The organism is Herbaspirillum sp. CF444 (assembly GCF_000282135.1).
Taxonomy (GTDB): Bacteria; Pseudomonadota; Gammaproteobacteria; order Burkholderiales; family Burkholderiaceae_D; genus Herbaspirillum.
The window spans coordinates 1-56,272 of the sequence record NZ_AKJW01000065.1 but is presented as its reverse complement, the minus strand read 5'-3'; the positions used below and the strand labels follow the sequence as shown (position 1 = coordinate 56,272).

Here is a 56,272-nt window from a genome sequence, read left to right as displayed (position 1 = left end):
CCTGCCGATCACGCCGCCGCTGGTGATGTTCGCCAACCGGCAGAACATCGAACCCGGCGCCAAGGCCGACATCGGCCGCGCGGCGGCGGCCCTGATCCAGCCCGGCCAGGTGGTGTTCATCGACGGCGGCACGACCTGCGTGCAACTGGCGCGCCATCTTGCTCCCGATCTGCACGCCACCGTCGTCACGCACAGCCCGTCGATTGCGGTCGAGCTGTCCACCCATGCGCACATCGAGGTGATCATCATCGGCGGCAGACTGTTCAAGCATTCTGTGGTGGCGATGGGCAGCGGCACCATCGAAGAAATCGCCAAAGTGCGCGCCGATCAATACTTCATGGGCGTGTGCAGCCTGCACCCGCGCACCGGCATCACTTCGCTGGATTTCGAAGAAGCCGCCATCAAGCGCGCCTTCAGCCGCGCCGCGGCCGAAACCGTGGTGCTGGCCTCGCCGGACAAGCTGGAAACCACCTCGCCGTTCGAAATCGTCCCGCTGGCCGAAGTCGGCCGCATCGTCGTCAATCGGGATACGGCATCGGAGCTGATTGTGCCGTATCAGGCGCAAGGCATCGACATCACGCTGGCTTGAACCCGCTCGGGAAGTTTTAGCCTCTCGTTGCAGATTCTTAACGCGACGCCCAGAAGCTGCGCTGCAACTCCACGATTTCATCCACCATGTCCGGCATCGGCCCGATCAGCTCGACCGGCTTCTGGCAGTGATCGAACACATAGCGCGCATCCACGCTCATGGTCGGGTTCTCCTTGTGCGCGCCGGTCACGTCGAGCAACTGACGCTCGGTCATGCCATACACCACGCGGCCGATGTTGGCCCAATAGGCCGTGCCGGCGCACATGCAGCAGGGCTCGACCGAGGTGTACAAGGTGCAGCTCCATAAATATTCCGGCGAATAGTTCAATGCCGCCGTGCGCGCCAGCACGGCCTCGGCATGATTAACGGTGTCGACATTGCATTGCTCCATGAGCACGGTCTCCTGATCGGGCCCGACCAGGATGGCGCCGAAGGGATGGTGGCCGATGCTCACGGCGCGTTTGGCGACCTCGTTCGAACGCCGCAAATGGCGGCGGATCTGGTCCTGTGTAGGTCTCAGGCCTTGTTCGGGAAAGTCTGATTTCTGCGGCATGGCATCTATCCTTTTCTGACGGGTGACTGACGATCCGTCAGCTTTAAGCAACGGACGTGCCACCTGCGAAACAACACGAAATTGCAAGGTAAAAATTATCAAAAAATTTACAAGAAATAACCGGTTTTGTTTGAGAAAAGTTATTTTTTATGCAATTCTATGTACACGCATACTTATAGGTATGCGTGTCGGCGCCGGCGATTCATCCACCGAGGAGAGAATAATGAAATGGTTTTATAACTTGAAAATCGCCACCAAACTGATCGCAACTTTTCTATCTGTGATCGTGCTTGTGCTTGGCCTCGGTGTCTTCGCCATCGTCCAGCTGGACAAGGTCAACACGGCTTCCACCGACATTTCGACCAACTGGCTGCCGACCATACGCACACTGGCGCAACTGAAATTCACCGCAGCCCGCATACGCAGCTTCGAGCAGCAGCACATCATGGCTTCGGATCCCAAGGAGTTCGACGACATCGAGCAAAACGTCAACAAACAAATCGATACGCTGCTTGCACTACGCAAAAAATACGAAGGACAGATCACCGAGCCGGAGGAACGCGCCATTTATCCGGATGTCGTCAAAGCCATCGACATTTTCGTCGGCGAGCATCCCAAGATCATCGCCCTGTCCCGCCAGAACAAGGACCAGGAAGCGCGCGCCCTGTTCAAGGGCGACTCCACCAAAAATTATCGCCAGATGGTTGAACTAGTCGACAAGCTGGTCGACGTCAACGACAACGGTTCCGAAAAGTCCAGCAAGACTGCCGACGAAACCTACGCCAGCGCGCGCATATGGATCATCGGCATGCTGGCGGTCTGCGTGGCAGCGGCATTGGCGCTGGCGATCTGGATCGCCCGCCTTATCTCGCAGCCGCTGGGAGAAGCGGTCAAGGTTGCCCGCCAGGTGGCCGACGGCGACCTGACCGCGGACATCCGGCAAAACAGCAATGACGAAACCGGCCAGTTGCTGGGCGCGCTCAAGCTGATGAACGACAACCTGCTGCGCATCGTCAGCAACGTGCGCACCGGCACCGATACCATCTCGACCGCATCGAGCGAAATCGCCACCGGCAACATGGACCTGTCCTCGCGCACCGAGCAGCAGGCCGGCTCGCTGGAAGAAACCGCCTCGGCCATGGAAGAGCTGACCTCGACCGTCAAGCAGAACGCCGACAACGCGCGCCAGGCCAACCAGCTGGCGGTATCGGCCTCGGCAGTCGCGATCCAGGGCGGCAACGTGGTCGGTCAGGTGGTCGACACCATGGGCTCCATCAACGAATCCTCGCGCAAGATCGTCGACATCATCAGCGTCATCGACGGCATTGCCTTCCAGACCAATATCCTTGCGCTCAACGCCGCCGTGGAAGCGGCACGCGCCGGCGAGCAAGGCCGCGGCTTTGCCGTGGTCGCCTCCGAAGTGCGCAGCCTGGCGCAACGCTCTTCCGCCGCCGCGAAAGAAATCAAGACCCTGATCGACGACTCCGTCGCCAAGGTCGACGTCGGCAGCAAGCTGGTCGAACAGGCCGGATCGACCATGGATGAGGTCGTCAGCAGCGTCAAGCGCGTCACCGACATCGTCGGCGAAATCACCGCCGCCAGCCAGGAGCAAAGCGTCGGCCTCGATGAAATCAACCGTGCGATTACCCAGATGGATGAAGTGACGCAGCAGAACGCTGCGCTGGTGGAAGAAGCCGCTGCCGCAGCACAATCGTTGCAGGAACAGGCAAGCAACCTGTCGCAGACCGTCAGCGTATTCAAGCTGGATCGCCATGCGCTGGCGCAGCCACAAAGCCACGCGCATGTCGCTCCCGCACCAAAACGCACCGTCAACATCACACCGAAACCGGCGCCGTTGCCGGCCAAATCCTCAGCACCGGCGGCTTCATCGGCCAGGAAAGCGATTGCGACTACCGCCCCGGCTGCTGATGACAGCGGCTCGTGGGAGCAGTTTTAAGTCGAAGAAACCGAAGCTGTCGTCCTGACGAAAGTCGGGACCCAGCGTCGTAAAGACGGTCATAACGACACTGGGTCCCAGCGTGCGCTGGGACGACGGTTATACGTCCGGTTGGATTATTTCAGCCCCAGCCGTTTTGCCATACGGTTGAGGTTGGCGCGATCGATGCCCAGCTCGCGCGCAGTGGACGCCACATTGCCGCCGTTGCGCGCCAGGCTGGCGCTGATCAGGCGACGTTCGTAAGCACTGACTGCATCGCGCAGGCTGCTGCCGTTTTGCAGGTCCAGCTCAGTCTGGGTCTGTTCCTCTTGCTCCAATGTCAGTGGCTTGATCTCGTTGACCAGATCGAAGTCTTCCGCCGCCAACGTCAGAATGCGCGGCCGCTCCGGTTGCTTCGCCAGCGCCTTGAGCGCGGTGCGGGCGATCACGTGTTCCAGTTCGCGCACATTGCCCGGCCAGCGGTAACCGAGCAGCACTTCCTGCGCATCGGTGGCCAGGCGCAGGCTCAGCAAACCCAGCCGGAAACGGTTCTCTTCCAGGAAAAATCCACTGATCAGCAAAATATCGTGGCCGCGCTCGCGCAACGGCGGCGCCGTCAGCGGATAGACGCTCAAGCGGTGATAGAAGTCGGAACGATAGCGCCCCTGCCGCACTTCTTCTTCCAGGTTGCGGTTGGTGGCGGCGATGACGCGCACGTCGACCTTGTGTTCCTCGTCCGAGCCGACGCGCTGGATCTGGCCGCTCTGCAGCACGCGCAGCAGCTTGGCCTGCACCGCCAGCGACAACTCGCCCACTTCATCGAGAAACAGCGTGCCGCCGTCGGCCAGCTCGAACTTGCCGCGCCGGTCGCTGACGGCGCCGGAAAACGCGCCGCGCACGTGACCGAACAATTCGCTCTCGACCAGGGTTTCCGGCAAGGCGGCGCAATTGAGGCTGATGATGGGTTTGCGCGCACGCGGCGAGGCGGCGTGGATGGCGTTGGCGACCAGTTCCTTGCCGGTGCCGGTTTCGCCGGTGATCAGCACGGTCATGATGCTCGGCCCGGCCAGGCGGATTTCCTTCATCATTTTCTTGTGCGCCGGACTCTGGCCGATCAGCTCGCGCCGACTCTGGTTGGCAGCCAGCCGGTAGGCTTCGGCGCGCTGGCGTTCCTGCTCGCTGGTGACGGCCAGGTCATGGATGCGCTCGGCGACGTTGACGGTCGCCGCCGCCAGGCTGGCGAAGGCCTGCAAGGACGCCGTATCAACAGAATCGAAACGGCCCGGTCCCAGGGCATCGAGCGTCAGCAAACCCCAGGGCCGGCCGTTCATGGTGATTTGACAGCCCATGCAATCGTGCACGTGCAGTTCACCCGAATGCGCCTCGACCAATCCGTCATAAGGATCGGGCAATGACGAGTTTGCCGGGAAGCGCGTCGGCGGCACGTTCGACAGCAGGATGCGAAAGCGCGGATGTTCGCTCACGCGGAAGCGCCGGCCGAGCGTGTCGCTGGAGAGGCCGTTGATCGCCAGCGGCACCAGCACCTCGCCATCGAGCCGCAACAAGGCCGCGGCATCGCAGGGAAACAGCATGCGCAAGGTGTCGAGCAGGCGACGATAGCGTTCGCTGTCGTGCATTTCGCGCGACAGGTCGGCCATCAGGGGAATCAGCGCGTCCAGCAAGAGCTTTGGAGTCATTTTTACTCTTTTCGTGTCGATTTGACTCGGGTCAATTTGACTCGTCAAATTTCTAAGCAACTGATTGTAAAGGATTTTTATACTGGCATGGAGATTGTATAGAGAACAGGGACGAAATGATTTTTTGCAGCGACATTTCGATGTTTTTCCCGATTTTCTCCGGACTAACCCACTTGAAAGAGGCCCTCCATGCTATCCGACGCTCACCGCGCCATCGTTAAATCCACCGTTCCTCTGCTGGAAAGCGGCGGCGAAGCGCTGACCACGCATTTCTACAAAATGCTGATGCGCGATTATCCGCAAGTCATCCCCTACTTCAACAAAGCCCACCAAGGCAGCGGCGACCAGCAACGCGCGCTGGCCAACGGCGTGCTGATGTATGCGCGTCATATCGACCAGTTGGAGCAGCTCGGCGGCCTGGTCAGCACCATCGTCAACAAGCACGTTGCCCTGCAGATCCTGCCGGAGCATTATCCGATGGTCGGCGACTGCCTGCTGCGCGCCATCCGTGAAGTGCTGGGCGCCGAGATCGCCACCGACCAGGTCATCGAAGCCTGGAGCGCAGCGTATCAGCAACTGGCCGGCATCCTGATCGGCGCCGAAGAAGGCATCTACGCCGCCAGGGAAATCGCCGACGGCGGCTGGCGCGGCATGCGCAAGTTCGTGGTGGTGCGCCGGGTCGAGGAAAGCGACGAAATCACCTCCTTCTATTTCGCGCCGGAAGACGGCAAGGCGATCCTGTCCTACCTGCCGGGCCAGTACATCGGCCTGCGCGTCGATGTCGACGGCGAAGAAATGCGCCGCCAATATTCGCTGTCGGCCGCGCCCAACAGCAAGATGTACCGCATCAGCGTCAAGCGCGAGCCGAACGGCAAGGTATCCAACTATCTGCACGACCGCATGACGGTCGGCAAGACCATCGACCTGATGCCGCCTTCCGGCGAGTTCACGCTGACCGCCAGCGACAAGCCGCTGGTGCTGATCAGCGGCGGCGTCGGGATCACGCCGATGCTGGCGATGCTGGATGCGGCGCTGCCGACCGGGCGTCCGGTGGTGTTCATCCATGCCGCGCGCCACGGCGGCGTACATGCCTTCGGCAAGAAGATCGCCGATCTGGCGCAAGCGCATCCGCAGCTGCAGCACTACTTCTGCTACGAGCAGCCGCGCGAACAGGACCCGGCGCCGCATGCGACCGGCTATATCGATCGCGACAAACTCGGCAACTGGCTGCCGGCATCGATGGACGTGGACGCTTATTTCGTCGGTCCCAAGTCCTTCATGAAAGCCGTCAAGCGCCACCTGCAGGACCTCGGCGTGCCGGCGGCGCAAAGCCGTTACGAGTTCTTCGGTCCGGCTTCGTCGCTGGATTGATGGAAGTCGTCCCGACAGCATCGTGAGTTTTGCGCCGGATCGGGCGACATCATGCATCAGCGTGGTCCGGCGTTTTTTCCGTCACATTTCAGACCCAAGCGAGCATTTCCATGAACATCGACAAATACAAACACCAGCATATCGCCATCTTCGACAGCATCCGCACACTCAAGGAGCTGTCCCATGAAGGGATCGCCCGGAACGCCGCCGATATCGCGGCCCTTGTGATCAAGATGAGCTCGGTCATCAAGCTGCATCTGTCCATCGAAGACAAATTCCTCTACCCCGCCCTGCAGGAAGCCAACAACCCGCGCCTGGCGATGCTGGGCAAGCAGTATCAGCACGAGATGACGCATATTGCCGAGACTTATAGTGAATTTGCGCGCAAATGGAATGATGCCGGCCATCTGATCGCCAATCCGGAAGGATTCCGCGCCGAGGCGAATCGCGTATTGAAGATCCTGTTTGAGCGCATGAAGCGCGAAGATCGGGATTTCTATCCGATGATTGAAGTTGCTTAATCGAGGCGGCCCTAAGAAGTCAGCTCGTTCAGAATCGTCGCCACCCTCCCCAGTGCAACTTCGATGTCGAGCGACTCGATGGCGCCATAGCCGAAGAACAGCGCCGGCTGCGGCTCGATCCGATAGTAGAACTCGTCCAGTGTGTACAGCGCCACATCCACCCTGCGCGCCAGTCGCAGCAGTTGCACCATGTCGACCTCGGCCGTCAGCTCCGCCGCCAGATGGAAACCGGCGGTGGTCGGCACCGCGCGCATCCACGGCTTGAGATGGCCGTTGAGTGCGGCATGCAGCTTTTCGCGTCGCGCGACGTAAATGCCGTGGCAGCGGCGGATGTGCTTTTGCAGATAGCCCTCATCGATGAACTTGGCCATCGCCCACTGGGTCATGGTCGGCGTATGCCAGTCCGACAAGCCCTTGACCACGGTCATCGCGCGCAGGATGGCCGGCGGCGCGATCACGTAGCCTACCCGCAATTCCGGATTCATGGATTTGGAGAACGTGCCGACAAACGCCACCAGCCCGTCCTGGTCCATGCTCTGCAGTGAATCCATGGGCCGCCCTTCGTAGCGGAACTCGCTGTCGTAGTCGTCTTCAATGACAATGGCGCGCAATTCACGCGCGCGCGCCAGCAAGGCCGTGCGGCGCGCCGGGCTCATCGGCATGCCGAGCGGAAACTGGTGCGCCGGCGTTACGTAGATCAGGCGCGTCCCATCCGGAATCAGGTCGACCTGCATACCCTCGCTGTCCACCGGAATGCCCACCACCTTGGCGCCTTGCGCAGAGAACAGCATGCGCGCCGGCGGATAGCCGGGATCTTCCACCGCCGTCACGCTGCCCGGCTCCACCAGCACGCGCGCAATCAGGTCCAGCGCCTGCTGCGCGCCGTTAGTCACCAGCACGTCGGCGGCCGTACATTGCACTCCGCGTGAAAACGATACGTGGCGCGCGATCGCTTCGCGCAGCGCCGGCAGGCCTTCGGTCTCTGCATAAAATCCGCGCGATTCGCTGATCTGGCGTAAACCGTACAGCACGCATTGGCGCCATTCTTCCTGCGGGAATTGCCGGCGCACCGGGATGCCGCCCATGAAATCATATTGCGAGCGCGTTTCCGGGCCGACGTGCCGCATCAACAGCGGAAACGACTGATCGAGCCAGTGCGCGATGAGCTTGCCGGCCGCGAGGTCCTGGCTTTCAAAACGCCTGGTCTTGGGTTTGGCCTCCGCCGGCGTATTGACGAAGGTGCCGCTGCCGATCCGGCCGACCAGCAGCTTGTCCAGCGTCAGGCGGCTGTAGGCTTCCGAGACCGTTTTGCGCGACAGGCCCAGTTGCGTCGCCAGCAGCCGCGACGGCGGCACCTGTTCTCCCGGCGCCAGGCGGCCGGTCAGGATGGCGTCGCGCAACTGGCGGTACACCTGCCCGGCCAGGTCTTTGTTTCCTTCGATGACGATGTGCAATTCCATGGAGCTTCCGGTGTTCGCTATGCTTGTTGTTGTCACCGCGATTTTAGCCGCAGCGCCGGAAGTGGTCTCCTCATTTTTCGGAGAATTGGTTATCTGCGCAGGGTATTGGACTCCTTAAGATGACGTCACTGGCCAAGCAAAACAAGCACTCCAAGCAACTGAGATGCCGACGCCACATGACTTTTTTTACTCACTCTGAAGGAGCATTACCATGGAACAACGCGTCGATTTCTACAAGGCATCCCCTGAAGTCCTCAAAGGCATGATTGCACTGGAAAACGTGGTCGGCAAACTCGGCCTCGAAACCTCCCTGCTGGAACTGGTCCGCCTGCGCGTATCGCTGATCAACGGCTGCGCCTTCTGCGTCGACATGCACACCGCCGACGCCCGCAAGGCCGGCGAAACCGAACGCCGCCTCTACGCCGTCCCGGTCTGGCGCGAAACCCCGTTCTTCACCGAACGCGAACGCGCCGCGCTGGCCTGGAGCGAATCGCTGACCCTGATCTCGCAAACCGGCGCGCCTGACGAAGATTACGCCCTGGTGCGCGCCCAGTTCACCGATGCCGAGCTGGTCAACCTGACTCTGGCGATCAACACCATCAACGCCTGGAACCGTTTCGCCATCGGCTTCCGCAAGATGCCTGCGGCCTGAGGCGGCCCCGGGACTCGCCGATGACTTAAAGGCCGGCTAAATTGCTGCTGTGGTCGCCGGAAAGCGGGCTTTTTTCTGCCTGGCGCGCTCCGCTTTTTTAGCCGCTTTTTTGTCGATTTTTTGTTTTCCCCGCCGGAAAATTCAGTTTGCGTCCCGGCTTCCTGTAAACTTAGGGGATGCGCTTATTTTTACTTGATTGGTTCGGCTGGTCGTTTTTGTGGATACTGCCCCTGCTCGGCAGAGTAGTGGTGTCTTTGCTGTCCGGCAAGGGCCTGCGCGGACGCGGTTCCATCCGTATCTGGCTGGGCACGCTGATGGTCCTGTGCGCCAGCAGCGCCGTCGAAGCCATGCTCAGAAGCCAGGGCGACATCGCGCTGGACAGCGATTTCTTCGGCCAGGCGCTGGCGCGCGGCATTACGGCCGGCGTCGGCAAGCTGATCGGCGTACTTGCCTTAATGGCAAGCGGACTGCTGGGCTTGTTCTGGCTGTTCGGCCGCAGCCGCAAGGCCGTCGCTGGCGACGAACCCGATACGGCAGGCCTGCCGGTGCAGGCATCGGTGCCGCGCCGCACCCAGGCCAATATTCCGCCGACCGTGCGCAACCTCCCTGCCAGCCAGGCGCCCAAGCTGGTCAAAGCGCAAACGCCGCCCCAGCCCCTGCAGCCTTTCGGCAATCTCACCCGTAATCTCCCTCATAAACGGGATCCGTGGCCGCTGCCCAACGAAATGCCGCGCAGCGCCAATCCATCGCAAACACCCGCCGGCAACTGGCCGACGGCGCCGCGCTCGACCGAGCAGCCACTCAAGCGTCCGGCTCGTCCCGCCTCCGAATGGGCGCCATTTGAAGCCCTGCGGCCGACGCAGGCCATGCTGGCGCGCTCCACTTCTACGCAGGCGGCCGAACCGGCGCCGGCGCATCAGGCAGCACCGAAACCAACGCTCGCCACCAGCATCATCAGCAAACCGCGGATTACGCCGATTCCCGGCAGTAGCACCAAGGTGCGCATCAGCACCGCCAGCGACCGCAGCCAGGCGATTCCGACCTCGCTGAGCGCCACCCTGGCGGCGCGCCTGCCTTCTCATGCGGCAACGCCTGCGCTTCCTCAGGTAGCGCAGGCGGCGCCCGCCGTCACACCTGGCTTCACGCCTGCCGTGCCAACATCCGCCGGAATGCAGCAGATTCCGGCAGAAACCATCCCAACGCCGCTGCCGTTCGATCTGCCGGAACCCGAGGCCGTCATCGCCCCCGAACCGTTCAGCATCATCGACACGCGGGTTGAACCGGTTTGGGAATCAGTCGCCGCCCCTACCGCCCCTGCCGCGCCTGCTCCCCTTGCCGCCGAAACGCCGCTCCTGTTCGATGTTCCTGAACAGCCTTACACTGCGGCTCCCGCAGCGCCCATGCAAATCCGCACCTGGACGCAAGCGCCTGTCGCCGCGCCTCAGCCTGCGACATCCGCTACCGTCGAGACGTTCACGCCCTACCGCCCGACCGACATCCCCCTGCCCGGCATCGACCTGCTCGACCAGGGCAGCGACATGCCGGTGGAGATGGACGAAGCCCAGTTGGTCGAAATCGGCCAGTTGATCGAGCAGCGCCTGAAAGAATTCAAAGTCCCCGTGACCGTACTCGGCGCCTATGCCGGGCCGGTGATCACCCGTTTCGAGATCGAACCGGCGCTGGGCGTGCGCGGCGCGCAGATCGTCAATCTGATGAAGGATCTGGCGCGTGCGCTCGGGCTGACCTCGATTCGCGTGGTGGAAACGATTCCCGGCAAGACCTGCATGGGCCTGGAACTACCCAATCCCAAGCGGCAAATGATCCGCCTGGCGGAAATCATCCAGTCCGAAGCCTATGCGCGTTCGGCCTCGCACCTGACCATGGCGATGGGCAAGGACATCACCGGCGTGCCGGTGGCGACCGATCTGGCGCGCGCGCCGCACATGCTGGTGGCGGGCACGACCGGCTCCGGCAAGTCGGTGGCGATCAACGCCATGATCCTGTCGCTGCTGTACAAGGCCACGCCTGACGACGTGCGCCTGATCATGATCGACCCCAAGATGCTGGAATTGTCGGTCTACGACGGCATCCCTCACCTGCTGGCGCCGGTCGTCACCGACATGAAGCTGGCCGCGCATGCGCTGTCCTGGTGCGTGGCGGAAATGGACAAGCGTTATCGCCTGATGTCGGCGCTGGGCGTGCGCAACCTCGCCGGCTACAACCAGAAGATCGCCGACGGCATCGCCGCCGAGAAGTACGTCAGGAACCCGTTCTCGCTGACGCCGGATGCACCCGAGCCGCTGGATCGCCTGCCGATGATCGTGGTGGTCATCGACGAACTGGCCGACCTCATGATGGTGGCCGGCAAGAAGATCGAAGAACTGATCGCCCGGCTGGCGCAAAAGGCGCGCGCCGCCGGCATCCACCTGATCCTGGCGACGCAGCGGCCGTCGGTCGACGTCATTACCGGCCTGATCAAGGCCAATATCCCGACCCGCGTGGCTTTTCAGGTGTCGTCCAAGATCGACTCGCGCACCGTGCTGGACCAGATGGGCGCCGAAACCCTGCTCGGCCACGGCGACATGCTGTTCCTGCCGCCGGGCTCCGGTTATCCGCAACGCGTGCACGGCGCCTTCGTCTCGGATGAAGAAGTGCATCGCGTGGTGGAACATCTGAAGGCCCATGGCGAGCCGCAATACGAGGAGGCAATTTTGGCCGGTCCGGCCTCGGAAGAGCCGCAGCAAGGCGACATGTTCGGCGAACCGGGGGACGAAAGCGATCCGCTGTACGACGAGGCCGTGGCCTACGTCACGCGCAGCCGCCGCGCCTCGATCTCTTCAGTGCAGCGTCAGTTCCGCATCGGCTACAACCGCGCGGCGCGGCTGGTGGAGCAAATGGAGGCGGCAGGCATTCTGTCCTCCATGTCCAAGAGCGGCAGCCGCGACGTACTGGCGCCGCCGCCTCCTGATTGATAAACGGCCTGCATTGCCGTCGTCCTGACGAAAGTCAGGACCCAGCGTCGTATCGACGTTTGTCACGACACTGGGTCCCAGCGTTCGCTGGGACGACAGCAAAACTCTCAGACAGTCTTATTTTTCCGATTTAGATGTCTTGCTGATAAACGCAAAAATCATCGCCGTCGCCATGAATTCGACAATGGCGATGGTGGTCAGGCCCTTGCCGTATTGCCCGGTGGTGGTCTTCAGATAACCCAGCAACTGCGGCGAAAAATAGCCCGCCAGATTCGCCACCGAATTGATCACCGCCAGCCCCACCACGATCGCGGTGCCTGACAGGAAGCGCCCCGGCAACTGCCAGAACACAGGAATCGCGCCCATGGTGCCGGCCGACGACAGCGCCAGCGCAAACACCACGCCGGCAGCGCTCTTCTGCCCCAGAAAATAAGCCGCCAACAACAAGCCGGTCGCGCCGATGGCCGCGGCCACGGCAGTGTGAATGCGCACTTCCTTGTTGCGGTCCGACAAGTAGCCGTTGAGCAGCATGCCGAACCATCCGCAGCAATAGATTCCGCCCATGACCCAGCCCAGGGTCTTGATGTCGGTAAAGCCCACTTCCTTCACCAGACTCGGTCCGTAATAGACCAGCGTCGCGTTGCCGGCGATGATGCAGAAAAACACGGCAATCAACGCCCACATGCGCGCACTGCGCAACGAGGCGAAGAAGCTGTGTTCACGCGGCCCCAGCGCCTGGTCTTCAGCCGACAATTCGGTTTCGACATGCGCCTTTTCGCGCTCGCTCAGCCATTTCGCGTCGCGCGGCCGGTCGGTCAGCAAAAAGTAGGCGGCCAGCCCGGCCAGGATCGATGGAATTCCCTCGATGACGAACAACCATTGCCAGCCCTTGAAACCACCCAGGCCTTGCGACAACTCCATGATGTAGGCGGCGAGCGGGCTGCCCAGCACCAGCGACACCGCAGAGGCCGAAACGAACACGCCCAGCGCCTTGCCGCGTCTGTGCGTCGGCAGCCAGTAAGTCAGATACAGGATCACGCCCGGTTGCAGGCCGGCTTCGAAGGCGCCCATCAGAAAGCGTAGGATATAAAACTGTGCAGAGGTCTGCACCCAGGCCATCAGCACACAGGTAATGCCCCAGCCGATGGTGATGCGCATGATGGTTTTGCGCGCGCCGAACTTTTGCAGCGCCAGATTGCTCGGCACTTCGAAAATGAAATAGCCGATGAAGAAGATCCCTGCGCCGGCACCGTAGACGGCGTCCGACCAGGCCAGGTCGCTCATCATGGTCAGCTTGGCGAAACCGACGTTGACGCGGTCGACCCAGGCCAGGAACCAGATCAGGGTAACGAAGGGAATGATGCGCCAGACGATCCGGCGGAAGGTGATATCGCGTTCTTCCACGCTACCGGCGGCCGGTAGCGGCGCAGTTGCTGCAATGCTGTTCATGTGTCCCCCCAGACGAAATCGATTCGGATAATGTGATTGAAACGGCCGGTGCGCACCAGACCAGTGCGAGCCCGGCCGTCCTGTTCCGGCAAGCAGCATCCATGCCACTGCCGGAAAAGACACCATCGAAATGTCGGGGAGAATTGTCGAGGGAAAACGTTACAACGAACTGTCGGCCTCTGAATAGCGCAGCGCAAAACCACGCTGTGCCTTGCTGATATTGCTCGGCTCCAAACTAATCGCCAGTCTCAGCGTCCGTGAAAACGCCAGCAAGGCATCGGTCTGGCCGGACTTGAGTTCCAGTTCGATCTCGCACAGCACCGCCGTGTCATCGCCAGCCGATACGAAGCCCTGGTCCAGCGCCAGCTCGACCACCGTATCCTGCGGCAAATGCAGCATCCAGGTGGTCCGCTGGAAGCTGGTCGTAAAGACTTCGCGCAATTGTTCCGCCAGGCCGGGTTCTTCCAGCGCCGCGCGCGCGGACGGGTTGTCGATCAGCGGCAGCAAGCTGTCGATATCGATTTCCGGCCCGGAAACCTCGCATTCCCATTCATGGCGCTGATGCAGCCCGGCTTCAACCTTGCCGCCGCCTTTGTAAGTCTGCAGCCACCGATCGCCGACCTTGCGCACGCGCAAGGCCGACCGGTGTTGCTTCAGATGCAAGCCAGGCGTATCGACATAGATGCTGAACAGCTCCCGCACTTCCGGCGCGCCGGATGAATATTCTTTCAACAGCGGCAATTGATGAAAGGCGTCGACATCGCGCGGGGCGATGGATAGTTTGAGTTCGATTTCCATGGCCGCGAGTTTAACCGCAATTGCGATCGGATTTCGTGACACGCTTGTTACATGGATGGCAATTTTCGCGCTTTTGCATTTGTGTCGGATGGCCGCAGGATGTTCGGTACATGAGCGCCGCCGGAAATATTCCACTATGATGGCGGACCTTGTTCCACCTTTATTGCAATCCATGCCAGACCTTTCCACCGCTACGCCAGATGCCTCCGACGACCAGACCACCGACGTTTCCGACGTCATTCACGAGCCGCGCCTGTGGCGCGACGAAGGCTGGACCGCGCGCATCATCAAGAATGACGACGATGACGGCTGGGCCGTCGAGATGACGCGCGAAGGCGAGCGCGAACCGACGCTGATCGGTCCCTGGACCATGGGCCGCGACAAGAAGAATCCCAAGCCGATGGACAAACCGGCCTTCAACACGCTGGTCAAGACGGCATCCGAATTCCGCCGTCGCAGCGAGCAGCAACTGCATGCGCAATTGCACAAGAACATCACCGTCGACGGCGCCGACGGCAGCATCAGGGTGACGCTGGATATCGTGCCCGACGACGATTTCCCCTATGCCGATCTCAAAGCCTGGGACGAAGCCGGCGAATTGCTGGCCAAGGTGCAGGTGGCGCCGAATTTCAAGCTGAGCGCGGCCAGCGCCGAACGCTGGGTGGAAGGCGGCTATCGCAAGCCGGGCGGCGGCGGTTGAATTGACGTCGACTTGAAATGATATAAATAAAAACGGCAGACGCGATGTCTGCCGTTTGAGTTTGTGCGGTCGATGCCTGTCACACGCGATAGATTTTTTCTCCGGTCTGGACGATCTTGAATTTGGCGTCCGATAAAGGATCGAGCGCCCGTCCGTCGTTCAGCTTGTAGGTCTTGAGACCTTCCGGTGCAGTCTTGTCCGCCTCTTCAATGGGCGTCTGGTACACCTCTACGTGGTAGGCAGCTCCGGTCTTGCCTTTAGCGTCGAATTTCTCAACCAAATCCATACGTGTCTCCTTATGTGTTCAGGTCAGTACCGGATATAAAGATAGCAGATTTATTTTTGAGCGGGACAAAGATTTCGGCTTGTTTCACTTTCTTTTACGTCGTGCTTCGCACGGGAACATGAAAACATGGAAAACTAGCGCATCCCATCACCGGCATCTCCCTCTTTCATGCCCCATCTCAGCATCGATCTCGCCGCCGGCGGACAACAAAATATCTACTACGAATTGATCGATGGACAAGCCGGCAAGCCCTGCCTGGTCTTCCTCCATGAAGGTTTGGGTTGCACTGCAATGTGGAAGGATTTTCCGCGTCGTTTGTGTGCGATGACGGGCTGCTCCGGCCTGCTGTACGACCGCCTCGGCTACGGTCTTTCCGATGCGTTGCAGCATATGCGCACAACCGATTATCTGCATCGTTACGCGTTAGACGAACTGCCTCAGGTTCTTTCGCAGGCCTTGTCCGTGAGACAGCCTTACCTCCTCATCGGCCACTCCGACGGCGGCAGCATTGCCTTGTTGCATGCGGCACAACAGCCGGCAAATCTGCGCGGCATCGTCACCGAAGCGGCGCACGTCTTTGTCGAAACCGTCACTCTCGAGGGCATCCGCGTCGCCGAGCAAGCCTACGCCGACGGCAAGTTACGCGGTTTGAGCAGATATCACGGCGACAAGACCGAGCAGATCTTCCGTGCCTGGTCGGATACCTGGCTGACGCCGGATTTTGCAACATGGAATATCGAAGAAGTGCTGCCGTCCATCGCCTGCCCGGCGCTGATACTGCAAGGCATCGACGACCAGTACGGCACGCGCCGCCAGATCGATGCTATCGTGGACGGCATCCCCGGCGCCCGCATGCAACTGATCGAACAATGCGGTCACACGCCGCATCAGGAACAGGCCGAAGCCGTGCTGGCGTTGATGCACGCGTTCATTCAGTCGCCGGCATAGCAGAAACCTGCTGTAGGAACGACGCCACCAGGCGGCTGTCCTTGCGATCCGCCAGGCAATAAATATAGGTATGCGTGCTGACCGGATTGCCCTCAATCGGCAACAACTTGAAACGCGGATCCGGCACGAACTCCGCCTCCGACACCGTCCCCAGACCAATGCCGCGCGCCACGGCTTCGCGCAGGGCTTCGCGGCTGCCGATTTCCATCACCACGCGCGGCATGACGTCGGCTTCCTTCAACACCTTTTCCAGCGCCAGCCGCGTGGTTGACCCCTGCTCGCGCATCACCATCGGCTGACCGTGCAAATCCTGCAAGGCGATCGAATCGCGTTTGGCGAACGGATGATCGACGTGGGCGAACACCACGATGGCGTGATCGGCATACGGCACCGCGACGAAACGCGGATCGTCGTTGAAACTGGCTAGCACGGCGACGTCGGTGACGTAATTTTCCAGATCCGCCATGGTTTCGGCCGAATTACCCATGCGGATCGACAATTCCACATTGGGAAACTTGCGCCGATAGGCGTCCACCATCTCAATCACGTGAAAAGGACCGACCGCACCGATCTTCAGATGACCGATATTGAGCACGCCGGAGTTGTACAGCAGGTTGTAGGCGTCCAGTTCCAGCTCGGCGATCTTTTGTGCGATCGGCAACAGGCGCTGGCCGGTGTCGGTCAGGTCGAGACGGCGGCCACGCCGGTAGAACAGTTCGACGTTGTGCTGGCGTTCCAGCGCCTGCACCTGCGAGGTCAGGGTCGGCTGGCTCACGCCGAGCGTGCGCGCGGCAGCGCTGAAACCCCGATTGCGGGCGACGGCAAGAAAGGCGCGGAGTTGCGAAGGCGTCATCTATAGATTCCATCAATAGGTAATCGTCAATCTCCTGATTATATCGATAATAAAGCGGTCACAATAGCTCCCTATTCTGTCGGTCATGAACACAAGCCCGTCCCGGTATCGCAACGGGACGGACCTCACTCGCCACCGCCAGGAGCATCATGAAACGTCTCTCCGCCCTTTTCCGCCCTTTGGCCTTGTGCCTCAGCCTGATTTCCTCGACCTCCGCATTCGCTGCTCAACCCCAGCAATTAACCGTCGGCCTGATCCCGGCTGAAGATTCGCAAGCCATGCTGGAAAACAGCAAGAAGGTCATCGACAGCCTGCAAGAACAGCTCGGCATGCCGGTCAAGCCTTTCATCGCCACCGACTACAACGGCATCATCGAAGCGCTGCGCTCGAAGAAGCTGGACGTCGCCTACCTCGGCCCGTTCTCCTATGTGCTGGCAAGCTCGATCGCCAACGTCGAAGCCTTCTCCGTGGCCGAAACCAAGAAGACCGGCAAAAGTTCTTACAAGAGCCTGATCATCGTGCGCAAGGACAGCGGCATCGACACCGTGCCGCAACTCAAGGGCCGCACCATGGCGTTCGTCGATCCGTCGTCGGCGTCGGGCCACCTGTTCCCGACCGCCGGCCTGCAAAAGCAAGGCATCGAGCCGAACAAGTATTTCTCGCGCGTGATCTTCTCAGGCTCGCATGACGCCAGCATCCTGGCCGTCGCCAACAAGAAGGTCGACGCCGCCGCCGTGGCCGACCGCATCTTTGCCGCTTCCGTCGCCAAGGGCGTGGTCAAGCAAGCCGACTTCAACATCGTCTGGACTTCGCCGGACATCCCTGAGTCGCCGATGGTCTGGCGCAAGGATCTCGATCCCGAGCTGAAGAAGAAAATCGCCGCCGCCTTCGCCAACGTCAAGAACGTCGAATGGGGCGACCAGGGCGTGCTCAACGGTTTCGTGCCGACCACCGACGCTGCCTACAACGTCGTGCGCGACACCGCCAAGATCCTCAATCTCGACCTCAAGGCCATGAAATGATCAAGATCCGTTCGCTCACCAAGCAATACGGCAGCAATGCCGTGCTGCGCGGCATCGACCTCGATGTCGCTCCCGGAGAATTCCTGGTCGTGCTGGGACCGTCCGGCGCCGGCAAGTCGACCTTGCTGCGCTGTATCAACGGTCTGGCGACACCGACTTCCGGCGAACTGGTGGCGGCCGGATTCGATGCCACCGATGCGCGCAACGGCAACGTCCGCAAGTTGCGCCAGCAAGTGGCGATGATTTTCCAGCATCACAACGTCGTGCCGCGCCTGTCGGTACTGAAGAACGTACTGACCGGCCGGCTCGGCCAGACCTCGACGCTCAGCTCGGTGCTGCAATTGTTCAGCCGTCAGGATGTGGCGCTGGCGATGGATTGCCTGCGCCGCGTCGAGCTGGAACACAAGGCGGAGCAGCGCACCGATGCGCTCTCCGGCGGCCAGCGTCAGCGCGTCGGCATTGCCCGCGCCCTGGCGCAGCGTCCGCAAGTCATCCTGGCCGACGAACCGGTCGCCAGCCTGGATCCCAAAACTTCGCGCCTGGTGCTGCAATACCTGCGCGCGGCCTGCCGCGAACTCGGCATCACCGTGGTCTGCAACCTGCACCAGGTCGACTACGCCCGTGAATTCGGCGACCGCATCGTCGGTCTGTCGGGCGGCAAACTGGTGTTCGACGGTAGCGGCGACGAGTTGCGCGATTCTCACCTCAATCTGATTTATTCCGGACTCGACCAGGTCAAGGCGCAGGACGAATTGCACAACGCACTTCGCCACGCAAACCAGCCCGCTGACATGGTGCTGGAAGGAGCCCTGTCATGAGCACGCCCATGCAAACCGGAATGGACCGGGCCAGCTCCAGTTATCACGACTACGTCTGGACCGGCGCCCGTCCGCTGACCCTGCGCGCCTGGCTGCTGTGCATTGCCGCCGTCGTCGCCGTCGCTTTCGTCCTGGCCTGGAGCGCGCAAGGCACGCAACTGAGCTGGAGCGAACTGGCCAACGGCCTGCCGCAGATCGGCGACTTCCTCAGTCGCTCGTTCCCGCCCAACTGGAAGATCCTCGGCAACCTGGTCGGCCCTGCGGTGGAAACCATCCAGATCGCCATCTGGGGCACCTTGCTCGGCGTCATCGTCGCCATCCCGGTGTCCTTCCTCGCGGCGCGCAACCTCAATCGCAACCGCGTCGTCTATCAGGCCGTACGCCAGGTGCTCAACGTCACGCGCAGCATCAACGAACTGATCCTGGCGCTGGTGTTCGTCTCCGCCGTCGGCCTCGGCCCTTTTCCCGGCGTGCTGGCGCTGGCGCTTCATGGCGTGGGCATGGTCGGCAAGTTTTTCGCCGAAAGCATCGAGGAAATCGACGACGGCCCGCTCGAAGCGCTGCGCGCCACCGGCGCCCGTCCGCTGCAGGTGATCGTCTTCGGCGTCTTGCCGCAAGTCATCACCGCCTGGATCGCCACCGTGCTGTACCGCTTCGAAGTCAACCTGCGCCAGGCCACCGTGCTCGGCATGGTCGGCGCCGGCGGTCTCGGCTTCGAACTGGTCAACAGCCTGAAACTGTTCAAGTACCAGGACACCGCCACCTGCATCGTGGTCGTCACGCTGATGGTGGTGGTCGCCGACACCATCTCCAGCCGCCTGCGCCAGATGATTCAAGACGGCAAGGTGCATTAATCTTTCAGTCACATTTTTAGCAAAGAACTTCATGTGGAATTATCACAACCCGGTCGCCGTACGGGCAGGTAGCGGCAGTCTGGCGCAGTTGCCGGCCTTGTTGGACGGCAGGCGCGCCCTGCTGATCACCTTCCCCGAAGCCGCCCCGCTCGGGCTGGAAACGCGCATCGCAGAATTGCTCGGCCCGCAACTGGCCGGCATCGAAAACGCCGTGCAGCCCAACCCCGACGTCAGCTGGCTCGCCGCCATGTACGAGCGCGTCTGGCGCGATCACGCCGATGTCGACTGCATCGTCGCCTTCGGCGGCGGCAGCGTGATCGACTGCGCCAAGGCCATGCTGAGCAAGACGTCTTCCGGCCGCTTCGACGCATTGCTCTCGCACTTGCAAGGTCGGCAGGATGGTGCACCGCTGTCCGGCGACGGCGCCAAGATGCTGATCGCCATCCCAACCACTGCCGGCACCGGCAGCGAAGTCACGCCATGGGCCACCATCTGGGATGCCGCGGCAGGCAAAAAATATTCCCTGCATCAGGACTGGACCTGGCCGCAGGCCGCCATCATCGATGCGCAACTGATGCTGAGCCTGCCGCGGGACATGACGCTGGCCAGCGGCCTCGACGCGCTGTCGCATGCGCTGGAATCGATCTGGAACGTCAACCGCAATCCGGTCTCCGCCAGCCTGGCCGCCACCGCTGCACGCAGCATCGTCGACACGCTGCCCGCCTTGCTGGAACATCCGCGCGACCTGGCGCTGCGCGAACGCATGGCGGTCGCCGCGCTGCAAGCCGGCCTGGCGTTTTCCAATACCAAAACGGCGCTGGCGCATTCCTTGTCTTACGACATCACGCTGCATCACGGCGTCACGCACGGCATCGCCTGCTCGTTTTCGCTGCCGCATGTGATGGCGCTGGCGTTCGGCAATGCCGCCGACGTCGACGCCCTGCTGCTGCAGATTTTCGACGCCGTCGACGAACAGGAGGCGGTCGACAACCTGTCCGGCTTCCTCGAACGCCTGGGCGTCAGCACCGACCCGGCGCACTATGGCATCGCCGACGCCTGGGATGCGCTGGTGCAACGCGCATTGCAAGGTCCGCGCGGACGCAATTTCATTGCCGCAAACACCGCGAGGACCGTCCTCATGCCGTCCAGTTAAGTCCTCCATCCGTTTCACCGTCGTCCCGGCAGACGCTGGGACCCAGTGTCGTGACAACCCCCAATACGACGCTGGGGCCTGACTTTCGTCAGGACGACGACAGTTGAGAAGCGCCGCTTACCCGTCCACCAGAAAGGAATTCCCATGCCCCGTACAAGCACCGCTCCCACAGAGCTCCAGGCCGTCATCTTCGACTGGGCCGGCACGCTGGTCGACTTCGGCTCGCTGGCGCCGACGCAGATCTTCGTCGACGCCTTCAAGAGCTTCGACATGAACATCACGCTCAAGCAAGCGCGCGGTCCGATGGGCCTGTCCAAGTGGCAACACATCCGCACCCTGCTCGACAACCCCGAGATCGCGCGCCAATGGAAAGAGCATCACGGCCAGCTGCCGAGCGACGCCGACGTCGACGCCATCTATGCGCGCTTCATGCCGATGCAGATCGCCAAGGTCGGCGAGTATTCGCAGCCTATCGACGGCGTGCAACAGACACTCGCCTGGCTGCGCCGGCAAGGCCTGAAGATCGGCTCCTGCTCCGGCTATCCGCGCCAGGTGCTGGACGTGCTGCTGCCCTTGGCCGCGGCCGAAGGCATCAAGCCCGACCACGTCATCGCCGGCGACGAGTTGCCGGCCGGCGGCCGCCCTGGTCCCTACATGGCGCTGGCCAACATGCTGGCGCTGAAGATCGGCAACGTCGCCGCCTGCATCAAGGTCGACGACACCACGCCCGGTATCGAAGAAGGCATCAACGCCGGCATGTGGACCGTCGGTCTGTCCCTGTCGGGCAATGAAGTCGGCTGCACCAAGGCCGAACTGGCGCAGTTGTCGCCGGAAGAAATCAAGGTGCTCAAGACCCTGGCCGAAATGCGCCTGCGCGACGCCGGCGCGCATTACGTGATCGACTCCGTCGCCGACCTGCCGGGCGTGGTGGAACAGATTGCCGAACGACTGAAGGCCGGCGAACGTCCTTAAGCCCGCCGGGTACACATGATCCGGGCCCCTTTCGGGTCCGGAGTCTTCCCCGGCGTACAATGCCGGGTCCCTTCCAATAAAAACATCACGTGGCAGCTTATCTCTTCATCCTCCTCGTCGGCCTCGCCGCCGGCATGATCAGCGGTGTCATCGGCACCGGCTCGTCCATCATGCTGCTGCCGGTGCTGGTCTACAATTTCGGCCCCAAACAAGCCGTACCCATCATGGCGGTGGCAGCGCTGATGGCCAACCTGGCGCGCGTGCTGGCCTGGTGGCGCGTGGTCGACTGGCGCGCCTTTGCGGCCTATTCCCTCACCGGCATCCCGGCGGCGGCCATCGGCGCGCGCACGCTGCTGGTCTTGCCGGCGCATCTGATCGAAGTCAGCCTCGGGGTATTTTTTCTGACGATGGTGCCGTTCCGCCACTGGCTGAAAAAGCACGACTTCAAACTCCGCCTGTGGCAATTGTCGGTAGCGGGCGCCGTCATCGGCTTCCTGACCGGCATCGTGCTTTCCACCGGGCCGTTGAGCGTTCCGGTGTTTACCGCTTACGGCCTGACCAAGGGCGCATTCATTTCCACCGAAGCGGCCAGCTCGCTGTTTCTTTACGTCAGCAAAGTACTCACCTTTCGCGAGTTCGGCGCCATGCCGTTGAGCATTTTCCTGCAAGGTCTGCTGGTGGGTGGATCGTTGATGGCCGGTACTTTCGCGGGCAAATTCTTTGTCATGAAAATGAGCGAGGCCAATTTCCAGCGCTTGCTGGATTTGCTGTTGCTGCTGTCCGGCTTGTCGCTGTTGTGGACTGCAATACGGTAAGACCTTGCGCTTCGCCGGGCCTCACGGCGATTACATCCGATGTAATTGTCGCACTCCACGACTGCCCCTACTCTTTGCTTGTCGCGCCGCCAATCCGGTGGCACTCATTCAAAGGAATTTTGAACAGACCGGCAACCGGCCTTCATGTCGGGTGTTCCAAAAAATTATCAAAAGAGTATCCTGTCGGAAGTAAATTATTAAGGAAAGACCATGGCCAAGAAAGAAAAACTCGACGAAGAGACACTCGCGCTCATCAATTGGTGCATCGAAGTGGAGGCATTTCTGGTCGCCGGCGGCGCTACGATCCAACAGGCCCAGGACCATATTGAAGAAGAAGTTGAATGGTTTACGGACCAATTCTATGACGGCCTGTCCCCGGAAGAAGCCGCAAAAAAAGCGCTGGCCTGATCGACGAAGCTACTTTTCGCCCGTGCATGCCGGTGTTGTAACAAAGTTTTTCCGGCAAGTAGAGAACTGTAGGCCAGGTGTAACAAATGGATTCGGCGGATGGTTTTCGACGACGATGGGACTACGATGCCTCATCGTTCTACCAAAAGCCCCCGAAAGACCATCATGCTGACTTTCCGACTCTGCGTCTCCGCCATCCTCGCCGGCAAGAAACCGGCGGCCATCACCTCAGCTTCTGAAGACTTCGTTCTCGTGGCCACCATGCCGCCTCCGCCGCCAAAGAAAGAGGCCGCGCCAAGCGAGCGCGACGGCGTCATCTGGAGTCCCGGCTACTGGAGGTTGTCCAACAACTGGTTTGTCTGGTGCGCCGGTCACTGGGAATTGTCCCGCCCCGGCCAGAACTATTCCGCGCCAGGTTGGGAACGCTATGCCGACGGCTGGCACTTCCATCCCGGCACATGGCGCGACGATGCCGTCGCAGGAAAATCCTCGAAGAAACAAAGCGATGCCGCCAACGGCAACATCGGCTACGACGTCCTCGGCGCTTTCCGCTGAGAACCTGTCGATGAGCGATAGTCGATCTTCAGCAAGGCGTCGAACAAAGGCTGCGTAGCGTCGGCAACGCGCTCCAGGCTCTGCTCGCGCAACTGATCCAGGTCGACCGCTTCGACGCCGCCCAGGCCGGCCCACGCCAGCAAGGCCGAAAATGCCTGCGGCGTGTCGAACATGCCGTGCAGGTAACTACCCAGAATCTGGTCGTCCGCCGAACGCGCCCCTTCAGGACGGCCATCGATATGGAACGCAGGATGCTGCATGGCATCCCCCATCGAAACGCCCATGTGGATTTCGTAACCGGCGACGCCGGCCTCATTGTTGAACGCGCATCGTCCCGAGACTTGCAACAACTGTTTCTGCTGCGTCAGCTCGGTGCGCATCGCCAGCAAATCCAGTCCCTCCATGCTGCCCGGCGCCCCCTCCACGCCATGCGGATCGTCCACGCTCTGGCCCAGCATCTGGAAGCCGCCGCAAATGCCGATCAGCTTGCCGCCGTAGCGCAAGTGCTTCCTGATCGCATCCGGCCAGCCTTGCTGCCTGAGCCAGGCGAGATCGTTGCGCGTATTTTTGCTGCCCGGCAGGATGATCAGGTCGGCAGGCGGGATCGGCTGACCCGCGCCGATGAATTGCAGGTCGACATCCGGATGCGCGCGCAAGGCGTCGAAGTCGGTGTGGTTGCTGATGCGCGGCAACACCGGCACCACCACGCGGAATTTTCCTCTGACGCTCTGCGCGGAAGCCACGGCATCCTCGGCATCCAGATGCAGGCCGTGCAGGTAAGGCAACACCGCCAGCACCGGTTTGCCGGTGCGTTCTTCCAGCCAGTCCAGACCGGGCTGCAACAGGCTGATGTCGCCGCGGAAACGATTGATGACGAAACCGACGATGCGCTGGCGCTCGCTCTCGGACAAGCAATCCAGCGTGCCGACCAGATGCGCGAACACGCCGCCGCGATCGATGTCGGCCACCAGGATCACCGGACAGTCGACGGCTTCGGCAAAACCCATGTTGGCGATGTCGCGCGCGCGCAGGTTGATCTCCGCCGGACTGCCGGCGCCTTCCACCAGCACGGTGTCGTATTGCGCGCGCAGACGGTGATAGGACGCCAGCACGGCGGCCATCGCGCTGGTCTTGTAACGATGGTAATCGCGCGCGTTCATGTCGGCGCGCACCTTGCCATGCACGATCACTTGCGCGCCGGTATCGCTGGACGGTTTCAGCAGCACCGGATTCATGTCGGTGTGCGGAGCGATGCGCGCCGCCTGCGCCTGCAAAGCCTGGGCCCGGCCGATCTCGCCGCCGTCGCTGGTGACGGCGCTGTTCAGGGCCATGTTCTGCGGCTTGAACGGTACGACCTTGACGCCGTGGCGTACCAGCAAGCGACACAGGGCGGCAACGACGGTGCTTTTGCCCGCATCCGAGGTGGTCCCCTGCACCATCAGCGTATGGAAAGGAAGGACAGGAAGCCGGTTCATGCGGCACGCTCCGTGCTCTTGCTCTGACTCCAGCCTTGCAATGCCGCCTGCAAACGCTGCCAGCCGGCTTCATCCGGCGGCAAGCCCAGCCGTATGCCTCCCGCGCCATGTGTAAACAGGCGCACCCAGATCCCCTGCCGCGCCATCCAGTCATGAAATCCGGCGGCGTCTCGCTCCGCCCACCACTGATACATCGCGCTGCCGCTTGCCTGTATGCCTGCCTCGGCCAACAGCTTGTGCAGCCGCTCGCCATCCGCCAGAAGACGCGCGCGCGTGATGCGTTGCCAATTGCCGTCGCACAAAGCCGCGATGCCGATCTCCTGCGCCGGGCCGCTGACGGCCCATGGCCCCAGCCATTCCTGCAAGCGTTCCACCAGCGCATCTTGCGCGGCGACAAAGCCGAGTCGTATGCCCGCAAGGCCAAAGAATTTTCCGACCGAACGCAACACGATCAGTCCGGGTTGCACGCCCGTTTGTCCGGCCACGCTCAGGTGCGGCGTGGTGTCGCCGAATGCCTCGTCAACCACCAGCCAGCCGCCGCGCGACGCCAGTTTCTGCGCCCAGGCGAGCAAGATTTCCGGCGCGACGCGCGCACCGGTCGGGTTGTTGGGATTGCAGACGACCATGACGTCGCAGGCATCCAGTTCCCTGGACAAATCCGCATAGCCGACTTCACACATCGTATGCCCGGACTGCTGCCAGCGATGCGCATGCTCGGCATAGGCCGGCGCGGCCACGACCACGCGCGCAATACCTTTTTCACGAAGCCTCAGCTGCGGCAAAGCCTGTATCGCCGCCTGCGTGCCGGCCACCGCCAGCATGCGCGGCGCGCCGTAACAGGCGCATGCCGCCGCCACCAGCGCATCGCTGGATTCCGGCAGACGATGCCAGGCATCGGCGCGCAATACCGGCGCCGGATAGCCGTTCGGGTTGATGCCGGTCGACAAATCCAGCCAGTCGGCACGCGCGATGCCGTAGCGCATCACCGCATCGTTGAGGTTGCCGCCATGTTCAAGCATGCGTGCCTCCCATCGTCAAACTGACATAAGTCGTATAGAACATCGATATCGTCAAGATCACTGTCAGCCAGAGCATGGCCGTGCGCGACACCAGTTTCCACGCGCGCACGATGTCGTCGGCGACGGCGTCGCGGCCCATGCCCAGCTGCGGGCGCTGTTCCACTTCGCCGTCGTAAATCGCCGCGCCGCCCAAGGCCAATCCCAACGCACCCGCACCGGATGACATCACGGGCCCGGCGTTGGGACTGCTCCATGCCGGCGCCTGCGTGCGCCAGCACATGCGCGCCTGACGCCAGTTGCCCAGCAGCGCATACGACCATGCGGTCAAGCGCGCCGGAATCCAGTTCAGGCCGTCATCGATGCGCGCCGCAACGCAGCCGAAAGCGAGAAAACGCGGCGTGCGATAGCCCCACATGGCGTCCAGCGTATTGGCCAGGCGAAACAGCAAGGCGCCCGGGCCGCCGGCCACGGCAAACCAGAACAAGGTACCGAACACGGCGTCGTTGCCGTTTTCCAGCAAGGACTCGACCGCCGCTTTGGCCAAATCGGTCTCCTGCGATTGCGACGTGTCGCGGCTGACGATGCGTCCGGTCAGGTTGCGCGCCGCAGCCAGGTCGCCGCTTCTCAGGGCCTGCGCAATCGGCATCACGTGATCGCGCAGGCTGCGCAAGCCGATGCAAAAGTACAGCAGCGCCACATGCCAGGCCGCCGCCAGCCAGAACGATTGCCGCGCCAGCAAGATCGTGATCCAGGCCGACAACGCCACCAGCGGCAACACCGCCAACGCCCACGCCAGCGCGCCGCGCGCATGGCTTCCCGGCCGGCGATTGAGGTATCGCTCCAGCCATTGCACGTAACGTCCGAAACCGACCAGCGGATGCCAGCGCGACACTTCGCCGAGCAGCCAGTCCAGCGCAACGCCGGCCACCATCAGCAAGGCCAGCAGCATCATGTCGAAACCCATCATGCCTTATCTCCCTTATGCCCCTTCAGCTCCAGCGGCAAACCGGCGGCAACGAATTGCACGCGTTCACAGATGGCAGCGACTGCCTGGTTGAGGCGCCCCGCTTCATCCACGAACCAGCGCGAGACGGCGCCTTGCGGCACGATGCCCATGCCGACTTCATTGGACACCAGCACCACCTCGCCCTTTGCCTGCGACAGCGCCTGCAGGAAGCGTTCGCGCTCCGCTGCAAAACGCGCCGGCGCGTCGATCCGGCCGACTTCGGGATAATCACGTTGCTCGCAAAACAGCAGGTTGGATAGCCACACCGTCAGGCAATCGACCAGAACGACATTGTCCGGCGTGCTGTGGCGCGCGATGGCGTCGCCCAGCGCGAGTTGTTCTTCCACGGTTTCCCAATGGGCGTATTGCGTACCGCGCTGCTGGCGATGCAAAGCAATGCGCGCCGCCATCTCGTCGTCGCCGATCGCCGCCGTGGCGATGTAGACGACCGGCTTGCCGCCGGCTGCTGCAAGACGTTCGGCCTGCGCGCTCTTGCCGGAGCGAGCGCCGCCGAATACCAAAATACGCTGATTCATTGTTTTTCTTCCTTGTTTCCCCAGGCATCGCGAAAGACCAGATCGTCCAACGATTGCCGTGCGGCCCAGCCTTCCTGCTCCAGCATCGGACGCGCATAGAATTCCTTGACATGACCGAGGCAGATCACCGCCACCGGCTTGGCGCCTTCCGGCATTTCCAGCAAGGCCGCCAGCTTGTCGACGTCGAACAGCGACACCCAGCCCATGCCGATGCCTTCGGCGCGCGCCGCCAGCCACATGTTCTGGATGGCGCAGGCGACCGACGCCAGATCCATCTCCGGTAAAGTGCGACGGCCGAAGACATGACGCTCGCGACCGTCCATCAAGGCCGCCACCAGCACTTCGCCGCAATCGCGGATGCCCTCCACTTTCAGGCGCATGAATTCGTCTTCGCGCTCGCCAAGCGCCTGTGCGGTCAGGATGCGTTCCTGTTCCACCAGCGCGTGAATCGCCTCCCGCCTGCTGCGATCGGCGATGCGGATGAAGCGCCACGGCTGCATGAAGCCCACGCTGGGGCCCAGATGCGCCGCTTGCAGCAGACGTTGCAACAAATCGGGATCGACCGGATGCGGCAAGAAATGGCGGATGTCGCGTCGTTCGGCGATGACGCGATACACGGCGTCGATGTCGCTCTGGCTATAGCGATGGTTCATGTCGACGTATCCTCTTCGCGCGCTTGTTCCGGTATCGCGATCTTCCCGCTAAACAGCGCCGCCGTAGCTTGCGGCGACGATGCAAAACAAGCGTGCAGATAAGTCGCCGTGACGCCCCTTGTGCGATACACGCGTTCGCCCGCCGAAGTGTCGTACAGGCGCTCGCCGGTAAAGGCCGCCGCCATCGCCGTCACGGTGGTCGAATAGTGGAAGGTATGGCAGCGCAAGGCGCCTTCAGTAAATGGAATGGTCTGGTAACCCAAGCCCTGCAAGCGGCGCTGCATGACCGCCCGGCCGGACAGGATCCCCAGCATGCGCGCGCGGGCGCCGTTCTTGTCGGTCAGGCTTTCGAGCAGGTACAGCAGACCGCCGCACTCGGCATACAAGGGCTTGCCGGCGGCGCAATGATCGCGCAGCGCCTGCTTCATGGCGACGTTGTTTTGCAATTCCGGCAGGTGCAATTCCGGATAGCCGCCCGGCAGATAAACGCTGTCCGCAGGCGGCAGGCGCGCGTCGCGCAGCGGCGAAAAATAAGTCAGCTGCGCGCCCAATTGCCGCAACAGATCCAGATTGCCGGGATAGAGAAAAGAGAATGCCGCATCGCGCGCAATCGCGATGCGTTGTCCTTGCAATAGCGGCGGCAGCGGCGGATGTTCCTCGGGATCGACGGCGGCAAACTGCGCCGGCGCAGGCAGGCGCGACAGCTCGGTCAGACCGATGGCCGCCGCTGCCGCGGCGATGCGCTGATCGAGGTCGGCGACTTCCGCCGCCGGCACCAGGCCGAGGTGGCGCTCCGGCAATTTGAATTGCAGGTTGCGCGGCATGCTGCCGAGATAGTCGACGCCGTGCGGCATGCCCTGACGCAGCATTTCTTCATGGCGCGGGCTGGCGACGCCGTTGGCCAGCACGCCGATCAAAGGAAAGCCGGGCCGGTAATGCGCCAACCCATAGGCAATCGCACCCAGCGTCTGCGCCACGCCCGCGACATCGACCACGGCGACCACCGGCAGTTTGAACAGCTCCGCCAGATCGGCGCTGCACGGCTCGCCGTCGAACAAGCCCATCACGCCTTCGATCAGGATCAGGTCGGCATCCTGCGCCGCATCGTGCAACAAGCGGCGGCACTCAGCCGCACCCATCAGCCACAGATCGAGCTGATACACGGTGTTGCCGCTGGCGCGCTCGAGAATCGTCGGATCGAGGAAATCCGGCCCGGTCTTGAACACCCTCACCTTGCGTCCCTGATCGCGATGCCAGCGCGCCAACGCCGCCGTCACGGTGGTCTTGCCGTGATTGGAGCCGGGGGCGCTGATGAATAACGCAGGACAAAGCGCCGGACAGTTCGATGAAGGCAAGGCCGGCATGATCAGAACTCCACGCCCTTTTGCGCCTTGATGCCTTGTTCCTTGTAAGGATGCTTGAGCGGCCGCATTTCGCTCACCAGATCGGCCTGCTCGATCAGCGCATCGGGCGCATGGCGGCCGGTGACGACGATGTGCAGCATCTCGCGCCGTGCGGCGAAGACATCGAGCACCTCCCGCAGATCGAGGTATTGATACTTGAGCACGATGTTCATCTCGTCGAGGATCACCATGTCGTAAGACGGATCCCGGATCATGCGCACCGCTTCGGCCCAGCCGTGGGCGGCGGTTTTCATGTCGGCGTCGCGGTCTTGCGTATCCCAGGTGTAGCCGGAGCCGACCACGTGGAAATCGCAGTTGGCGTGGCCGCCGAGGAAGTCGCGCTCGGCGCTGTACAAGGCGCCCTTGATGAACTGCACCACGCCCAGCTTCATGCCATGGCCGAGGATGCGCATGCCCATGCCGAATGCAGCGCTGGACTTGCCCTTGCCGGTGCCGGTGTTGACGATCAGCAAGCCTTTTTCCTTTTGCGCGGCGGCCTTCTTTTTCTCGAAGCCTTCCTTGTGACGCTGGGTCATGCGCTTGTGCGATTCCGGATCGGTTTTCATATGTTCTCTCTTTGCTTTACTTCCAGTGTGTACCGGTCAGTTCGGAAAGCAAGGCGGCGACCTTGCTGCGGCTCGGGTGATAGCCGATGAACACCAGCTCGGATTTATCGGTGTCCCGCGCTTCGTTGGCGGCAGCGTTGGCGGCATCGGCCGCATCCAGATTAATCGTCACGCGCGTGCGCACGCCTTGCACCAGTTGCGGCCGCTTGCCTTCCAGCGTGCGGACGAAACCTTTGGTGCGCAGGATGGGTTCCGATTTCGCGGCTTCTGCAATGGCCAGCTTCAGCTTGTCAGCCGGTTGCGGCGACTGGCTGCGCAGCGTGAACGACAGCCAGCCCGGATCCTGCTCGTGAAAATGCCTGTGCGTCGCCAACCCGTGGCTGTGCGCGCCGAGGCCGGAATGCGCATGGCCGTTGAGTCGCCCCTGATCGGCCAGCACGCTGGCGTCGGCGCCGGGCATGCGCACGTGCGTGTAGGTGTGCTGATGCGCCTGCAAGGTCGGCTGATGCAGCCGCAGGCCGAGCGCCAGGCGGATGTCGAGCTGCGCCTTGTAAGCCAGTTCCAGGAAACGCACATTGGGCGCGCACGAACGCACGCGCTGCTCGGCGTCCAGCAATTGTTCTTCGCCGAGATCGTCGATCTTGTTGAGCACGACCACGTCGGCAAATTCCAGTTGCCGATTGAACATGTCGGCGACGGCGTCGTCTGTGCTGCTTCCTTTTGCAAACCGGTCGTCCAGCAGCAAAGGCGTATCCACCACCGCCAACGTCGCATCGAGGATGAAGTGCCCCGCCAGCTCGGGCGTTTGCAGGCTTTCCATCACCGCCGTTGGCAAGGCCAGACCGGACGTTTCGATCAGCACATGATCGACCTGCGCGCGTCGCGCGGCCAGCGCCAGCATGGTCGGCACAAAACGATCGTCGTCCCCATAGGCGATCAGGCCGTAAGAGAAATCATGGATGCGCACCTGCTCCGCGTCATCGCTGCTGGCCCGCATCAGATCGCCGTCTATCGTCGCCTCGCCGAACTCATTGATCAGCAACGCCAGCCGGCGCGTCTGGCGGCGTTGCACCAGACTGCGCAGCAAGGTCGTCTTGCCGGCGCCGAGGAAGCCGGTGACGATGGTGACGGGAATAGGCTGCGCTGGCGTCATGCGCGTTTGCTTTCTTGTTGCCAGCGTTGTACCTGCGCCAAGGCTTCATCCAGATTGCCGGCCTGCACCGGATAATCCAGCGCCGGACGACGCACCGTCAGCAGCGGAATACCCAGCGCCTGCGCGGCATCGGCCTTGGCGCGATAACCGCCGGCGTCGCCCGAATCCTTGGTCACCACGCAATCGATGTTCCAGTCGCTCCACAAGGCTTCATTGAAGCCCTGCGAAAATGGCCCCTGCATGGCGCAGATGCGGCTGCGCGGGATGCCGAGGTCGATGGCGCGCTGGATGAATTCCGGCTCGGCGGTGACGCGCACGAACCATTGCTTTTTGTCCGCGCCCGGTGCTTGCAGGAAGGCCGCGATATCTTTCGAACCAGTGGCGAGGAAAATGCGCTCGCCCCTGGCAATCGCCTGTTGCGCAGCTTGTTCCATCGAGTCGCAGACAAGCGCATCGCTCGCGATGTCGGCAATCGCGCTCGGGCGTTCATAGCGCAGATAAGGAATCTCCAGGCTCTGCGACAAGCCCATCAATTGCTGCGACATCAGCGTCGCATACGGATGCGTGGCGTCGACCAGCACGCGCGCTTCATGGCGCAGCAAGGCTTGCTTGCGTGCTTCCACGCCCTGACGGCCAGCCCAGACCGTGACGCCCGGGCAATCCTGCAAGGCCAGCTCGCCGCCGTATTCGGTGGCGGTCGAGACGACCACCTGATGACCTTGCTCTGCCAATTGCCTGGCCAATGCGTTGCCGTCGCTGGTGCCGGCGAAGACCCACACCGCCTGCGACGGCAATGCCGGTTCTTCCGCCGCGAGGATCGATTCGTCATGCCAGTCGTTATAGCCGCGCGGCGTGAAGATGTAGCCGCGCTTGCGCTGGGTGAAACGATTGCCGATGACGATGCTGGTGAGCATGTCGAATTGCAGCGACGGCAATTCATCGAGACGATGGATGCTGACTTCCTGGCCGGGGCGATAGGCGTTCTTCACCACGCCGCACAGCGTATGCGGCGCTTTCGATTCCAGCATCAGCTTGAGGATGCGATAGACGCCTTCCTGGCGGCCGGCGCTTTGCACGTTGTACAGCACGCAGGCCAGATCGGCCTGGGCGATGTGACGCGCGCGGTTCTCGATCCATTCCCACGGGCACAGCAGGTTCGACAGGCTCAGCGTGGCGAAGTCATGCGACAGCGGCGAGCCCAGCAAGGAGGCGCAGGCGTTGGCCGAGGTGACGCCGGGGATGACGTTGACCTGGTAGTCGTCGTCGTCCTTCATTTCGTCGAAGGCCAGCGCCGCCATGGCGTAAATGCCGATGTCGCCGCTGGAAATCAGCGCGACCTTTTCGCCGCTGCGCGCTTTGTCGATCGCCAGCAAGGCGCGTTCGCGTTCCTGCGTCAGCGGCGGCGTGTAGATCTGCTTGCCTTCGATGTGCGAGGCAATCCAGCGCAGGTACAACTCATAGGCCACGATGACGTTGCTGTCGCGCAAGGCGGCAATGGCGCGCGGCACGATCAGGTCGCCGAAGCCGGGACCGACCGATACCAGGTTTAAAACTCCACTCATAAAACTGCTTTCTCTGTGATGCTTGGTTATCTATTTACGTTGTTTATTTCGGATCCGCCGGTGCGTCTGTATCCGGCAAGCCGATATCTTCCACCACCGCCACGGTGACGCCGTCGAGCGCCGTCTTCGGCAAGGCCAGCACACCGCGCGGGCTGGCGATCAGCGCGCAGGGTTCGCATACGCCGTCGACGCCGACATTCTTCTGCACCCATTCCGAGGGCGCCGTCACCCAGCCGCGCGCGGCGACGTCCGACGCCGCGATGACACGCAAGGGCAATTCATTGGCGGCGCAAAAAGTCAGCAAGCCGGGCTCTTCCGCCTTCAGATCGATTGTCGCCACTTCGCGCACGTCGCTCAGCGAACGTCCCAGCAAGGCCAGCGCACGCGTGACGGCGGCGGAGATCTTTTCCACCGGCACGTTCTTGCGGCAACCGATGCCGAGCACCAGCGGTTTCAGTGCTTCGGTCGCGGTCGTCACCACCGGCACCGCGCCGACGACGTTGGCGACGCGATAGGCCAGGCGATTGCCGCCGCCTTCGTGACCGCCCAGCAGCGACACGGCAAAGCGCCCCGCTTCATCGAGCAGCACCACCGCCGGATCGGTCAGTTTGTCTTGCGGCAAGCCTTCCAGGAAGCGCACCGCCACGCCGCTCGCCGCCAGCATCACCCATTGCCCCTGACTGCGGTAGGAGGCGCGGAATTGCTGCTTTTGCGGAATGCCGGCGTTGAGCCATGGCCGGTACAGCGTGCCGCCCAATTGTCCCTGCAAGCGCGCCGCCAGCGCTTCGCTCTCCGCTCGCACCAGCCAGATGCCAAGTGTGTTCGATTGCGTTGTTGCGTGCGTACCTTGCAAGGGAGTGCTCATGGTCAGACCTCGTCTCCGGTGGTAAGGATTTCCACGGCGTCGGCAGCGTCATTGTCTTTTTTATTCTTTTTCACGACGCGGAACAGATGCGTGAAATCCTTGGAATACAAACTCGATTCAACTTGCCGGCCTTTATCCAGCGCCGCGCCGACCAGCATCATGGTGGTCAGGTTCCAGGCGCCGCGCTTGGTTTCTTCCAGCACCGTCGCCAGCGTGCCCTGATAGACGCGCTGGTCGGGCCAGGTGGCGCGATAGACCAGCGTCACCGGCGTGGTGTCGGGATAATGCAGACGCAGGTCGGTGACGATCTTTTTCAGATGCGGACCGGACAGGAAGATGCACATGGTCGCCTTGTGCTCGGCCAGGCGCGCAATCGACTCCAGCTCCGGCACCGCCGAGGCGCGCCCCGAGACGCGCGTCAGGATCACGGTCTGCGACACTTCCGGCTTGGTCAGTTCCGCCGTCACCGCCGAGGCGGCGGCGGTGAACGAGGACACGCCCGGCACGACTTCATAGGCGATGCCCAGCGCTTCCAGCCGGCGCATCTGCTCGGCGGTGGCGCCATAGATTGCCGGGTCGCCGGAATGCAGACGGACGACGTCGATATCCTGTGCTTTCGCGCGCTCGTAGCAGGCCTGCTGCTGTTCCAGATCGAGCTGCGCGGTATCGATCAGTTCGGCGTCGGCGCGGCAATGCTGCAGCATCTCGGTCGGCACCAGCGAGCCGGCATATAACACCATCTGTACGCTGCCGAGCAGCTTGGCGCCGCGTAGCGTGATCAGATCGGGAGCGCCGGGGCCGGCGCCTACGAAGTAGACTTTCATGAACGTGCTTTCATCATTGCTCGTGCCTCTTTTCCAATGCCGTTTTACGAATGAGCATGGTCGCCAGGTAGCCGCTCACGGCATGATCCCGGTCGCCCGCTTCCAGTTCGCGCAAATCGTTTGCCAATACTTCACCGTCCAGCCCGATGCGCCGGGCGAAGGCGCAGTGTTCGGCGATGCCCATTTCTTTCAACAAAGCCAACACCCATGGCAGGCGCGCGCCGACTTTCATCAGCACCACGATGTCGTGGGTTTCGATCTCGTGCTGCAAACTCGCCGGGTCGTCCGGGCACGGCAGGATCAAGGTGCGTTCCTTGCCCACGCCCAGCGGCCAGTCCAGCGCAGCAGCAGCCGACGCATAGCTGGTGATGCCGGGAAATGTCCGGTGCGGAAACACCGGCAGCAAATCCTTCAGCGCCGCCAGGATGTAACCGTAAGTCGAATACGTCAGCGTGTCGCCGATGGTCAGGTAGGCAACGCTGCGGCCGGCCTGCAATTCGGCGGCGATATCCTGCGCCAGTTGCGCGTAATGCTCGCGCAGCACGTTGCGGTCGGGATCCATGTTGAACTCGACTTCGCGCAGACGTTCCGACGCGACGGCCACGCCCTCCAGGCATTGCAGGGCGACCGAAGTGTCGGCGCTTTTGGCGCGCGGTACATAAATCAAATCAGCCTGTTGCAACGCCTGCATCGCCGCCAGCGGCAGATACCCCGCCGGGCCGGGACCGACGCCTATGCCCCAGAACATTCCGGGCTGATCCTTCATGCCGTTGCTCCCAGCAAATTGCCGTCGAGGTCGAACAGGCGCACCTCGACGCGTGTCACCGACGGCACGCGCGCCTGCGCCAGTGCGGCGATGCGGGCCTCGATTTCACGCCACAATGCCGCCGAACCCGGCTCATTTTTCAAACGTTCGATTGCTGCTTCCACTGTGTTTGCACTTTCTATTTCGGCGATCAGCGCGGCCGAAAATCCCAGCGCCGCCGCCAGTTCAGACGCCACGCGAGCCACGCCGCCCATCGCCATGTTGCTCTTGCTCGAATGGGTATCCCATACGCCGTCGAGCACCTTGGCCAGCTTGCCGGGATGGCCAGCCAGCCACAATACGTCCAACTCCGCGCCCTGCTCGGCCAAAGCCGTCTGCGTGAAATCCAGCGCGTCGCCGAGGAAATTGGCGATCTGCACCGAGCGCGCTTCCTGCAATCCCAGCGCGTCGCGTGCGAAGATCCTGCCGATCTTGCCGGGCAGATACGCCACGCAGGCAGCGACGCCGTTGGGCCTGCTTTCATCCGCCAGCGCCACGCGGATATACACTTCAATCGAGGCGATCCACGAGGCCAGCGACATCGGTTCGACGATGCCGGAAGTACCCAGGATCGAGATGCCGCCGACGATCCCCAGGCGCGGATTGAAGGTCTTCTGCGCGATCTTCTGACCGTCTTCGCAGCCGATGGCGAGATCGAAACCGGCTTCGCCGTTCACGTTCAGCTCTTCCAGCACTTCAGCCACCGCCTGCCGCATCATCCGTCGCGGCACCGGATTGATGGCGGGCTCTCCGACCGCCACGCGCAAGCCGGGCTGCGTCGCGGTGCCGACACCGGTCGCCGCCAGGAAGCGAATCTCGCCGACATCATTGCGCGCCACTTCGGCAAAAATCGTCGCGCCGTGCGTGTTGTCGGGATCGTCGCCGCCATCCTTCAAGACTTCCGCGCGTACACGCTCGCCATCCAGTTGCCGCACGTCCTGTATCGGCACCAGCAGGTAGTGCTTGCCGTCCGGCAGACTGACTTCCGCTTTATCGATGCGTTCGCCGCGCAACAGCATGGTCAGCGCCGCCTTCACCGCCGCGGTAGCGCAACTGCCGGTCGTCCTGCCGCGCCGCAGGCCGTTCGGGGCCGGCACGGTGAGGTCGAATTCGGCGCGTTCAAGCTCCCGCATTGATTTGCAACTCCGCTTCCTGTGCGGCAATGACTTGTCCGATGGCGTCGATCATCAAGGCATTGACCACCGTCGCCGCCCACGGCGATCCGCCGCGCGTACCGCTGTTGGTGATGCGCGGCACTTGCAGGCAACGGCGCAGGTCGTCCTTGCTTTCCCGCGTGCCGACAAAACCGACCGGCAAGCCGATCACCAGTTGCGGCCGCCAGCCATGCTCGCGAATCAGGCGCGTGGTCTCGACAATCGCGGTCGGCGCATCGCCGATGGCGAGGATGATGTCGTTGCCGAATTTTTCCCATGCGCGGCGCACGCCGGCGGCCGAGCGCGTGATGCCTTGCGCCTGCGCCAGCAGATGCGTTTCGCGGTCGTGCACGCCGCACCAGGTTTCGACGCCGAGCTGTTCGACCAGCGCGCGCTTCAAGCCTGTCTGCACCATCGTCACGTCGGTCACCACGCGCTTGCAGCGCAGGATGGCGCTAATGCCGGCCTCGATCGCACCGGCGGAAAAATAGATGTCGTCGACCGCATTGAAGTCGCCGCTGGCGTGCACCAGCCGTTGCAGCGCCGTCAGATGCGCCGGCGGAAACATCGACCAGTCGCGGCCGGCCCCGATGATCTCGAAGCTTTCTTTCTCGATCGGATGCGGCACATACGGAGGAAAATCAACTTTCGGCTCATCGGCTTTTGATGCAGCCACGAGCGTCTCGCGGTTCAGCAAACCGCGCACCTGCAAATGATGCGCGCGCTGCGGCTCGCCGATCTGTTCTTCGAAACCGACGATCTGCACGCGGTATTTGCACAGGCTGCAATTCATGGCTGCACGTCCTTCGACCGCTTCGCGTGCGCGCTCCAGCATGACGTCGGCGACGTGCCGGTGCACGCCGAGATATCCGGCCTTCAGCACTTCCAGGCCCGGTTCGCGCTGCTGCAAATCGTCGGCTGCGGCGTAAATGCGCTTGACCAGCACGCCGTCGAACAGGAAGAAAGGCAACACGATGATGCGCGCAAAACCGAGCAAGGCCGCCGCGCGCAAGCCGTCGGCGACCAGCGGCTTGGCGGTGCCCGAATAGCAGACGTAGACACCGCCGAAGCCCATGCCTTCTTCCAGCATGCGAGCCAGTTTCGAGACTTCGCCGTTGGCGTCGGGATCGGTGGTGCCGCGTCCGACCAGCACCAGGCAGGTGTCGTCGCGGCGGATGGTTTGCGCGGATTGCGCTTCGGCGGCGAGCACCCGTTCCTGTGCCAGTTGCAGCAGTTGCGGATGCAGGTTCATCGCCGCGCCGAAATGGAAATCGATGCCGGGATGCTGGCGCGCCAGTTCCAGCACTTCGGCCGGCATGTCGTTCTTGGCGTGACGCGCCGCCAGCAGTACGCCAGGGACGACGGCGACCTGTTTGCTGCCGGCGGCGAGATTGGCTTCCACTGCCTCGCCGATGGTCGGACTGGAGAATTCGAGATAGCCGTGGGTCACCACGAGACCGCGCGCACGGGCGCGCACGATCTCGACCAGCGCTTCGAACTCGCGCACCGCATCGGCGTCGCGGCTGCCGTGGCCGGCGATCACGATGCCGTAGCTTGCCGCATTGTCAACTCTGTCAACAGTATTGACTGCACCGCTGAGGATATCGGCAGGCACTGCGCTCATGCAGCCTCCGCAGGCTTTGCCGGTGCAGGCTCGATCTGGCTGTCCATGGGCGTGTGGGTACGAATCAGCATGATGCTCATGTCGGTGAACTCCTTGTCCACGCAGTCGGCCAGTGAACCATGCCACTCTGCATCGCCACGCGTGAGGTTTTCCCAGACTTCGGTCGGATGATCGGGCCGCACGCCGTTTTCCAGCAGGTAGGCCGCAATATGGCGCGGCATGAAGGAGCGCGCCGCATCCCACGGACACGGTATCACAATCGCATTGCGGCCGTCATTGAGCACATGCACAAGATGGCGCTTGAACGGCGTCAGGTCGCCGCGGCGGTGGAAGGTGATGAAGGTGGTTTCGTCGAAGCAAACCTTGGCGCGCGAGGCGAGGATTTGCGCCGAGGAAATGCCGGGCAAGGTCTCGACCGGATGGCCGCAGGCGCGTTCGACGCGTTCCAGATACTGGAAGCCGCTGAAATGGATGTCGCCCATGAACACCACCACGCAGCGCTTGCCGGCATGGTGCGCGGCGGCAACCAGATCGAGCTGGGCAACCTGGTCGCGATAGCCCATGAGGATGACTTCCGCCGTCGGCGGGATGATGCTTTGCACCACGTTGACGACGGCGTCGAAGCCCGCCACCACGTCGGCATTGCGAATCAGCTCGGCGCCGCGTTGGGTGAGGTAGCCGATATCGCCGGGACCTGCTCCGATGCAGATGATCATATGTTGTTCCTTGAATAATTCTTTGATGCGTTATTGCGTCATGCGGGCGCGAATCGTCAGCGCCAGATTGTCGGCCGTCAATTCTTCCAGCGTCATGCATTCCGCGCCGAGCGCCTGCGCCAGTTGCGCGGCGCGGCCCAGGCGGACGTAGCCGGCTTCGGTGTCGAGCACCAGTGCAGGCGTGCCGCGCGCGGCCAGTTGCTCGGCCAGCGCCAGCGTCTCGCGCCACGGATCGCCGCCATTTTCCAGCGCGACATTGCCTTTGCCGTCGCTGAGCAACACCAACAATGGCGGTGCAGCCCCATTGGATTGCTCCAGCGTCTGCAAGGCCAGTTGCAAGGCATGCGGCAACGGCGTGCGGCCGCCGGTCGGCAGTTCGCGCAGACCTTGTTCGGCCAGATCGACGCTGCGGGTCGGCGCCAGCAGCACGGAAGCTTTGTCGCCACGGAAGCCGATTACCGCCACCTGATCGCGACGCTGATAGACATCCGTCAACAAGGCCAGCACTGCGCCCTTCACTGCTTCCATGCGCCGTTGCGCGGCCATCGAACCGGAGGCGTCGACCACAAACAGGATCAGGTTGGCGTTCTTGCCGGCCTTGACCTTGCCGTGCAGATCGCTCGTCTGCAATTGCACGGCGGCCTCTTGCGATCCTTCGGCGGCGCTGCGCAAGACGGCGGAACGCAGCGTTGCACCTACCGCGAGGCTGACCGGATTGCTGTCCGGCACGGCGCGGATCATGCGGCCGCGCGCAGCATTTGCGTCGGCGGAATCACTGCGGCGACCGGCGAGCGTGGCGACGTTGTTCAGCGGCGCCTCGACTTTGAGTTGGGGCGCGTTGCCGACGACGGCGGCGGCGAAGACTTGCGGGCTGTTGCCGCCGTCCGATTGATTCTCTGATTGATTCTCTGATTGAGCGTTGCTATCGGAAGAAGAATCCGATTGATCCTGGCCATTGCCTTCTTGCTGCTCCGGCGGCATCGCTTGCTGCATCAGATCATCCAGCTTGTCCTGATCCAGTCCGGGCTGTTCGAACGGTTTGCGGCGGCGGCGATGCGGCAAGACCAGTTCGGCCGCCGCACGCACGTCGTCCGGCGCAACTTGCGCGCGCCCGTCCAGCGCCGCAAACGCGCGCGCGGTCTTGTGCATGACGATGTCGGCGCGCAGGCTGGCGACTTCGAATTCGCAGCACAGATGACTGATCAGGTCGAGCAAGGCGTCGCTCAGCACGACTTGCGGCAACAAAACCTGCGCAGCGGCGATGCGCGCGCGCAAGGCGTCCTGTTCGTCATTCCATTGCGCTGCATAGGCAAGCGGATCGGCTTCGTAGGCAAGACGACGGCGCACGACGTCGGCGCGCAAAGTCTTGTCGCGCGGCGCAACGACTTCCACCATGAGGCCGAAACGATCCAGCAGTTGCGGGCGCAGGTCGCCTTCTTCCAGATTCATCGTGCCGACCAGCGTGAAGCGCGCCGGGTGCGACACCGACAAGCCCTCGCGCTGGACCGAGTTGACGCCCATCGCGGCGACGTCTAGCAGCACGTCGACCAGATGGTCCGGCAAGAGATTGACTTCGTCGATGTACAGAATGCCGCGATGCGCCGCAGCCAGCAGGCCCGGTTGCAAGGCGTTCTTCTCCCCCTTCAATGCGCGCTGCAGGTCGAGCGTGCCGAGCACGCGATCTTCGGTGGCGCCCAGTGGCAAGGTCACGAACGGCACCGCCGCTGATACGGTCGCGGCATCGTTGCGGCACACGGCGCAATGTTCGGCAGGCTGGCCCGGCAGGCAGTTGAAGGCGCAGCCGGCGATGCGTTCGACCGGCGGCAACACTGCCGTCAGCGCGCGCGCCGCCGTGCTCTTGGCAGTACCCTTGTCGCCGCGGATCAGCACGCCGCCCAGGGTCGTATCGACCGCGCACAGCAGCAAGGCATTCTTCAATTGCGGCTGGCCGACGATGGCCGAGAACGGAAATGACGGCGGAAAATTCGGCAGACTCATATCAGACTCCGCGCGGGGTTTCGCCACGCGCCTCCAGCAAGGTTTCGCTCTTGAGATACAGCTGGCGCAGGTCTTCCAGCGTCTGCGCCTGCGGCTCGGCCCACATGCCGCGGCTGGCGGCTTCCAGCAGGCGTTCGGCGATGGCGTTCTGCGCCCAGGGATTGGCTTCTTCAAGGAAGCGCTGCATGCCGGGATCGAAGGCATAGGTTTGCGCCAATTGTTCGTACATCCAGTCGTCCATCACTTGCGCGGTGGCGTCGTAGCCGAACAGATAATCGACCGTCGCCGTCAGCTCCAGCCCGCCCTTGTAGCCGTGACGCTGGATGCTGTCCAGCCACTTCGGATTGACCACGCGCGAACGGAACACGCGTAGCGTTTCCTGCTTCAGATCGCGCACCTGAGCGCGCGCCGGGTCGTGACTGTCGCCGAAATAATGGCGCGGCTGCTGGCCGGTCAGTGCACGTATGGTCGCGATCATGCCGCCGTGATATTGCAGGTAGTCGTCGCTGTCGAAGATGTCGTGTTCGCGGTTGTCCTGGTTATGCAAGGCCACCTGCACGCCTGACAGCCGCGTGCGGAAAGCCTCGCGCTGGTCGCTGCCCTGCTTGTCGCCCAGCTTGCGTGCATAGGCGTAGCCGCCCCAGTTGATGTAGGCCTCGGCGAAATCGGCATCGGCCTGCCAGTTCTTTTCCTGGATAAGCGGCAGGATGCCCGCCCCGTAACTGCCCGGCTTGGCGCCGAAGATGCGATAGGCGGCACGCTCTTCGGCGTCGTCCTGGCTGAGGCCTTTGCCGATCCAATCGCCCAATTCCTGCAGGTAATGCTTGCGCACGAAATTTTGATCGAGCGGCTCGTCCAGCGCGATGACGGCATTGACGGCGTCGTCGATCAGATCGATCAGTTGCGGGAAGGCGTCGCGGAAGAAGCCGCTGATGCGCGTGGTGACGTCGATGCGCGGGCGTTGCAGCTCTTGCAGCGGCACCACTTCGATGCCGGAGACCTGGCGGTTGCCGGGACGCCAGACCGGACGCACGCCGAGCAGGCACAGGATCTGCGCGACGTCGTCGCCGTGCGTGCGCATGGCGCTGGTGCCCCAGATGCTGATGGCGACGCTCTCCGGATGAGCGCCGGTTTCACGCACATGCCGCTCCAGCACTTCGCGCGCGAGTTGCTGGCCGACGCGCCAGGCCGATTGCGACGGCACGCTGCGCGGATCGACTGAATAAAAATTGCGGCCGGTCGGCAGGATATGCGCCATGCCGCGTGTCGGCGAGCCGCTGGGGCCGGCCGGCACGTAGCCGCCTGCGAGGCCGAGCAGCAGATTGCCGATTTCGTCGCCGGCGCGATGCAAATTGGGCAGCAACTGGCGGCAGGTGAAATCGAGGACGCGGCGCAGAGGTGCGAATTTGTCCGTGGTCGCTTCCACCGCCGGTTTTACTACGATGGCAATTGGCGATGCCACCGCCAAAGGTTTGGCGCGCGTCTGCATCTTCATCTGGCCGAGCATGCTACCGGGCTGGCGCACGGATACAGTTTGCAAACGCGGTTTTTCGATGCTCAGATCACCGAACAGGGATTGAAGAACACCGTCGATGGCGCCTGCTTGATAGCCGTTGTCTTGCAGCGCCTGCATCAGGCGCACACACAGATCGTCGATGGCTTCGATGGCATCGGCGCGCGTGACCACGGCGCGACCGGCGATGCGCGCCAACGCGCTGTCGACATTGAGGCGCTGCCCCTTGTTCTCCAGCAGCATGTCGAGCCTGAGCCCGAACAGGCGCGCCATTTCTTCCTGCAAGCCGGGGATGTCCTGGTTCGGCAAACGCGTGAGCGACACCAGCATGTCGGGCATCTGCGTTGCATCGGGCGCGCGACCGAGGATATGCAGGCCGTCGCGGATCTGCGCGGCGCCGAGTTCGCACAGATAGCCGTCAAGGTCTTCGATCAGATGGGCGACGTCGGAGCCGCCCATGCCGCTCAACGCCTCGGGCAGTTCGCCGTCGTGGCTGTGGTCGTGCGGATGGTCATGGTCATGATGATCGTGTCCATGCGCATGTCCGTGATGATGGTGATGACCGTGCTCGTCATCATGGTCGTGATCATGATGGAGCAGCTTCATCTGCAGATCGCTGTCGAGGTTGGTCTGCTTGACCAGCTCCCAGATCTGCTGCTGCAACAGCGGCAACTTGGCCGGATCCAGCACTTCGACCTGGTAGTACTCGTCGACCAGCTGCGTCAGTTGCGCCAGCGCGCCGTAGCTGTCGGCAGTGGTCATCGGCGGCGTCAGGTGATCGACCACGACTGCGTGGCCGCGTCGCTTGGCCTGCGAGCCCTCGCCCGGATCGTTGATGATGAAGGGATAGAACAGCGGCATGTCGCCCAGCAGCGCATCGGGGAAGCAGTTCTCCGACAAGCCGACGCCCTTGCCCGGCAGCCATTCCAGCGTGCCGTGCTTGCCGACGTGGACGATCGCGTCCGCCCCCCATTCGTCGCTGAGCCAGCGATATAGCCCGTAGTAATGATGCGTCGGCGGCAGATCGGGCTGGTGATAGATCGCATCCGGATCCATGCCGTATCCACGCGGCGGTTGCAAGGCGACGAAGGCATTGCCCAACTCGACGCCGGCGAACGCCAACTGGTTGTCGTGGACGTAGGCGACGCCGGGCGCGGCGCCCCATTGCGCTTCTATTTTTTGCTGCAAGACTTGCGGCAACTCTGCAAACCATTCGGCGTAGCGCTCTGCCGATACGCGGCCGACGGCGTGCTGCAATTGCTCGCTGGTGAGATAGGTATTGTCGTAGGAACAGCGGTCGACCAGCGTATGGATCAACGCACTGCCGCTCTCGGGCAGGTCGCCGATGGCGTAGCCGGCGTCGCGCATGGCTTCGAGGATACGCATCAGCGAGGCCGGCGCGTCCAGGCCGACGGCGTTGCCGATCTGCGAGGCCTTGCTGTTGGAGTTGGTGAAGATGAAGGCGATGCGCTTGTCGGCATTGTCGAGCGCGCGCAAACGGGCGAAACGCGCCGCCAGTCCGGCAATGCGTTCGACGCGATCGGCCACCGGGTGGAATTCCACCACGTCGCCCGATAATCCCGCAGCCTGCGCCTTGAACGAGAGCGGCACGCTGATGATGCGGCCGTCGAACTCGGGCAGCACCACGTTCATGGCGGCGTCGAGCGGATTCATGCCGCGCGTGGAGATTTCCCACTGATCCTGCGTCATGCCGCTGGTCATGGCTTGCAGCACGGGCACGTTGAGTTTTTCCAGCACCGACACCGACCAGCCGGCGGGCGTCGGGCCGCCCGGCGTGATTTCGCCCATGGCGAAGGAGGTGGTGTTGATCAGTACATCCACATGCGCGCCTTGTTCGCCGGCGAAGTAACTCAGCGCGGCGGGCAAATCGGAATCCGCCGCTGAGGTGCGCAACGACGCCGTGAAGATCGGCAGAACGTCCATGCCGCGCTGCTCCAGCGCCGTCACCAGCGCATCGACGAAGCGCGTGTTGCCGCTCATCCAGTGGGCACGATAGAAGATGATGCCGACGGCCGGTTTGCGACGGCTCGCTACGTCAATCCGCAAGCGCAACCAGTCGGCAATGCCGGCATCCTGTTCCAGATCCGGATGGTAAATACCGTGATCGGGCAAGGCCACTGCCGGGTCATAAGCAAAGCCGGTCAGCAGCAATCGATCCGAGACGAAACGCAGAAACTGCGCCAGGTTGACGCTGCCGCCGCCGTGAAAATACGCCAGCGCCTCGCGCAGCACATCGGCCGGCACGGTCGACACCGCCGCCAGTTCGGCATCAGGTTCGCCGGCGCCGCTCAGTGCGATCAAATGGCGTCCCTGGCCTTGCGCATGACGCAGCAATTCGGCAAAACCGGCCACGCTGCCCAGACGCCCGAGGATGCGCAGCACGATGATGTCGGCGTCGGCCAGCTCGTTCTGCAGCAGCTCGCTCATGCGTGTTTCGTTTTCCACGCCTTGCAGGTTGATGCCTATCGTTGTCGGGAAATCTCCCGGCAATTGCGTCAATGCGTGATTGAGGATCGCCAGATCGGTGGACGCATGCGTCAGCACGGCAATGCGTGCGGATGGTGTAGTGACGACTTCGACTTGTGTTGCCTGGTCAGACATTTTCTGCTTCCTCGGGATGGACGTCGCCGCTGCCGAGGCGGTGGAAAATCAGGTCGGTGACTTCTTGCCCGCCTTCGAGATGCTCGACCACCACGCGTTCAATCGCGGCGGCATCCTCGCAGCGGTACCAGACGCCTTCCGGGTACACCACCACGACCGGCGCCTGCGCCTTGCAGGCGACCATGCAATGGGTACGCGTGCGCTTGACGCGCAACTCCGGACGCGCATCGATCTGCTCGCCGAGGACGGCGAACATGGCTTCGGCCAGCACGCCGTTTTCGGTGCAGCGCGGCCCGGTGCACATCAGGACGTGCCGGTGGTGGGTTCTCATAGCATTTCTTTACTGGCTAAAATGCCGATCCGGCCCTCAAGGTCAAGGGCCGGATCGGCATCAACAATTCCAGCCCGGAATTCAGGCGAATTTTTTATAGAAGTAACCGGTCAGCCCGCCCAGCGTCACCCAGAACAAGCCGTTGGCCAAGGCCGTGGCGTGGATGAACGCCTGCGCCAGTTCTTCCGGAGCGGCGCTGCCGTGCACGGCCGGATGCGGCGCGCCGATGACGTGCGGCACGATCAGCAGGGCCACCCCCAGCAACTTCAGCGCCCAGTGACGCGCATATACGCCCAGCCCCAACCCGGCGGCGGTCATGCCTGCCGTCATTACCCACCAGAGTTGACGCGCATGCAGAGGCGCCGCCATGGTGCCCGGTACTTCAGGCGGCAGGCCCAAGGAAGGCGCAACGAAGAACACCAGATAACCCGCCACGCCCCACAGCAAACCGGAACGCCATGTCACCTGCTTGCCGCTGATCACGATCGCCGCCGCGAGGAACAGGCCGAAACCGATGGCCATGCTGATGTTGGCCAGCACGGTGTAGGCGGTGCGTTCGAAGCCGTTGGCCGGCTCCCACTCTTCGCCTTCGTGTTCATGCTCATGCGCTTCTGCTGGTGCGCCGGCGGCAGGCGTTGCCGCTGCATGAGCTTGCTCATGCGCCTTGGCGGCAGCCGCTTCTTCGTAGACCTCCGCCTGGAGGATGATTTTGGAGACTTGCAACTGCTGCACGCCGGTCAGCAAGATGCCGGCACAAGCGCCGGCCAACAGGACGGTGGAGGCGATCCGCCGCAATACCGCGAGATTCATCATTACATTGTTCCGCTGAATATTTTTCTTAGTGGCAGGGAAAACCTGCCGAATGGCGACCGTCATGCGCGGCGTTGTGCAGCTCCACTGCGGAGGCAAAACCTGCGGCGTAGATCAGGCCGGCGCCCAGCACTACTGCGGCAATGCCCGGCAAAATGCGGTCGCGCCACAGGCTGGAGCCGGTGCTGGAATCGATAGTGCTGGTGTCGTTGGCGGATGCGCCGGTGATGAGAGCCATGTGTTTTCCTTCGAATAAGCGTTGAAGCCTGATTGGAACAAACCGGTAGCGGCGCCGAAACAGCGCATATAACGGAAACGTCACGAAGGAAAACGAGAAAACCACGCGGGTGCGGGAAAAACATGCAAGCCGGGAAGCAGTCCGTCGATCGCCCTCCGCGATGCAAAACAAGTCTTTGCCGAGGGCCGGTCTCCGGGCTTGCGAAGGGTTCGCGGCGAGAATGATCCGACCGGAACCGGAAGCTGCGCCTTCCCATGCCGTGTTGAGAACACGCAGGCACAGTGGCTGGATGCAGATTCGCTGATTCGCTTACCGTTGCGGGGGCAGCGCCGGACTGATTTCCAGATCGATGAACTGCATGAACTGGAACAACGCACCGGCTTCCCGATTAAATCCGGCGAAAGAAAATACGCCGGATACCCAAGGCAATGCTACCCCCGCAGTATAGGTGCGCAGAGGGATTCTGGCAACCCGGAAGGCCCGTAAAACCGCGCCGAAATCGGTCTGAAATCGGTGCTTCCATGGCCGGGAAATGCAATGATCGCGGCGGCTCCGGCGCGATCAACATCGACCGATGACGGCGTTTTAGTTGGCGTTGGGGCCTTTTGCGACCTTTTGGGGCGGTTCCGGTGTCAGATTGATCGGATCGCTGGCCGGAAAAGTATCTTCCAGCGCGTCGTCCAAGGCGCGGTCGCGCTTGATTTTCTTGGCGTCTTTGACGCTGTCCGTCTGTTTTTCCAGTTCGCGCTCATCCGCGGCGACGATATCTTCGCCGCTGTCGTTGTCGCTTGCCACCTGTCCGACCGACTCCGGCGTTTCGAGTGCACGGTCGCGGCGGCCGCGCTCCATCGAGTCGCGTTCGCCGGTGCCGGTGGAATCGCTGTCGGCTTCGGTGGCGACATTCGTCATGTCGCTGCCGCTATCGGAGGTGTCGCTGGGTCCTAGCGCGTGGTTGTCGTGACCTTTGCCGAGCTGGCGATCCGAGATCGGCAAGACGTCGGGATCGAGTGTGCTGTTAGCCATAATGACTCCTTGTTGAATCGCGTAAAACAAGTACCTGCATCAAAAACCCGCCATTTTCAGCGGCGGCTCGGCGGGATCGACGTCGGGAACGTCCGGCTCGGTCGGATTGAGCGGCGGGTCCTGCACCGGGTTGTATTCATCGGGCGGAATATCCTTGGGCGGCGGCGCGGTCGGCGGAATGTCTTGCGGCGTATGCATGCGTGCGGCTCCTTGCTGTAGAACGCATCTCGCGATGATTAATGGTTCCAGGTTCATTGCGGATGCTGATGCGGAATCGGATCCTGTGGCGGAGTCGGATCGAGCGGCGGCACTTCGACCGGAGGAATGTCTTGAGGTTTGTGCATGGAATGTCCTTTTTGACGCAACAAAGGTGACGCAAAAAAGCGCACGCCGACGAAGCCGCCGGCGAGGCCGCGACACAACATCAGGCTACGCGCTCAGGCGCGCGCTGCGTATAGGACAAACACTTTTTCGGACTTCATCAACTCTTACGCCGCAGCCACAAGGGATACGGCGCAAGGTTATGAAAGAGACAAAAAAACAGGGACGATCAGGCAAGCGCGGCAGAAATCATCGGCGCCGCGCGATGGGGATGATGGGACAGGGCCGAAGCGGCATGTGCGGCCGGCAAGGTGTTCAAACCGGTTTCCGTTTCGCTTATTTCGTGCAAGTCGGCCGGCTCTTCGCCGACACGGAAGGCGCTGACGGCATCCCACAGCTTGTGCGCCTGCTCCTGCATGTCGGCCGTCGCCACTGCGGCCTGCGCCACCAGCGTGGCGTTGGTGCGCGTGACCGAGTCGATCTGCGTAATGGCCTGATTGAGGTCGGCGATGCCGTGGCTCTGGGTGTCGCTGGCGGCGGCGATTTCATCCATGATGCCGACGACGTGCTCGACCGAGTCGACGATTTCGCGCATGGTCTGGCCGGCGTCGTTGACCTGGCGGCTGCCGGCGTCGATGCGTTCGACGGAGTCGCCGATCAGCACCTTGATTTCCTTGGCGGCGGCGGCGCTGCGCATGGCCAGCTGGCGCACTTCTGTTGCCACCACGGCGAAGCCGCGCCCCGTTTCGCCCGCCCTCGCCGCCTCAACCGCGGCGTTCAGCGCCAGGATATTGGTCTGGAAAGCGATGCCGTCGATGACCGAAATGATGTCCACCACCTTGCGCGAGCTGTCCTTGATCGCCGTCATGGTGCCGACCACCGACGACACGATGTCACCGCCGCGCGACGCCACGGCGGCGGCCGATTGCGCGAGACGATTGGCTTCGCCGATCTGCTGCGCATTGCGGCTGACGATGCCGGTCAGCTCCGCCATGGCGCCGGCGGTTTGCTGCAACGAACCGGCCTGCGCCTCGGTGCGCGCCGCCAGGTCCGTGTTGCCGGCGGCGTTTTGTTGCGAGACGCGGAAGATGCTCTGGGTGCCGTCGCGCACCTCGCTGACGGTTTGCAGCAAGCTCTGGTTCATGCGGCCCAGCGCGGCGAGCAGTTGCCCGGTTTCATCCTTGCCGCCTGCGGCGATGTGCGCCGTCAGATCGCCCGCCGCGACCCGGCTGGCAAGATCCACCGCATCATTGAGCGGACGCGTGATGCTGCGATTGAGGCGCCACGCCACCAGCACCGCCAACAGCATGGCGATGCCGCAGATGACGATGGTCGCCATGGTGGTCTGCCTGCCGCTGGCGGCGAAGTCGTCGAGATCGCGCTGGATCTGCCCCTGCTCCAGCTTGACCAGCTTGTCGATGGCTTCGAGCCACTGATTTTGCAGCGGCGCGACTTCGGTGTTGAGCAACTTGGTCGCCTGCCCGGCGTTGAAGCCGGCGGCAAATTCTTCCGCCTGTTTGATGAATGGTTCGCTGCGGCGATCGTAGCCGTCCATGTCGTTGATGATGGCCTGCTCTTCCATGCTCACGCCGCTCTTGAGCAAATTGGCCTGATTGATGCGGTAGTTTTTACGCTCGATGCCGATGCGCGCCATCTCCTTTTGCATGGCGTTGAGATCCGTCAGCGTCGCCACGTTGCGCGCAGCCTGCCCCTGGCGGAACAGGCTCTGGCGCATCAGCGCGGCGATCTCGGATTTGCCGTTGGTATGGCTCAGGGCCGCAGCCAGTTGCTGCTGGGCCCGGTGCGCCGACACGCCTGCCAGCGCGGTCACGGCCGCCATCAATACCAAAATGACGCCGAAGCAAAGCGACAAGCGCTGGCCGATCCGAAGGCGGGAAAATGTCATGCGGGAATCTCCTGTTCTGTGCCGGGCCGGAAGTTTTTGGAATTGCGTCCCAAACAATTTCAACGACCATATTTTATGTAGTTTTACTATATTTTTTGATTATTCTGGCACAGAGATGGCTTTGCTTCTAGCTTTTTCGCTGATTGGAGCGTTTTTCAGGGGATGGAGAGATATCTCAAAGTAAAAAATGTTGATGTAGTAAATGTAGTTTTATTACTTCAAGACTAGGATTGTCCGGAAGATTTGGCGCGTTTGCGCCAATACAGATGCATGAGCGGCGCCGAAGAGATGCCGTGCAGCAAAATCGACAGCGCCAGCACCGTCAGCACGTCCTGCGCAATGCGCAGGTTGAGCTTGTCGTGCCAGAACTGCAGCGCGAAACAGAGGTAATACAGCGAACCGACGCCGCGGATGCCGAACCAGGCAATCAGCCAGCGGTGCGAAGTGTCGGTATCGGATCCGAGCAAGCCGAGCCCGACCGCAATCGGCCTGACGACGAAGAACAGCAAACCGGCAATCAGGACGCCCTCGCCCGACAGGCCGAACTCGGACAACAGGACACCCATCAGCAGCACCATGAAGAATTCGGCGAAATGCTCCAGTTGCTGATTGAAGCCGAGCACGGTCTCGGTCAGGTAGACCGGCGCCTGCTCGGGATGCACGGCGGCGGATTTGCCGCTTCCCTCGGCAGCGGCGATCAGCTCTCCCGCCGGCTTGTTGCCGCTGCTGGCCGACTCCACCTGGCGCATCGCCAGGCCGGCGGCAAACACCGACAGGAAGCCGATGCCATGCACCAGCTCGGCGACGCCATACGACAACATGATGATGCCGATGGCCATGAACTCTTCCATCCCCAACGCCAGACCGAAGCGTTGCCGCGCATACAGCACCAAACGCGACATCGTCCACCCCGCCAATGCGCCGCAGCCGATGCCGGCAACCACGCCCCACGCCACGAACCAGCCGAAGTGATTCACCTGCGCGACCTCGTTCGTCACGCCGAGCCACATCAACGCCAGAATCACGAAGGGAAGCGCACTGCCGTCATTCAGACCGCCCTCGCCGCTCAGGCTGAAACGCAATTGATCGGGGTCGTCGACGTTTTTGACCTGCACGTCCGAGGCCAGCACAGGATCGGTCGGCGCCAGGATGGCGCTCAGCAGCATCGCTACGGCAAACGGCATATTGAACAAAAAACTGATGCAGATCGCCAGCAAAGGCACCGTGATCAACATCGACAGCACGCCGAGGCGCAGCGGCAACCACCACAGGCGGCTGCCGTCGCCGCGAAACGCCACGCGCAACTTGAGCCCGACCGTGAATAGCGACAGCAGCAAGGCCACGCGCGTGATGACCGTCAACACATCGGCGTGCGCGCGCAGATCGATATGGATCAAACCGGTGCCGGCCGGACCCAGCAGCCAGCCTATCGGCAGATACAACATGGCGGCATTGAACGGCAAGCGTTCCAGCACCGACTCAAGGAACACCATGAAAGTCAGCAGTACGCCAGCGATCAGAAAATAAACGGTGGGGATGTCGATGAGTGGTCTCCGGCGGGCAGGAACACGGCGCTGAGCCAAATGAAACGGCAGCCGACAAGCGAATGCCAGCTGCCGGAAACGAGATGAAGAATCCGAAAGGAAAGCCTGGCGCCACCGGGGTCGCCACCGACTCGCAACTGCGATCAGTGGACTTCAGTGACGCCTAATGCTGCTCGGATCCGCTTCCGTCTTTCTTGCGCGGCATCAGTCCGTCGTCGGCATTGGCGCCGGGATCTTCGGTGCCGTCAGGTTCTGGCTCCAGAGTAGTCTGCTCGACTACCGGCGGCCTGATTTTTTCTTTAACGACAGGCGGCACAGAAATGGAGCGCAACAATTCCGCCGACGCCGCCGGCAATTCGCCGGCATGCGCAGATACGTCGCGGGCTGTCTGGCCGGAACCGGTTTCCACATAGTTGTCGTCGCGCGCATCGGATTCATCGCCGGTCAGGTCGCCGCCGGCCTGCTGGTCGGTAAAGCGCGGATTGCCCTGATACATGGGACGTCCGAGCGGATCCGCATAGGGTCTGGCCGGCGCCGTTTCCTGCACGTCTTTCTGTACATGCGAGGCCTGCTGTCCCTGCTGCTGTTTTTGCGTCATGGGCATGCTGTTCTCCTTGCCTGGGTTCTTGTCGTCATGCGACGCCGCCGACGACGATTCCGGTCCGTGCCGCTCGCTCTGCGCTTGCGTCACGGCATGCAGGATCATGCTGTCGGCAAACATGCTGGAGCCGCCCGGCGATGCATCAGTGCTTGCGGCCGGAGCCGGATTTGCGACCGCCCCCGGAAATTTTGTTCTCCGTCGCCCAGGCGCGTCGCTCGGCCTCCTTGTGGCTGACGCCGCGCTTTTCGTAGCCCTCTTCGATGTGGGCCACCTGACGCTTCTGCTTGTCGGTGTAGGAAGATTTATCGCCTCTTGGCATGATGTTCTCCTGCTCAATTGCTGCTCAAAAACAAATCACAGCTTCATCATAGGCAGGACGGGCTTGCATGCCAGCAGGACAGGCACTTATTCAGGCGTAGGAGGAACGGGAATGAAACGGCAGACGGCGGCCGGGACGAAAACCTCATGCCGCCTGAAAAGAATGCATTGAATTCAGAGCAAAATCAGCTTGCTCCACCCGCCAGCGCATCGGTCACGATTTGCTGCGCTTCGGCAAAAATGTTGTTGAGATGCGTCTCGTCGCGGAAGCTCTCGGCATAGATTTTATAAATGTTTTCCGTGCCGGACGGACGCGCCGCGAACCAGCCGTTGTCGCTGATGATCTTCACGCCGCCGAAGGCCTTGTCGTTGGCCGGCGCCGTTGTCCGAATCTGGCGAATCTTTTCACCCGCCAGCTCGGTCGAGCGCACGTTGTCGGAAGACAGGCCCGACAGCAATTTTTTCTGCTCGGGCGTTGCCGCAGCTTCAATGCGACCGTTGCACGGCAAGCCCAGTTGCTCCGTCAGACTTTGGTAAATCTCGCCGGGATCGCGTCCGGTGCGCGCCGTCATTTCCGCCGCCAGCAGCGCGGCGGTGATGCCGTCCTTGTCGGTGCTCCAGGGCGTGCCGTCGAATCGCAGGAACGAAGCGCCGGCGCTTTCTTCGCAGCCGAAGCCGAGGCTGCCGTCTTGCAGGCCGTCCACGAACCATTTGAAGCCGATCGGCATTTCCTGCAGCGGCCGCCGCAGTTGCGCCGCCACGCGATCGATCATCTGGCTGCTCACCAGCGTCTTGCCGACGCCGGTCTCCGCGCGCCATTCCGGACGATGCTGGAACAGATAGGAAACCGCTGCCGAGAGGTAATGGTTCGACGGCATCAGGCCGGCGCTCCTGGTGACGATGCCATGGCGATCGTGGTCGGTGTCGCAGGCGAAGGCGATGTCGAATTTGTCCTTGAGCGAAATCAGTTCGCGCATCGCATATTGCGACGACGGATCCATGCGGATCTGCGCATCCCAGTCGAGCGGCACAAAACGGAACGTCGGGTCGACTTCGCGATTGACGACTTCCAGCTTGAGGTCGTAGCGGTCCGCAATCGCCCCCCAGTAATGCACGCCCGCGCCGCCCAGCGGATCGACGCCGATGCTGACGCCGGCGTCGCGGATCGCGGCCAGGTCGATGATGCCGGGCAAATCGTCGATGTAGGTTTCAAGGAAATCGTACTGGTGCGTGCTCGACGCGCGCAAGGCACGCTCGAAGGGAATGCGTTTGACGTTGCGCGCGACGTCGCGCAAGAAAACGTTGGCGCGTTTCTCTATCCAGTTGGTGACATTGGTGTCGGCCGGACCGCCGTTGGGCGTGTTGTATTTGAAGCCGCCGTTGTCGGGCGGATTGTGCGACGGCGTGATTACGATGCCGTCCGCCAGCGCGGAAGGATGCGCTCGATTGTGCATCAGGATCGCATGCGACACCGCGGGTGTCGGCGTGTAAGGCGAACCGCGCGCGATCATGGTCTGCACGCCGTTGGCGGCAAGCACCTCCAGCGCGCTGGAAAAAGCCGGCACCGACAAGGCATGCGTATCGATGCCCAGGAACAGAGGACCGGTAATGCCGTTTGCGGCACGGTAATCGCAGATGGCTTGCGTGATCGCCAGCACATGCCATTCGTTGAAGCTGCACGCGAGCGAACTGCCGCGATGACCGGACGTGCCGAAGGCCACCTGATGCCCGGCGATTCCCGCATCGGGATGCAGGCTGTAATAGCTGCTGACCAGCACAGGCAGATTAACCAGGGAAGACGTTGCGGCGCGTTGGCCGGCCAGGGGGCTGATGCTGCTCATGTTTTATCGTTTGCCTGCTGTTTCTGCTGTTGCTGGGGGTAAAGACAAGAAGACGGCGCGGCAGCATCCATGCACTGCCGTGCCGTCATCAATGAAGGATGCCCGCTATTGTAAGCGCGGGCGGCAATGAAGGCTATGCCATCTCCGGTGCCGATACGGCGTAGCCGGATTCACGCAATCTGTTGCGTCTCGCCTTGTTGGCGGCGGCCAGCTCCTGCAAGGACATGGCGCGCTGCTCCGAATAGCTTTGAGCCACGCTGCTCGGCTCTATCGTCGCCAGCGTCTGCGCCAGCCGCGGATAGAGATTGGCGCGTCGCTGCTGGTTCTCGGCGGCCAGTTGCGCTTTGAGATCTTCCGTCAATACGTGCGGCTGGCTGGGCTGATACGGCTGCGGCACGCTGCTTGCCGCGCGCGCAGTCTGCGCCGATTGTATCGACTCGGCCGATATCCCGGAGGAATGGACGGACCTGGGTCTGTCGCTATGTGCTGTGGTCTGCATGATCTTCACTCCCGCAATGAAGGAATCTTCTGCATGAATTTAAATGTACACGAGATCTTGAAAAGGAACGATAGATGAGTGACAACGTTCGTTTCCGCTTGGCTGTACGCGCTTTTTAAAATGTGGTAACAGCCAATTTTCCGGATGGAAAGGAAGGACGCAAAAACGCCCTCCCGTTCACATCGCTACAGCGGCTACGCTCGCCGGATGAGCCGCAAGATCAGGAGCAGGACTACTGCGCCGATGGTGGCGGTAACAATGGAGGCCGCCATGCCGCCGCCGACACCGACGCCAAACAGGCCGGCCAGCCAACCGCCGATAAATGCGCCGACGATGCCGACCAGGATGTCGACCAGCAGGCCGAAGCCGCCGCCCTTGACGAGTACGCCCGCCAGCCAGCCTGCGATGGCGCCGATGACCAGCCAGGCAATGATTCCGTGAGACATGATGTTCCTTTCAGTTTATTTTTTTCGAACACCGCCGGAGTGCGCGGTTGGAAGAATCTTATTTGCCGTCGCCGCTCCGCCATATCGGACAGCGGCCAATTCCCTTGTAGGACAAGCGGCAAGTCGGACCGGCATGCGCCTTGCAGGGGAATTTCCACCCCGTCCCACGCCTCTCCGATTCCTACAAATCAAAAGGAATGTTTCCTACAGCCAAAGGCATGCACATTTTTTTAAGCTGGCAATGACCAATCACCGAGGAAACTCATGAAAAAACTCACGAAAGCCGTCTTCCCCGTCGCGGGCCTCGGCAGCCGCTTTTTGCCGGCGACCAAAGCGCAGCCGAAAGAGATGCTGCCCATCGTCGACAAGCCGTTGATCCAGTACGCCGTAGAAGAAGCCGTCGAGGCCGGCATTACCGAAATAATCTTCATCACCGGCCGCAACAAACGCGCCATTGAAGACCATTTCGATAAGGCCTATGAACTGGAGACCGAACTGGAAGCCGCCGGCAAGACCAAGCTGCTGGAGTTCGCCCGCAACGTGATTCCCAAGCACATCAATTGCGTCTACATCCGCCAGTCTTCTCCGCTGGGCCTCGGCCATGCCGTGCTGTGCGCGAAATCGCTGGTGGGCGACGAACCGTTTGCCGTCGTGCTGGCCGATGACTTCATGGACGCGCCGGAGAACGGCAAGAACGTGCTCGGACAAATGATCGACGTCTTCGAACAGGAACAGAAGAGCCTGCTGGCGGTGCAAGACGTGCCGCGCAGCGACACCAGGCAATACGGCATCGTCAGCACCGATGCCGACGGTCCGTACAGCGATCGCCTGGACGTCATCAGCGGCATCGTCGAAAAACCGGCGCCCGACCTTGCGCCGTCGACGCTGGCCGTGGTCGGTCGCTATGTCCTGACGCCGGCGATCTTCGACCGGCTCGAAAACATCGGCAAGGGCGCCGGCGGAGAAATCCAGCTGACCGACGGCATCGCCGATCTGATGCAAAGCGAGACCGTGCTGGCGTACCGCTACGACGGCCGGCGCTACGACTGCGGCTCCAAGCTCGGCTACCTCAAGGCGACGGTCGCCATGGGCGCCAAACATGCCGAAGTCGGCAAGGAATTTTCCGCCTACCTGCGCGAAGTCCATGAGACCGATGAAGAAGCGGCGCAAGTGCAACAGGCGCCGGTGCGCCTGGACAAGATCGCCTGAATACCCTGCGATCCGGCGCGTGGCGGAAACAATGTGACGCGCCGTGCGTTCATCCGTCGATTAAATCTGTCGATTGACGATTCAAGCGTAGTAGCCCCCAGCAGTTGCAGTTTTCATTCCCCCTCTTGGCCTGTCCGCCGTCACTGCAAAGATGACGGGGACAGGTCTCTTTTTCCCTTCCCGGCCGTGCTTCTGGCAAATAGAACTCATTTCATAAATAGGCGTGAGTGCGAGCTTGCCCTGTTTGGGATGAAGTGCAAGGCGCGAATCGGGGTCAAGACTGGGCGTCTTGACCCCGATTCGTAACGC

General features: G+C 62.2%; 54 protein-coding genes and 1 riboswitch (1 of these 55 cut by a window edge). Of the genes, 17 read left to right on the top strand and 37 right to left on the bottom strand.

Annotation, left to right across the window (positions count from 1 at the left end):
* A protein-coding gene (locus tag PMI16_RS14915; protein WP_007880915.1) for a DeoR/GlpR family DNA-binding transcription regulator crosses the window boundary here: on the top strand, nt 1–589 show its 3' portion. Its footprint begins 167 nt before the window's first position; 589 of the gene's 756 nt are visible here — the last part of the coding sequence; its start codon lies beyond the left edge, outside the window; the stop codon is at nt 587–589.
* Nucleotides 590–626: 37 nt separating this feature from the next.
* Here PMI16_RS14915 and PMI16_RS14910 read toward each other — a convergent pair whose 3' ends face one another.
* Nucleotides 627–1,142, bottom strand: a complete 516-nt coding sequence (locus tag PMI16_RS14910) for a nucleoside deaminase (RefSeq protein ID WP_007880913.1) — start codon at nt 1,140–1,142, stop codon at nt 627–629.
* A gap of 223 nt (nt 1,143–1,365) precedes the next feature.
* Here PMI16_RS14910 and PMI16_RS14905 point away from each other — a divergent pair, with 223 nt between their 5' ends.
* Entirely contained in the window at nt 1,366–3,099 is a 1,734-nt protein-coding gene (locus PMI16_RS14905) for a methyl-accepting chemotaxis protein (RefSeq protein WP_007880911.1), read from the top strand.
* Between the two features lie 116 nt (nt 3,100–3,215).
* On the opposite strand, the gene norR is transcribed toward PMI16_RS14905, so the two are convergent.
* The gene (gene norR, locus PMI16_RS14900; protein WP_007880909.1) at nt 3,216–4,775 is read right to left on the bottom strand and encodes a nitric oxide reductase transcriptional regulator NorR; all 1,560 of its coding nucleotides are present in this window, start codon (nt 4,773–4,775) and stop codon (nt 3,216–3,218) included.
* A 189-nt stretch (nt 4,776–4,964) separates the two neighbouring features.
* Between norR and hmpA the strand changes: the two genes are divergently transcribed.
* Nucleotides 4,965–6,146 carry an NO-inducible flavohemoprotein gene (gene hmpA, locus PMI16_RS14895; protein WP_007880908.1) on the top strand — a complete coding sequence of 394 codons (1,182 nt, stop codon included), beginning with the start codon at nt 4,965–4,967 and terminating at the stop codon, nt 6,144–6,146.
* Between the two features lie 110 nt (nt 6,147–6,256).
* Entirely contained in the window at nt 6,257–6,667 is a 411-nt protein-coding gene (locus PMI16_RS14890) for a hemerythrin domain-containing protein (protein WP_007880907.1), read from the top strand.
* Nucleotides 6,668–6,678: 11 nt separating this feature from the next.
* Here PMI16_RS14890 and pdxR read toward each other — a convergent pair whose 3' ends face one another.
* Nucleotides 6,679–8,127 carry a MocR-like pyridoxine biosynthesis transcription factor PdxR gene (gene pdxR / locus PMI16_RS14885; RefSeq protein ID WP_007880906.1) on the bottom strand — a complete coding sequence of 483 codons (1,449 nt, stop codon included), beginning with the start codon at nt 8,125–8,127 and terminating at the stop codon, nt 6,679–6,681.
* A gap of 211 nt (nt 8,128–8,338) precedes the next feature.
* Here pdxR and PMI16_RS14880 point away from each other — a divergent pair, with 211 nt between their 5' ends.
* Both PMI16_RS14880 and PMI16_RS14875 read left to right on the top strand, forming a co-directional pair.
* Nucleotides 8,339–8,779, top strand: a complete 441-nt coding sequence (locus tag PMI16_RS14880; RefSeq protein ID WP_007880905.1) for a carboxymuconolactone decarboxylase family protein — start codon at nt 8,339–8,341, stop codon at nt 8,777–8,779.
* A gap of 176 nt (nt 8,780–8,955) precedes the next feature.
* A complete protein-coding gene (locus PMI16_RS14875) occupies nt 8,956–11,751 on the top strand; it encodes an FtsK/SpoIIIE family DNA translocase (protein WP_007880904.1) in 2,796 nt (931 codons plus the stop codon).
* Between the two features lie 117 nt (nt 11,752–11,868).
* Here the strand turns inward: PMI16_RS14875 and PMI16_RS14870 are convergent, their stop codons facing one another.
* Nucleotides 11,869–13,200, bottom strand: a complete 1,332-nt coding sequence (locus PMI16_RS14870) for an MFS transporter (RefSeq protein WP_007880902.1) — start codon at nt 13,198–13,200, stop codon at nt 11,869–11,871.
* A gap of 159 nt (nt 13,201–13,359) precedes the next feature.
* Complete coding sequence (locus PMI16_RS14865) at nt 13,360–13,998, bottom strand: CYTH domain-containing protein (RefSeq protein ID WP_007880892.1); 639 nt, start codon at nt 13,996–13,998, stop codon at nt 13,360–13,362.
* A 172-nt stretch (nt 13,999–14,170) separates the two neighbouring features.
* Between PMI16_RS14865 and PMI16_RS14860 the strand changes: the two genes are divergently transcribed.
* Nucleotides 14,171–14,698 carry a hypothetical protein gene (locus PMI16_RS14860; RefSeq protein ID WP_007880890.1) on the top strand — a complete coding sequence of 176 codons (528 nt, stop codon included), beginning with the start codon at nt 14,171–14,173 and terminating at the stop codon, nt 14,696–14,698.
* Nucleotides 14,699–14,777: 79 nt separating this feature from the next.
* Here the strand turns inward: PMI16_RS14860 and PMI16_RS14855 are convergent, their stop codons facing one another.
* Nucleotides 14,778–14,984, bottom strand: a complete 207-nt coding sequence (locus PMI16_RS14855) for a hypothetical protein (RefSeq protein ID WP_007880888.1) — start codon at nt 14,982–14,984, stop codon at nt 14,778–14,780.
* 168 nt (nt 14,985–15,152) lie between these two features.
* On the opposite strand from PMI16_RS14855, the gene PMI16_RS14850 reads away from it, so the two are divergent.
* Complete coding sequence (locus PMI16_RS14850; protein WP_007880886.1) at nt 15,153–15,932, top strand: alpha/beta fold hydrolase; 780 nt, start codon at nt 15,153–15,155, stop codon at nt 15,930–15,932.
* Here PMI16_RS14850 and PMI16_RS14845 read toward each other — a convergent pair.
* Entirely contained in the window at nt 15,913–16,785 is an 873-nt protein-coding gene (locus PMI16_RS14845; RefSeq protein WP_007880885.1) for a LysR substrate-binding domain-containing protein, read from the bottom strand. The two genes, PMI16_RS14850 and PMI16_RS14845, sit on opposite strands and share 20 nt — an antisense overlap.
* A 149-nt stretch (nt 16,786–16,934) precedes the next feature.
* Between PMI16_RS14845 and phnD the strand changes: the two genes are divergently transcribed.
* The 8 genes from phnD to PMI16_RS25040 all read left to right on the top strand — a co-directional run bounded on the left by phnD (nt 16,935) and on the right by PMI16_RS25040 (nt 23,382).
* Nucleotides 16,935–17,807 carry a phosphonate ABC transporter substrate-binding protein gene (gene phnD / locus PMI16_RS14840; protein WP_007880884.1) on the top strand — a complete coding sequence of 291 codons (873 nt, stop codon included), beginning with the start codon at nt 16,935–16,937 and terminating at the stop codon, nt 17,805–17,807.
* A complete protein-coding gene (gene phnC, locus PMI16_RS14835; protein ID WP_007880883.1) occupies nt 17,804–18,625 on the top strand; it encodes a phosphonate ABC transporter ATP-binding protein in 822 nt (273 codons plus the stop codon). The genes phnD and phnC overlap by 4 nt, the downstream gene beginning before the upstream one ends.
* Nucleotides 18,622–19,479 carry a phosphonate ABC transporter, permease protein PhnE gene (phnE, locus tag PMI16_RS14830; RefSeq protein WP_007880882.1) on the top strand — a complete coding sequence of 286 codons (858 nt, stop codon included), beginning with the start codon at nt 18,622–18,624 and terminating at the stop codon, nt 19,477–19,479. Before phnC ends, phnE begins: the two co-directional genes overlap by 4 nt.
* A gap of 31 nt (nt 19,480–19,510) precedes the next feature.
* Nucleotides 19,511–20,632: an iron-containing alcohol dehydrogenase PsrA gene (gene psrA / locus PMI16_RS14825; RefSeq protein WP_007880876.1), complete on the top strand. Its 1,122-nt coding sequence runs from the start codon at nt 19,511–19,513 to the stop codon at nt 20,630–20,632.
* A gap of 144 nt (nt 20,633–20,776) precedes the next feature.
* Nucleotides 20,777–21,604, top strand: coding sequence for a phosphonoacetaldehyde hydrolase (phnX, locus tag PMI16_RS14820; protein WP_007880874.1), 828 nt, complete (start codon nt 20,777–20,779; stop codon nt 21,602–21,604).
* Between the two features lie 89 nt (nt 21,605–21,693).
* The gene (locus PMI16_RS14815; RefSeq protein ID WP_007880872.1) at nt 21,694–22,419 is read left to right on the top strand and encodes a sulfite exporter TauE/SafE family protein; all 726 of its coding nucleotides are present in this window, start codon (nt 21,694–21,696) and stop codon (nt 22,417–22,419) included.
* Nucleotides 22,420–22,629: 210 nt separating this feature from the next.
* Nucleotides 22,630–22,827, top strand: coding sequence for a hypothetical protein (locus tag PMI16_RS14810; RefSeq protein WP_007880870.1), 198 nt, complete (start codon nt 22,630–22,632; stop codon nt 22,825–22,827).
* Nucleotides 22,828–22,992: 165 nt separating this feature from the next.
* Nucleotides 22,993–23,382: a YXWGXW repeat-containing protein gene (locus tag PMI16_RS25040; RefSeq protein WP_007880869.1), complete on the top strand. Its 390-nt coding sequence runs from the start codon at nt 22,993–22,995 to the stop codon at nt 23,380–23,382.
* Here the strand turns inward: PMI16_RS25040 and PMI16_RS14800 are convergent.
* From PMI16_RS14800 to PMI16_RS14665, 29 genes are all read right to left on the bottom strand, one after another.
* The gene (locus PMI16_RS14800; protein ID WP_007880868.1) at nt 23,355–24,857 is read right to left on the bottom strand and encodes a cobyric acid synthase; all 1,503 of its coding nucleotides are present in this window, start codon (nt 24,855–24,857) and stop codon (nt 23,355–23,357) included. The two genes, PMI16_RS25040 and PMI16_RS14800, sit on opposite strands and share 28 nt — an antisense overlap.
* On the bottom strand, nt 24,854–25,876 hold the full coding sequence (gene cobD, locus PMI16_RS14795; protein ID WP_007880867.1) for a threonine-phosphate decarboxylase CobD: 1,023 nt from the start codon (nt 25,874–25,876) through the stop codon (nt 24,854–24,856). The genes PMI16_RS14800 and cobD overlap by 4 nt, the downstream gene beginning before the upstream one ends.
* Nucleotides 25,869–26,843, bottom strand: coding sequence for an adenosylcobinamide-phosphate synthase CbiB (gene cbiB, locus PMI16_RS14790; RefSeq protein WP_007880866.1), 975 nt, complete (start codon nt 26,841–26,843; stop codon nt 25,869–25,871). The genes cobD and cbiB overlap by 8 nt, the downstream gene beginning before the upstream one ends.
* Nucleotides 26,840–27,418 (bottom strand): bifunctional adenosylcobinamide kinase/adenosylcobinamide-phosphate guanylyltransferase, encoded by a 579-nt coding sequence (gene cobU, locus PMI16_RS14785; RefSeq protein ID WP_007880865.1) that lies wholly within the window; start codon nt 27,416–27,418, stop codon nt 26,840–26,842. Before cobU ends, cbiB begins: the two co-directional genes overlap by 4 nt.
* The gene (gene bluB, locus PMI16_RS14780; RefSeq protein ID WP_007880864.1) at nt 27,415–28,071 is read right to left on the bottom strand and encodes a 5,6-dimethylbenzimidazole synthase; all 657 of its coding nucleotides are present in this window, start codon (nt 28,069–28,071) and stop codon (nt 27,415–27,417) included. Before bluB ends, cobU begins: the two co-directional genes overlap by 4 nt.
* The gene (locus PMI16_RS14775; RefSeq protein WP_007880863.1) at nt 28,068–29,435 is read right to left on the bottom strand and encodes a cobyrinate a,c-diamide synthase; all 1,368 of its coding nucleotides are present in this window, start codon (nt 29,433–29,435) and stop codon (nt 28,068–28,070) included. The genes bluB and PMI16_RS14775 overlap by 4 nt, the downstream gene beginning before the upstream one ends.
* A gap of 2 nt (nt 29,436–29,437) precedes the next feature.
* Nucleotides 29,438–30,040 (bottom strand): cob(I)yrinic acid a,c-diamide adenosyltransferase, encoded by a 603-nt coding sequence (gene cobO, locus PMI16_RS14770; RefSeq protein WP_007880860.1) that lies wholly within the window; start codon nt 30,038–30,040, stop codon nt 29,438–29,440.
* A gap of 16 nt (nt 30,041–30,056) precedes the next feature.
* Entirely contained in the window at nt 30,057–31,193 is a 1,137-nt protein-coding gene (locus PMI16_RS14765; protein WP_007880854.1) for a CobW family GTP-binding protein, read from the bottom strand.
* Complete coding sequence (cobJ, locus tag PMI16_RS14760; protein ID WP_007880852.1) at nt 31,190–32,755, bottom strand: precorrin-3B C(17)-methyltransferase; 1,566 nt, start codon at nt 32,753–32,755, stop codon at nt 31,190–31,192. Before cobJ ends, PMI16_RS14765 begins: the two co-directional genes overlap by 4 nt.
* A 43-nt stretch (nt 32,756–32,798) precedes the next feature.
* Nucleotides 32,799–33,620 (bottom strand): cobalamin biosynthesis protein, encoded by an 822-nt coding sequence (locus PMI16_RS14755; RefSeq protein WP_007880851.1) that lies wholly within the window; start codon nt 33,618–33,620, stop codon nt 32,799–32,801.
* A gap of 2 nt (nt 33,621–33,622) precedes the next feature.
* Complete coding sequence (gene cobM / locus PMI16_RS14750) at nt 33,623–34,444, bottom strand: precorrin-4 C(11)-methyltransferase (RefSeq protein ID WP_007880849.1); 822 nt, start codon at nt 34,442–34,444, stop codon at nt 33,623–33,625.
* Between the two features lie 13 nt (nt 34,445–34,457).
* On the bottom strand, nt 34,458–35,210 hold the full coding sequence (gene cobI / locus PMI16_RS14745; RefSeq protein ID WP_007880847.1) for a precorrin-2 C(20)-methyltransferase: 753 nt from the start codon (nt 35,208–35,210) through the stop codon (nt 34,458–34,460).
* The gene (gene cbiD, locus PMI16_RS14740) at nt 35,207–36,382 is read right to left on the bottom strand and encodes a cobalt-precorrin-5B (C(1))-methyltransferase CbiD (protein WP_007880845.1); all 1,176 of its coding nucleotides are present in this window, start codon (nt 36,380–36,382) and stop codon (nt 35,207–35,209) included. The genes cobI and cbiD overlap by 4 nt, the downstream gene beginning before the upstream one ends.
* Nucleotides 36,369–38,027, bottom strand: a complete 1,659-nt coding sequence (locus PMI16_RS14735; protein ID WP_007880844.1) for a precorrin-8X methylmutase — start codon at nt 38,025–38,027, stop codon at nt 36,369–36,371. Before PMI16_RS14735 ends, cbiD begins: the two co-directional genes overlap by 14 nt.
* Nucleotides 38,024–38,743 carry a cobalt-precorrin-7 (C(5))-methyltransferase gene (locus PMI16_RS14730; protein ID WP_007880843.1) on the bottom strand — a complete coding sequence of 240 codons (720 nt, stop codon included), beginning with the start codon at nt 38,741–38,743 and terminating at the stop codon, nt 38,024–38,026. The genes PMI16_RS14735 and PMI16_RS14730 overlap by 4 nt, the downstream gene beginning before the upstream one ends.
* Before the next feature lie 30 nt (nt 38,744–38,773).
* Nucleotides 38,774–40,741: a putative cobaltochelatase gene (locus PMI16_RS14725; protein WP_007880842.1), complete on the bottom strand. Its 1,968-nt coding sequence runs from the start codon at nt 40,739–40,741 to the stop codon at nt 38,774–38,776.
* Nucleotide 40,742: 1 nt separating this feature from the next.
* Nucleotides 40,743–44,876 (bottom strand): cobaltochelatase subunit CobN, encoded by a 4,134-nt coding sequence (locus PMI16_RS14720; RefSeq protein WP_007880841.1) that lies wholly within the window; start codon nt 44,874–44,876, stop codon nt 40,743–40,745.
* Nucleotides 44,869–45,207, bottom strand: coding sequence for a (2Fe-2S) ferredoxin domain-containing protein (locus PMI16_RS14715; RefSeq protein WP_034380678.1), 339 nt, complete (start codon nt 45,205–45,207; stop codon nt 44,869–44,871). Before PMI16_RS14715 ends, PMI16_RS14720 begins: the two co-directional genes overlap by 8 nt.
* A gap of 81 nt (nt 45,208–45,288) precedes the next feature.
* The gene (locus PMI16_RS14710) at nt 45,289–46,017 is read right to left on the bottom strand and encodes a CbtA family protein (protein ID WP_034380710.1); all 729 of its coding nucleotides are present in this window, start codon (nt 46,015–46,017) and stop codon (nt 45,289–45,291) included.
* A gap of 28 nt (nt 46,018–46,045) precedes the next feature.
* On the bottom strand, nt 46,046–46,255 hold the full coding sequence (locus tag PMI16_RS14705; RefSeq protein ID WP_007880838.1) for a CbtB domain-containing protein: 210 nt from the start codon (nt 46,253–46,255) through the stop codon (nt 46,046–46,048).
* Between the two features lie 166 nt (nt 46,256–46,421).
* Nucleotides 46,422–46,694: riboswitch (cobalamin riboswitch) on the bottom strand.
* Between the two features lie 146 nt (nt 46,695–46,840).
* Nucleotides 46,841–47,278, bottom strand: coding sequence for a hypothetical protein (locus tag PMI16_RS14700; protein ID WP_007880837.1), 438 nt, complete (start codon nt 47,276–47,278; stop codon nt 46,841–46,843).
* Between the two features lie 39 nt (nt 47,279–47,317).
* Complete coding sequence (locus tag PMI16_RS26325) at nt 47,318–47,476, bottom strand: hypothetical protein (RefSeq protein ID WP_007880836.1); 159 nt, start codon at nt 47,474–47,476, stop codon at nt 47,318–47,320.
* A gap of 352 nt (nt 47,477–47,828) precedes the next feature.
* Nucleotides 47,829–49,505 (bottom strand): methyl-accepting chemotaxis protein, encoded by a 1,677-nt coding sequence (locus tag PMI16_RS14695; RefSeq protein WP_007880834.1) that lies wholly within the window; start codon nt 49,503–49,505, stop codon nt 47,829–47,831.
* A 224-nt stretch (nt 49,506–49,729) separates the two neighbouring features.
* Nucleotides 49,730–50,998 (bottom strand): cation:proton antiporter, encoded by a 1,269-nt coding sequence (locus tag PMI16_RS14690; protein ID WP_007880832.1) that lies wholly within the window; start codon nt 50,996–50,998, stop codon nt 49,730–49,732.
* A 214-nt stretch (nt 50,999–51,212) separates the two neighbouring features.
* Nucleotides 51,213–51,770, bottom strand: a complete 558-nt coding sequence (locus tag PMI16_RS14685) for a hypothetical protein (protein ID WP_007880830.1) — start codon at nt 51,768–51,770, stop codon at nt 51,213–51,215.
* A 22-nt stretch (nt 51,771–51,792) separates the two neighbouring features.
* Nucleotides 51,793–51,969, bottom strand: a complete 177-nt coding sequence (locus tag PMI16_RS26320; protein ID WP_007880828.1) for a hypothetical protein — start codon at nt 51,967–51,969, stop codon at nt 51,793–51,795.
* 184 nt (nt 51,970–52,153) lie between these two features.
* Entirely contained in the window at nt 52,154–53,809 is a 1,656-nt protein-coding gene (gene pgm / locus PMI16_RS14675) for a phosphoglucomutase (alpha-D-glucose-1,6-bisphosphate-dependent) (RefSeq protein ID WP_007880826.1), read from the bottom strand.
* 133 nt (nt 53,810–53,942) lie between these two features.
* Nucleotides 53,943–54,308 (bottom strand): hypothetical protein, encoded by a 366-nt coding sequence (locus PMI16_RS14670; RefSeq protein ID WP_007880817.1) that lies wholly within the window; start codon nt 54,306–54,308, stop codon nt 53,943–53,945.
* Between the two features lie 194 nt (nt 54,309–54,502).
* Complete coding sequence (locus tag PMI16_RS14665; protein ID WP_007880815.1) at nt 54,503–54,754, bottom strand: GlsB/YeaQ/YmgE family stress response membrane protein; 252 nt, start codon at nt 54,752–54,754, stop codon at nt 54,503–54,505.
* Between the two features lie 264 nt (nt 54,755–55,018).
* Here PMI16_RS14665 and galU point away from each other — a divergent pair, with 264 nt between their 5' ends.
* Complete coding sequence (gene galU, locus PMI16_RS14660) at nt 55,019–55,963, top strand: UTP--glucose-1-phosphate uridylyltransferase GalU (protein WP_007880813.1); 945 nt, start codon at nt 55,019–55,021, stop codon at nt 55,961–55,963.
* Between the two features lie 81 nt (nt 55,964–56,044).
* Here galU and PMI16_RS26495 read toward each other — a convergent pair.
* A partial coding sequence (locus PMI16_RS26495; protein WP_034380675.1) for a hypothetical protein occupies nt 56,045–56,272 on the bottom strand: 228 nt, incomplete at its 5' end.

Bases quoted from the DNA above. Each gene is read 5' to 3' on its own strand.
- PMI16_RS25040 (WP_007880869.1), top strand. From the start codon at position 22,993: ATGCTGACTTTCCGACTCTGCGTCTCCGCCATCCTCGCCGGCAAGAAA.
- bluB (WP_007880864.1), bottom strand. From the start codon at position 28,071: ATGAACCATCGCTATAGCCAGAGCGACATCGACGCCGTGTATCGCGTC.
- PMI16_RS14800 (WP_007880868.1), bottom strand. From the start codon at position 24,857: ATGAACCGGCTTCCTGTCCTTCCTTTCCATACGCTGATGGTGCAGGGG.
- PMI16_RS14905 (WP_007880911.1), top strand. From the start codon at position 1,366: ATGAAATGGTTTTATAACTTGAAAATCGCCACCAAACTGATCGCAACT.
- PMI16_RS14685 (WP_007880830.1), bottom strand. From the start codon at position 51,770: ATGTTTGCCGACAGCATGATCCTGCATGCCGTGACGCAAGCGCAGAGC.
- cbiD (WP_007880845.1), bottom strand. From the start codon at position 36,382: ATGCGGGAGCTTGAACGCGCCGAATTCGACCTCACCGTGCCGGCCCCG.
- PMI16_RS14850 (WP_007880886.1), top strand. From the start codon at position 15,153: ATGCCCCATCTCAGCATCGATCTCGCCGCCGGCGGACAACAAAATATC.
- PMI16_RS14755 (WP_007880851.1), bottom strand. From the start codon at position 33,620: ATGAGCACTCCCTTGCAAGGTACGCACGCAACAACGCAATCGAACACA.
- PMI16_RS14765 (WP_007880854.1), bottom strand. From the start codon at position 31,193: ATGACGCCAGCGCAGCCTATTCCCGTCACCATCGTCACCGGCTTCCTC.
- PMI16_RS14725 (WP_007880842.1), bottom strand. From the start codon at position 40,741: ATGAGTCTGCCGAATTTTCCGCCGTCATTTCCGTTCTCGGCCATCGTC.
- PMI16_RS14865 (WP_007880892.1), bottom strand. From the start codon at position 13,998: ATGGAAATCGAACTCAAACTATCCATCGCCCCGCGCGATGTCGACGCC.
- PMI16_RS26325 (WP_007880836.1), bottom strand. From the start codon at position 47,476: ATGCATACGCCGCAAGACATTCCGCCGACCGCGCCGCCGCCCAAGGAT.
- cobI (WP_007880847.1), bottom strand. From the start codon at position 35,210: ATGAAGGATCAGCCCGGAATGTTCTGGGGCATAGGCGTCGGTCCCGGC.
- PMI16_RS14810 (WP_007880870.1), top strand. From the start codon at position 22,630: ATGGCCAAGAAAGAAAAACTCGACGAAGAGACACTCGCGCTCATCAAT.
- PMI16_RS14710 (WP_034380710.1), bottom strand. From the start codon at position 46,017: ATGAATCTCGCGGTATTGCGGCGGATCGCCTCCACCGTCCTGTTGGCC.
- cobM (WP_007880849.1), bottom strand. From the start codon at position 34,444: ATGAAAGTCTACTTCGTAGGCGCCGGCCCCGGCGCTCCCGATCTGATC.
- PMI16_RS14875 (WP_007880904.1), top strand. From the start codon at position 8,956: ATGCGCTTATTTTTACTTGATTGGTTCGGCTGGTCGTTTTTGTGGATA.
- cobD (WP_007880867.1), bottom strand. From the start codon at position 25,876: ATGCTTGAACATGGCGGCAACCTCAACGATGCGGTGATGCGCTACGGC.
- PMI16_RS14855 (WP_007880888.1), bottom strand. From the start codon at position 14,984: ATGGATTTGGTTGAGAAATTCGACGCTAAAGGCAAGACCGGAGCTGCC.
- PMI16_RS14845 (WP_007880885.1), bottom strand. From the start codon at position 16,785: ATGACGCCTTCGCAACTCCGCGCCTTTCTTGCCGTCGCCCGCAATCGG.
- PMI16_RS14735 (WP_007880844.1), bottom strand. From the start codon at position 38,027: ATGAGCGCAGTGCCTGCCGATATCCTCAGCGGTGCAGTCAATACTGTT.
- PMI16_RS14690 (WP_007880832.1), bottom strand. From the start codon at position 50,998: ATGGTGTTCCTTGAGTCGGTGCTGGAACGCTTGCCGTTCAATGCCGCC.
- PMI16_RS14705 (WP_007880838.1), bottom strand. From the start codon at position 46,255: ATGGCTCTCATCACCGGCGCATCCGCCAACGACACCAGCACTATCGAT.
- phnD (WP_007880884.1), top strand. From the start codon at position 16,935: ATGAAACGTCTCTCCGCCCTTTTCCGCCCTTTGGCCTTGTGCCTCAGC.
- hmpA (WP_007880908.1), top strand. From the start codon at position 4,965: ATGCTATCCGACGCTCACCGCGCCATCGTTAAATCCACCGTTCCTCTG.
- PMI16_RS14860 (WP_007880890.1), top strand. From the start codon at position 14,171: ATGCCAGACCTTTCCACCGCTACGCCAGATGCCTCCGACGACCAGACC.
- PMI16_RS14880 (WP_007880905.1), top strand. From the start codon at position 8,339: ATGGAACAACGCGTCGATTTCTACAAGGCATCCCCTGAAGTCCTCAAA.
- PMI16_RS14670 (WP_007880817.1), bottom strand. From the start codon at position 54,308: ATGCAGACCACAGCACATAGCGACAGACCCAGGTCCGTCCATTCCTCC.
- phnC (WP_007880883.1), top strand. From the start codon at position 17,804: ATGATCAAGATCCGTTCGCTCACCAAGCAATACGGCAGCAATGCCGTG.
- phnX (WP_007880874.1), top strand. From the start codon at position 20,777: ATGCCCCGTACAAGCACCGCTCCCACAGAGCTCCAGGCCGTCATCTTC.
- cobJ (WP_007880852.1), bottom strand. From the start codon at position 32,755: ATGAGTGGAGTTTTAAACCTGGTATCGGTCGGTCCCGGCTTCGGCGAC.
- PMI16_RS14730 (WP_007880843.1), bottom strand. From the start codon at position 38,743: ATGATCATCTGCATCGGAGCAGGTCCCGGCGATATCGGCTACCTCACC.
- PMI16_RS14910 (WP_007880913.1), bottom strand. From the start codon at position 1,142: ATGCCGCAGAAATCAGACTTTCCCGAACAAGGCCTGAGACCTACACAG.
- PMI16_RS14715 (WP_034380678.1), bottom strand. From the start codon at position 45,207: ATGAGAACCCACCACCGGCACGTCCTGATGTGCACCGGGCCGCGCTGC.
- PMI16_RS14870 (WP_007880902.1), bottom strand. From the start codon at position 13,200: ATGAACAGCATTGCAGCAACTGCGCCGCTACCGGCCGCCGGTAGCGTG.
- pgm (WP_007880826.1), bottom strand. From the start codon at position 53,809: ATGAGCAGCATCAGCCCCCTGGCCGGCCAACGCGCCGCAACGTCTTCC.
- galU (WP_007880813.1), top strand. From the start codon at position 55,019: ATGAAAAAACTCACGAAAGCCGTCTTCCCCGTCGCGGGCCTCGGCAGC.
- cobU (WP_007880865.1), bottom strand. From the start codon at position 27,418: ATGAATCAGCGTATTTTGGTATTCGGCGGCGCTCGCTCCGGCAAGAGC.
- PMI16_RS14695 (WP_007880834.1), bottom strand. From the start codon at position 49,505: ATGACATTTTCCCGCCTTCGGATCGGCCAGCGCTTGTCGCTTTGCTTC.
- phnE (WP_007880882.1), top strand. From the start codon at position 18,622: ATGAGCACGCCCATGCAAACCGGAATGGACCGGGCCAGCTCCAGTTAT.
- PMI16_RS14720 (WP_007880841.1), bottom strand. From the start codon at position 44,876: ATGTCTGACCAGGCAACACAAGTCGAAGTCGTCACTACACCATCCGCA.
- PMI16_RS26320 (WP_007880828.1), bottom strand. From the start codon at position 51,969: ATGCCAAGAGGCGATAAATCTTCCTACACCGACAAGCAGAAGCGTCAG.
- psrA (WP_007880876.1), top strand. From the start codon at position 19,511: ATGTGGAATTATCACAACCCGGTCGCCGTACGGGCAGGTAGCGGCAGT.
- PMI16_RS14665 (WP_007880815.1), bottom strand. From the start codon at position 54,754: ATGTCTCACGGAATCATTGCCTGGCTGGTCATCGGCGCCATCGCAGGC.
- PMI16_RS14890 (WP_007880907.1), top strand. From the start codon at position 6,257: ATGAACATCGACAAATACAAACACCAGCATATCGCCATCTTCGACAGC.
- norR (WP_007880909.1), bottom strand. From the start codon at position 4,775: ATGACTCCAAAGCTCTTGCTGGACGCGCTGATTCCCCTGATGGCCGAC.
- pdxR (WP_007880906.1), bottom strand. From the start codon at position 8,127: ATGGAATTGCACATCGTCATCGAAGGAAACAAAGACCTGGCCGGGCAG.
- cobO (WP_007880860.1), bottom strand. From the start codon at position 30,040: ATGAAAACCGATCCGGAATCGCACAAGCGCATGACCCAGCGTCACAAG.
- PMI16_RS14775 (WP_007880863.1), bottom strand. From the start codon at position 29,435: ATGCCGGCCTTGCCTTCATCGAACTGTCCGGCGCTTTGTCCTGCGTTA.
- cbiB (WP_007880866.1), bottom strand. From the start codon at position 26,843: ATGATGGGTTTCGACATGATGCTGCTGGCCTTGCTGATGGTGGCCGGC.
- PMI16_RS14700 (WP_007880837.1), bottom strand. From the start codon at position 47,278: ATGGCTAACAGCACACTCGATCCCGACGTCTTGCCGATCTCGGATCGC.